The sequence below is a fragment of the Desulfovibrio oxyclinae DSM 11498 genome, from assembly GCF_000375485.1.
In the GTDB taxonomy this organism is placed as follows: Bacteria; Desulfobacterota; Desulfovibrionia; order Desulfovibrionales; family Desulfovibrionaceae; genus Pseudodesulfovibrio; species Pseudodesulfovibrio oxyclinae.
The window spans coordinates 1-57,671 of record NZ_AQXE01000011.1 but is presented as its reverse complement, the minus strand read 5'-3'; the positions used below and the strand labels follow the sequence as shown (position 1 = coordinate 57,671).

Here is a 57,671-nt window from a genome sequence, read left to right as displayed (position 1 = left end):
GAACGCGCTCGACATCGAAGTGCCGCCGCTGGCGGGGCTGATGCGCAACCTGATCCTGTCCGCTCTGGTGGTGCATGACCATCTGGTGCATTACTATCACCTGCACGGTCTGGACTGGATAGACATGGCCGCCGCCACAAAAGCCGATCCCGGCAAGGCTGCGGCGATAGTGGACAAGACCAGCAACCGCGGGGGCGACCCGGCGGACCTGTACATCGTGCGCAAACGGCTCAATGATTTCGTGGGCACCGGACAGCTCGGCTTTCTGGAAAACGCCTATTTCCTCGGCGGCAACGAGGCCTACCGCTTCTCGCCCGAGGAAAACCTCATCATGTCCGCACACTATCTGGAAGGATTGCGCGTTCAGCTCAAGCTCGCACGGGCCATGGCCCTGTTCGCGGGCAAGAATCCGCACGCGCAGTCCATGGTCGTGGGCGGCATGACCTGCTACGACAGCCTCAAGCCCGAGGTGGTCACGCATTTCCGCAGCCTGTGGGAGGAAACCAAGGAATTTGTGGAAAACGCCATGATGCCGGACATCGTTATGATGGCCAAGCGCTTCCCCGAATCGTGGAAGTACGGCAGGACCGAGAACTTCTTCGACTTCAGCGATTTCTACGATCCCAGCACCGGCAAGGACCCGTACTTCCGCTCCGGCGTGCTCTGGGGCAACGATCTCGACAGCGCCGAAAAGCTCGACATCGACAAGATCGACGAGCACGTGGCCCGCAGCTGGTACAAGGGCGACGACGTGCTCAAGCCGTACGACGGCGTCACTGATCCGAAGTACACCAACTACGAGGACAAGGAAAAATACTCGTGGTCCAAGGCCCCGCGCTACAAGACCGAGGCCATGGAGACTGGACCGCTCGCCCGCCGGGCCATTGCCTACGCGCGCGGCGAGTCCGAGACAAAGAAGATGCTTGACGAGGTGTTCGCTAAGACCGGCATGAAGTCGGAGCACCTGTTCTCCACCATGGGCCGCACCGTGTCCCGCGTGGTGGAGACAGCCATGCTCACCCGCCGAATGAAAGGGTGGATCGACGAAGTGGACGAGCGGGTGAAATCCGGCGACGACAAGATCTATCGCAAATGGACCATGCCGGACGAGGCCAAGGGCGTCGGCATGTGCTGCGTCACCCGTGGCGGCCTCTCGCACTGGATCCGCATCAAGGACAAGAAGATCGAGAACTTCCAGATGGTGGTGCCGTCCACGTGGAACCTCGGTCCGCGCTGCAAGGAAGGCAAGCTGAGTCCCGCGGAACAGTCGCTCATCGGCTGCCCGTGTCCGGATCCGGATCGTCCGGTGGAGATTCTCAGGACCATCCACTCCTTTGACCCATGCATCGCCTGCTCGGTGCATCTGGTGGACAACCGCAAGGGCACCCGCCAGAAGTTCCGCGTGCTGTAGCGGTCTCGTATAATGAAAGAATAAAGCCGGGCGTCCCATGGGGCGTCCGGCTTTTTGATGTGTGATTCGCTTTGGATCAGGCTTCGCGTCGTGTCCAGCGCCGCAGGAATTCCTTGGGAACCGTGATGAGGACGACGCCCGCAAGGGATACCAGACCGCCCGCAAGCGCCAGCGGGGCGGGGAATTCACCCAGCCAGATCAGGCCGATGACGATGGTCAGCAGCGGCAGGGAGTACTGTGTCACCACGATTTTGGACACGTTGCCCTTGGACAGCGCGTAGGACCAGAACGCATAGGCCACCGCGCCCGGGCATACGCCGAGGTAGGCTACGGCGAGGATGCTTTCCATGGATGCCCCGGCCACGGCCTCTGGCAGTCCGGGCAGGAAGCGGCCCATGAAGATTGTCCCGGCGATGAGCGTGTAGGTGACGTACTCGAATGGCGTGTAGCGTTCGAGATAGGGCTTCTGGAGAACGATGTAGAGGCTCTCGGACACGGCGGCCAGCAGGATGAGCAGGGCGCCGAAGTCGAAGCTCATGCCGCCGCCCTCGCCAAAGGCTATGAGCGCGATGCCTGCCATGCTGATGCCAATGCCCACGAGGGTTCGTTTGACGATGCGCTCGCCCAGCAGCACCACGGCGAACAGGGTGGAGAATACCGGGATGGAGCTGATGATGAAGCTCGCGGACCCGGCGCTGACCGTGGTTTCCCCGTAGTTCAGGGCCACGTGGTAGACGGTGTAGCCGAGGAAGCCGTGCAGCAGGATGATGGGCAGGTCGCGCAGTCTCGGCAGTCGGATTTTGGCGATGAAGGCGTAGACCAGCATGGCGGCCGAGGCGAAGAGGAAGCGCAGCAGGGCGAGGTGGCCGGGATCGAAGTCAGGCAGGGCCGCTCGAATGCCGACAAAGGCCGAGGCCCAGAAGGTGAGGGTGGCGCACAGTGCGAGGACGACGCGGAGTTGCATTACGCGTCCTTGTCGTTCTTGCGCTTCTCGTCCCTGCGCTGCTTGAAGTTGATGGCCGCCAGACATCCGGCCAGCCCGCCGAGCGCCACGCCGCGGGCCATGGGCAGGAGGTCGAACCATCCCGCGATGACGCCGAGGGAGCCTCCTGCGAGGATGCCCTTGGCGAGAACGTCGATCCATTCAAGGAACCGCTTGGTGCTTTCGTCAGCCATGACCGTTGCCCCTTTCAAGCTGTTTTCGATGCATTTTTCCGTTTCGGGAGATTTGACACAAAAGGGTCGTGGTTTCAAGAAAAACGCACCTATCGCCGGAACCTGTTGCGCAGCGCGAAACCGAACAGCGCCGCCTGGAGGGTGATGGCGACCTGAGAGCAGAGCATGAGCGCCCTCGGCAGCCAGTCGAATTCGGCCGCCTTTGGCAATTTCACCAGCGGAATAAAATGCAACCAGCTCGCGCCGAGGTCCAGATTCTCCAATGAATTTGGTATGTGGGGAAGAAACCACAAAGAGGCTGCCCCAAGCCAAAACGGGAGAAAAAAGCCCTTCGGAAAGGCCATCAAACCGATAATGGCAAGCCACAGCGGCAAATGAACAGGCAGGGGGTGCATGAGCGCGCCGGGGAGCAGGACTAGCAACATAAGTGCCCCAAAGGCGCGCAGAGGCGACTCGCCGTAACCGCTGATGAAGCGGTACAGGGATAGAACAAGCCAGAGTCCGAGCCCTCTCGCCCGGTCGCGAAGACAGAAGCCGTGGTTGTTTTCCCGGGTGCGTTCGCAGTTGGTCAGCATGTCCCAGCCTCGGTGGCGTTGCATCTCCTTTTCCGCATAATGGAAATCCGAGGCCAGCGTCTCGTCATACTCCCGGCGGGCGACTTTTTTCAGGCGGCGGTAGAGGTCTTCAAGGTGCCCCGGCGGCGGAGTTTCTTCTAGGGTGCTAACTGTGTTCACGTTGTCCAGCGGAAAATAGCCAATTCCGTTCACCTTGCGCGCATCATAGGTTATGCGCCTGCCGCGTCGCGTGGGCAGCTTGCAGGCCATGAGCCGAAAGTCTTCTACAGGTGCACCAAGCAGCTCGGCCATGCGAAGGTCAGCCCGGTCAAAGACGGGCTCCTCGTAAAACCGGGACAAAGGGAAGGACACTTCCTTGAATGTGGTCTGGGAAAAAGAGGCGTTTTTTTGAAACGTGGCTTTTTCAAACAAGGTTTTATCTTCAAAGGCCGTTTTGTCAGCGATCATGAAAGAAGAAAAGGTGGATAAAAGAAATTGAGCTTCGCTCTCGAACTTGGCGTACCTGAAGTTGGCTTCCCCCCCGAACGTGGCGTTCGTGAAGTAGGCTTCCCCCCTGAACTTGGCGTACCAGAAGTTGGCTTTCTCCCCGAACGTGGCGTTCCCGAAGTAGGTTTTCCCCCCGAACTCGGCGTTCCTGAAGGAGGTTTCCCCCCCGAACGTGGCGTTCCTGAAGTAGGCTTTCCTCCCGAACTCGGGGTACCAGAAGTTGGCTTCCCCCTCAAACGTGGCGTTCATGAAGTAGGCTTTCCCCCCGAACTTGGTGTTCCAGAAGTAGGCTTCCCCCCCGAACTTGGCGTTCCTGAAGTAGGCTTTCCCCCCGAACTTGGCGTTCCAGAAGTAGGCTTTCCCCCCGAACTTGGCGCACCTGAAGTTGGCCTCCCCCCCGAACTTGGCGTACCATAAGTCGGCTTTCCCCCCGAACGTGGCGTTCCTGAAGTTGGCTTTCCCCCCGAACGTGGCGTTCATGAAGTCGGCTTCCCCCCCGAACTTGGCATCCCTGAAGTCGCTTGTAGAAAAGACCATTCCGCCAAAATCCACGTCTTCACCAAAGGCCGTACCGCTTAAATCACATGAAATCTGATCATTTTCCCCCCGGCCGACGTTGGCTTCCAGCACACAGTTCACCCGCTCCCAGGCGGCATCCATAAGCGCTTCATGATCCTTCAAATCGCCCGGTGCATGGAAAAGACAGTATTCCTTGCGGTCCTCAAGCAGACACAGGATCGGCTCCTGCGGGTCATCCCATTTATATTCTTCACACATGCAGCAGCCCACGGAGCGCTCCTTGGTTCGGTTTCGGCGTGGACTATATAGAATCATCCTGTACCGCACAAGTTGACGGATTTTCAGGCAGGGGGATTTCCCCAGATCACAAGATACTTTCAGCAGGATGCCCGTACTCCACCCCTCGCAACAAGAATCCGAACTTTCTCCGCCAAAGTCATTGACAATGATTTTCAACGTCACTACAAGCTAGTTGACGGACGCGGCGGATGCGTCCAAAACCACTGGGGGAAATATGACAGATATTATCATCGTCGGCGTGATCGTTGCGGCAGCGGCGTTCTTCGTCATCAGGCGCTTCGTCAAGAGCGCTACCTCTTCCGGATCCTGCGGATGCTCCGGCTGCGGCTCAAGCTGCACGCCCCAGCAGAAGCAGGACTGCGGCGGGGATTAATTTTTTTTTGTCAAACCGTTGAAAACGATTTTCATTTGAATCGAGAGGAGTGATCCAGATGGGCAAGGCATTTTGTCTGCGAGAGGCAGGCGTCAACCAGAAGCTCAAGATCGTGACCGTTTCCGCACAAGGCGAGCTCGGGCGAAGAATCCGTGACATGGGCCTCATTCCCGGCACCGAGGTAAAGGTCATAGGAAAGGCGCCGCTCAAGGACCCCGTGGCACTGAGACTCAAGGACTTCACCCTCACTCTTCGAAACAGCGAAGCGGACCACATCACCGTCGAGCCGCTGGAGGACTAGCATGCAGAAGATAACTGCAGCCATCGCAGGCAACCCGAACTGCGGAAAAACGACCCTGTTCAACGCCATCACCGGAGCCCGGCATCACGTGGGCAACTGGCCGGGCGTCACCGTGGAAAAGAAAACCGGCATCGTGAAACATCAGGGGACCGATGTCGAACTCGTGGACCTGCCGGGAACCTACTCGCTTACCGCATACACGCAGGAAGAGCTCGTGGCCCGCAACTTTCTGGCCGAAGAGCGGCCGGAAGTGGTGGTGGACGTGCTCAACGCTGGGGCGCTGGAGCGCAACCTGTACCTCGCCGTTCAGATAAAGGAAATGGGCGTGCCGTTGGTGCTGGCCCTGAACATGATGGACGAGGTCAGAAGAAGCGGCAAGGAGATCGACACCGAGCGGCTCTCCGAACTGACCGGCTGCCCTGTGGTGGAAACCGTGGGCCGCACCGGTGAAGGCAAAGGCGACCTGCTTGCCGCAGCCGCGCGTCACGCCAACGAGAATCAGGGCGACTGGGAGTCGCTTCGCATCTCCTACGGCCCGGACCTTGATCCCGTGCTGGAGGAAATGGAATCCATGATCGCCGAGGCCGGTCTGCTCACCGATCTGGTTCCCGCGCGTTGGACCGGCATCAAATACCTTGAACACGACGAGGACGTGGTGCTCAAGGGTCGTATGGCCGACTCCGAACTTTCCCAGCGTCTGGAAAAGATGGCCGCCAAGGTCGCCGAACACACCAAGAAGACCCTCAATGCCGAGCCCGACGCCATCATCGCGGACTACCGCTACGGATTCATCGCCGGCATCGTCAAACACGTCGTACGCTACCCGGTTCTGGACGAGGACCGCATCAGCATGTCCGACAACATCGACCGTTTCCTGACTCACAAGTTCCTCGGCCCGATCATCATGCTGGGCGTCATCTACATGATCTACAAGGTGACCTTCACCGTGGGCGAAATACCCATGGGCTGGCTCGAAACATTCTTCGGATGGCTGGGTGATACGGTTTCCGGCATCATGCCCGAGGGGCTGCTGAAATCGCTGATCGTGTCCGGCATCATCGACGGCGTCGGCGGCGTGCTCGGCTTCGTCCCGCTGATCATGTTCATGTTCCTCATGATCTCCGCGCTGGAGGACTCCGGCTACGTGGCGCGCATGGCCTACATGCTCGACCGCGTGTTCCGCACCTTTGGCCTGCACGGCACCTCCGTGCTGCCGTTCATCGTCTCCGGCGGCATAGCAGGCGGTTGCGCGGTGCCGGGCGTCATGTCCGCCCGTGCGCTCAGAAGCCCGCGCGAGAAGCTGGCGACTCTGTTCGTGGCCCCGTACATGACCTGCGGCGCGAAAGTGCCCGTCTTCCTGATGCTTGCGGCCGCATTCTTCCCCAAAGAGGGCGCGGGCGTCATGCTGACTATCACCCTCACCGCGTGGGCCATGGCCCTGATCGTGGCGCGCATCCTGCGCTGGACGGTCATCAAGGGCGAGTCCACCCCGTTCGTCATGGAGCTGCCGCCGTACCGCATCCCCACACTGCGCGGCGTGCTGATCCACACCTGGGAGCGCACCTGGGAATACGCCCGCAAGGCCGGTACCGTCATCCTCGGCATCTCCATCCTGCTCTGGGCGCTTATGACCTTCCCCCAGATGCCGCAGGATCGCGTGGAAGCCTATGAAGCACAGCGCGCCGAAATCGCGCAGAAGATTGAAACCGTCGAGGCCTCCGGTGCGCAGAATCAGGTCGCCGAACTGGAAAGCCGTATCGAAACGCTCGAAAACGAGCAGGCCGAAGAAGCCCTTCGCGGCACCTTCGCCGGACAGATCGGCACCGCGCTCGAAGGCGTGACCAAGTGGGCTGGTTTCAACTGGCGCGTGAACATCGCTCTGGTGGGCGGATTCGCGGCTAAGGAAGTCATCGTGTCCACCATGGGCACCGCCTACTCCCTCGGCGAAGTGGACCCCGAAGAAGCGCGCCCGCTGGCCGAGCGTCTGTCCACGGACCCCGGCTTCAGCAAGGCCGCGGGGCTGGCCATGATCATCTTCGTGCTCCTCTACGCACCGTGCTTCGTTACCGTGGTGACCATGGCCCGGGAGTCGAGCTGGAGCTGGGCGATGTTCAGCGTGATCGGCTCCACAACACTGGCCTACGGGCTGGCGGTGATTGTCTATCAGGTAGCCAGAAACTTCGTCTGATAGAGCGGATGACACAGCAAACAAAAAAGGCAGGGCCGAACGGCCCTGCCTTTTTTTGTGTCGTTTGGAAGCGGCTATTTCTTTTTAGCCAGATCCCTTCCGAACTCTTCGACGCTGCTCCAGCGTCTGTCGAACTCTTCGGAAAGGGAAGTCATCAGCTCCTGGACGGTGACGATCTTGTCCACGAGGTAGGCGTTGGCGCCCGCAAAGGCGAAGCCGTGTTTCAGCTTGCCCTTGTATGCGTTCACCAGAGCCTGCGCGATGCAGTAGGGCGAGTTTTCCTCGGCGCAGGAGTGCAGGCACTTGTGCACGCACTTCTTGGGCTTTCTCAGGCCGTCGGAAACCGAGTTGAGGAAGTTGTTCATGATGGCGCGTCCGGGCAGGCCGACCGGGCTTTTGATGATGCCCACGTCCTCCTGCTTCGCGTTGACGTACGCCTGCTTGAACTCGATGTCCGCGTCGCATTCCTCGGTGGCCACGAAGCGGGTTCCCATCTGCACGCCGGAAGCGCCCAGAGCCAGATATTTTCCGATGTCTTCGCCGCTGTACACGCCGCCCGCCGCGATGACGGGGATGGCGCGACCGTGCTGGTCCTCGAAAGGCTTCACGGTCTCGACAACGTCGGAGACGATCTTTTCGAGCTGGTAGTCCGGATTGTCGATTTCCTCGGGCTTGAAGCCGAGGTGGCCGCCCGCCTTGGGGCCTTCCACCACGAAGCCGTCGGGAAGGTAGCCGTACTTGGACAGCCACTTCTTGGAGATAATCTTGGCGGCGCGTCCGGAGGACACGATGGGCACCAGCTTGGTGCGCACTTCCTGCTTCAGATTATCCGATGCCTCGCGGGCGTATTTCGGCAGGTCGAGCGGGAGCCCGGCGCCGGAAAAGACGATATCCACGTTCTCCTTGATGGAGGTGGAGACCATGTCCGCGAAGTTGGTCAGCGCGCACATGATGTTCACGCCGAGCAGTCCGTCGTTCATTTTTTCACGGGCCGTGCGGATTTCCTCGGTGAGTGCGCGAATATCCGCGGCGTGCGGATCCTTGGCTCGCTGCGGGTCACGCATGCCGATCATTGATGTTGCGATGACGCCCACACCGCCCTGATTGGCTACTGCGGACGCAAGACCTGAAAGGGAGATGCCGACACCCATGCCACCCTGAATGATGGGCATTTTGGCGGCGAGATCTCCAAACTTCAAAGTAGGGAGTTTCATTATGTCAACCTCGCTGTAAGAGAGTTGCGCGAAGCATACACCCGCCAAGCGGCAAGTCAAGGAGAGAGGAAAGGAAAAAACGGTTCAAACATTTGTTTTACTTGTCGATGTATTCCACTGTTACCATTCGGGAAAAGCTCATTGCACTGGTGAAGGCCGGAGAAATCGAATTGAGCACATGCACGGAATTGCCCACTTTTTCCACCATGAAATCCATAACGAGTTCATGCGTTCGCAGGTTCACGAGCTGGGGACGGATGCCCGCCTTGGGGCTGTCTTTCACGTCCTCAGGCCTAAGCTCCTTTACCAAGTCGCAGGCATCGCTGAAGAAGCAGGATGACAAATACTTACGGGGTTCTTCCAGTGCAACGCTGCGAAATTTGCGGTTGTTGAGGAACATGAGCGCGTCGCGCCACAGAATGGCCGGGGCTTCGGCGTCGATGCCGCGCAGCAGGCCGTAGTTCTCGCGGCCGAATGCGGGAATGGCGGTGGGGCCGAGGTAGACTTCGCCATGGACGTTGCGGGTGAAATGCACTCCCAGAAACGGATTATTGATGTTCGGCACGGGGTAGATACTGCCCCGTATCTGGTCGGCGGCAGGGCGACGAAGGGTCTTGTAGATGCCCTTGAACGGTATCAGCCGGTAGTCCATGCCCGCGCCGAAGGAGTGGGCCACCTTGTCTGAGTAGGCCCCGGCGGCGTTGATGAACAGGCCGTACGCCAGATCATCAGTGTCGGTGGTGATGAAATTGCGTCCGGCTTTCACGAAACGGCTTCCCCACTGGAACCGGACTTTGCCGGAACGTTCAAGGTCGCGCACGAGGCTCTTGAGGATGCTTTTCGGGTCCACCACGGCGGTGAGGGGGGAGTGCAGGGCTTTCCCCGCGGTGCGGGCGTTAGGCTCCAATTCTTCGAGTTGTCGTTCGTCGATGATCTCCACGTTGCCGCCGTTGGCCGTGGCGCGCCGTTCCAGTTCGAACAGCGTGTGGACTTCCGAGCTGTTGCGGGCCACGATGACCTTGCCGGACTCGAAAAGCGGCAGGGAGTTCTCGCGACAATATTCGCGCATCAGTCGGTTGCCTTCAAGGCACATGCGCGCCTTGAGCGTACCGGGATCATAGTAGATGCCCGCGTGCAACACTCCGGAGTTTCGCCCGGAGGCGTGCATTCCGGGATGGGATTCCTTGTCCATGACCAGAATGTCCCGGTATCCGCGAGCGACCAGTTCCCGCGCTATGCACAGGCCGATGATTCCGGCACCGCAGATGATGACGTCGTGTTTTTTCATGGTGGCGAATCCTATGGGGCTAGCTGCCGCAGGAACGGCGGAAGGCGCACCAGTCGCAGTGGCGTCCGGTGACCGCCTCGAAACTTTGCGCCGCGGTCATGTGCCTGAGGGCGAACCCGAGCAGGCGGGGAATCATGTCGTCGATGATTTCGGCGCGGTCGGCCTCTTCCCATTTTTTGGGAAACAACGGTTTTTCCTCGCCCTTGTCCTTGAGTTCCACCAGCGCGGCATCCCAAGGCGTCTCGCCCGTGTCATTCTTGTAGATGTGCAGATATGCCGGGAGCTGGACACTGCCGAGTGACTTGTACAGGTCGGGCAGCAGCAATGGGTCCGGGGCGTCGGGATCGTGGCTTGCCATGCGGTCCCAGAGCTCGCCCTCCCAGAATTTGGCGGCGGGCTTCTTGATGGTCCCGGTCTTGTAGTCGAGGATGACGATGCCGCCCTGCCTGCGGTCAACGCGGTCGAGCTTGCCGAAAAAGGGAATGCTCCTGCCGTCGAATTCGATGCTCCCCTCATAGCCCTTTTCAAGTGCCAGCGGTGTGGCGGTCCCTTGACTGTGCAGGAAGGAAAGCAGCCGTTCGCGCCCGGTGCGACGAATCGTTTCAAAGACATCGAAGGGGAGATGTCGGAAAACCGAGTTTTCGGCGAGTTGTTCCTCGAACGTGCTGGTCAGAATGTCCGCACCGAGCCCGCTTACATCCACGGAACGGCCGAGGTGTGGTGTCAGGAATGATTCCAGCGTGTCATGGATCGCGTTGCCCACGTGGCTGGAGAGTTCGTCCTCGGGACGGCTGTCCTCGCGGATGCCCGCCATGTATTCGAAGAAGAACAGCTTCGGGCAACGCAGGTAGGTGTCCAGCCGGGACGGTGAGAGGGGTTTCTTCTCCAATCGTTTCAGCAGTTCGGCGCGGATTTCCTCGGTGACGGGTATTCCGGGCACGTCCGTCGGTACGGCGCTGGAGCGCATGGTCACGGGCCTGAGCAGGTCGGACTTGCCGACCTCCACAACGTGTCCGAGTTTTTTCTCCTCCTCCCAGAGCAGTTGTTCCACGAAGCGGCTCCGGATGCTCTTGGAGTCGAGCAGCCCCGGATTCTCTCCGGATTGGTACAGGATGACCGCCTCGTCCGCGCCCTTGATGAGCCGATGAAAGTTGTAGGCGGCCACATAGTCCCGGCGGCGTACCCCGGGGAGTCCCAGTTCAAGCCGCAGGGTGTCGGGAAGCAGCGGGTCGTGCGGGTTGGTGCCGGGGATGCGTTCCTCCACCGCGTCCAACAGGATGAGCTTGCGAAAATGCAGCAGGCGCGTTTCCAGCACGCCGAGCACCTGCATTCCGGACAGCGGTTCCGGTTCGAAGGAGACACGCTCTGCCGAAAGCTCCTGCCGCAGCATGGCGAACAGCACGGGCTGCTTGAACGGCTCGTGCGAGGCCAGCGTGTCACGCAGCGCGGGGGCGGTTCCCTGCAACAGGCGGTACAGGCATTCCGCGTCGATGAGGTGGGCGTTCAGTACGTCCTTGCCTTGTTCGTGCAGCAGGCGGCCGAGGCCTTCCAGTGCGTCCGCGAGGGCGGCGAGTGTCTCCACGGTTGCGAAGCCGGAGAGGCAGGTGCCGAGCATTTCCCGGCGCACCGGCTCCACTGCGTGCGGAAGCACGTCGTCCAACGGTGCTTCCCCGAACGGCGGCTCCCAATGGCGGGGATCCACGCGGGCCGGGCCCAAGCGCAATTCTCCCTCGTGCAGGTGCAGGGTGCGGCGATATTCGTCGCCGCCGAGCATCCGGATGAAGGGGTGTCGCAACAGGGCCACGCAATCCTTCCAGAGGTACAGTCCGTTTTCGTCCCGGTTTTCCTGAAGGCGTATGAGGATGTCCAGCAGCCGGGCCAACGGCGTGCGGTCCAGCGGGTAGCCCATGGAGATGTTTACGTCCTCCTCGGGCAGATGATGCAGTACGGGCATGAGGGCGCCGGGATCGGGCAGCACCACGGCGGTGTCGTCGTGTTCCGGGTGTGCCCGCAATTCTTCGCCGAGCGCCTTGAGCTGCGAGTGGCGGTCGAATCCTTCCACGAAACGCAGGTCCGGGGTTCGTTCGGTTGCGTTGCCGTACACTTCCACCGGGGCGCGCCAGAGGCGTTGCCAGTCGCGATGCTCGAAGACCGCCCAGTGCCCCTTGCGATGTTCGGCCAGTTCGGGATCGGAATGCCACCAGACCTCAAGCAGTCCGCGCTGCCAGAGGGACTTCATCAGCATGTCCTCGGAACGCGACAGGGCGTAAAATCCGGCAGCCACGATGCGTCGGTCCCGGAACAGTTCGGCCGCGGCGTCGGTATTGGCGGCGGCGAAGCGAAGGTCCAATCCTGGTGTGGTCCAGCCAAGCCGGTCGAGTTTGTCAAGATAGCTTTCATGAACGGCGGACAGCTGTTCAAGCAGGGCGGATGCGTAGTCGGCCACTTCGCCACCAGCCAGACGGATGTCCACAGGGTCGGCGTCCTGACGGAACAGGTCTTCCATGAGGTCCGCAAGCCGCGCCCCCCAGGGCAAAAACTGTTCGCGCTCCAACTCGGGCAGCTGTCCGAGCAACCCGCGCCCTTCGCGTCGCAGGTCGTGTACGGTGCGGTAGAGCAACTCGATGCGGTCCAGCCGGTTTGCCTGCCGCATGGGGCCGGAAAGTTCGTCGCGAATCCCCTGTACGAAGCATCCCATGTGCGAGATTTCGGGCATTCGGCAGGGGCGCGGCAGGTCAGGGCACTGCTTGAAATATTCACGCAGATAACGACGTGGACGATCGTGGGTGAAGACCACGGTGTGCCTGTGCAGATCGGGCCGAGTCGCCAGTTCCGCGCCGAGGCCTTCGACGAAACGGTCTGTCCATGGGATGATGCGTATGGGTTCCATTTACCGCTCCCTCACTTCGCGCAGTTCCCGGCGGTCCAGATAGGCCAGCAGCCCCCGGCGATTCTGCGGGGCCTCCGGCATGGCGTCGAAGAGTCTGAGATAATCGCGCACCTGCTTTTCATGTTTGATGTCCGGCTCCGGGCCGGTCTTGAAGTCGAGTACGGTCAGCATGTTTTCTGTCTGGTGCAGCAGGTCGAGCCGTTTGAATTCGCCATCATCTCCGAGGATTTCCACCTCGCATTCACCCTCGCGAAGCAGCTGTGCCAGTTCCGGTGTCTCCATGGCCCACAGCAGCATGGCTTTGACTTCCGCATGAGCGCGGTCTCGCAGTTCGCCCCCGATGGCGGGGAATCCGCGCAGGGCCAGAAGCACTGCCCGCTCAGCGTCAGCATCCGAATTCCCGGTCATGCGCAAGTGCTCGAAGGCCAGATGCGCCAGATCGCCGCGGGTTCGCTCGTTGTAGAAGAACTCGTCGCGGGTATGGCGGTGGACACGCATCCTCGGCAGCCATGCACCGATCTCGGGTGGCTCGTTTCTCGGGCCGATGTCCTGTCCCGGTGTTTCCGGCTCTTTCTCGCCGACGGTTTCCGGTACGGGACGTTCGCCGCGTTCCACGACCGCCTCGCCGTCGCCGAAGGCATGACGCACCACCTCCAGAGCGGGATACGGACCGCCCTTGGGCGGGGTCTCCACCCAGAGGCCGTAGAGTTCCTCGGCGGCTCGGGTCCATGCCACATAGAGCAGATTGAGCTGCTCACGGCAGTTCTTGGCGGTCTGCCGCCAGTAGGGGCGGCCCAGGCCTTTGCGCAGCGGCGTCAGAAGGTGCATCCCGCCCTCGGAAACCACGGTGAACTCGCCGCGCGGGGCCGCGTCCCAGTCGTGGAAGGGGACGATGACCACAGGAAATTCCAGTCCTTTGGATTTGTGCATGGTCATGACGCGCACCGCCTCGATGTTGCCCGGAAGCGGAACCTTTTCCTCCTCCGAGTTTTCGCGCCAGTAGTCCAGAAATTCCGTGAGCGAACCGAAGCCGCGTTCCTCGGCCAGATGAATGACCTCAAGAAAACGACGAACGTAAAGCTCGGCATCGGGATGGCGTTCCAGCACCCGGAACGCGCTCACCGCCTCCTGTGTCAGGTCGTAGGGCGTCATGAGTCCGGCGCGATTGAGAAACGGGGCCACGCAGTTGGCCCATGCGTCCGGAAATTCCTTGCGGAATCGTGCTGCGAGCGGGCCTTTGCCGCGCTCCGCCATGAGGCGGAACACGTCCCCGGCGTCGAGCCCGGACTCTGGCAGGAAGAGCCATGTCCCGGTGACGAAGGAGGCGAACGCCGCATCGTTGCGCGGAGCGTCCAGATACTCCAGAAGCGCGGCCAGTTCCCGGATCACCGGGTGCCGGTCCAACCTCAGGCTGGATTCCGTGATGAACGGGATGTTCTTTTGCAAAAGCATGTCGCAGACCGGATCGGCGTGCTTGCGGCTGCGTACGAGTATGGCGATGTCGGAGAGGGCGCGGCGACCCGACAGTTCATCCATCAGTTCTGAAAGCCGTTCCACGGACTGCGATTCCACCTCGGACTTGTCGCCGCCCACCAGCCGTTCCATACGCACGTAGCCGCCGGTGTCTCGGTTTTTGGGCGCAATACCCTGTGCGCACTCGGAAAAATCGGAGCGGATGGTGTCCGCGAAGTCGGTCATGAAACCGATATCGGAGTCGGAGAAGAGGGTATTCGCCAAATCATTGGCGGCATCACCAAGCTCCAGTCGTTTGAAAAAGTCGTTGTTGAATTCCACCACTTCGCGGAAGCTGCGCCAGTTGTCCGGCAGGGTGGAGCGGTCGCTCCCGGCCATTTCAGCGAGCCCCTGCTGTTCGGCCACCTCGTCGAAAAGGTCTGCGTCGCCGCCGCGCCATCCGTAGATGGCCTGCTTCACGTCACCCACGTAATAGAGCGAGCCGCCCTTGGACAGGCATTCCTCGGCCAGCGGGGTGATGGCCGCCCACTGGTCGCGGCTGGTGTCCTGAAATTCGTCAACCAACAGGTGGTGCAGGCGGGAACCCAGACGGCAGAATGCCTCCGGCACCGCCGGGTGCTGAAGGAGATAAGCCACGTATCCGGCGATGGCGCTGCCGGTTATCGTGCCCTGCCTGCGTTCGACGTCGGCGAGGCCGGTCAGCAGCCCGACAGCCACTTCCACGGCGGGGGCGAGGCTGATGGCGCTGCGGTAGAGCGTCTGGAGTCGTTTCCATTCCGCCCACTGCGCCTTGAGATTCGCGTAGGTCCGTTCTCCCGCGTCGTCCACCATGAGGACGCCTTTCTTGTTGCAGCAGTCTGTGAGGAAATCCTTGGAAAGAAAGGTGGATTCGCTTTTCAGTTCTTCGTAGATGCCAAGAGGTTCGAGTTTTGCGAGCGCCTTGGGAAAGTTGGCGTTGACCGCAAGGCCGGTGTCGTCGATGTATTTTCGCATGGCCGCCACAGCGTTCTTCATGCGGACGTTGGCCTTCTTGAGCTCGGCTTCCATGGCCTCTGTGTCGGTATCCACCTGCTTGACGGTGCGCAGGAACTGCACGAGAGAGAGCACCCGGTCACGTATGCCTTCATGCAGCAGAAATCCCTTCTTCGACTCCACGCGCAGCATGGCACCGAGCATCTCGGCGAACTGGTCGCGTTCAACTTCGTCCCTACTGCATTTGGTGATGAAGTCGGCCCAGACTTCCTCGAACAGGTCCCCTTCATCGAATACCACGTCGAAAGCGGGATCAAGGCGAAGCTCCAGCGCGAAAAGGCGTAGCACGAGTGCCAACAGGGAGTCGATGGTCCGGATATTCAACCGGTGATAACGGCGCAGGATGTCGCGCAGGGCAGCTTCGTCGCGGGCTGGATCGTGCCCAGGCAGCAGGGCGCGGTCGCCCTTGCCGAGGGCCCCTTGCTTCAGGGCTTCGACTACGCGTTCCTTCATCTCCGCGGCGGCCTTGTTCGTGAACGTCACCGCGAGAATCTCGGGCCACGAATAGCCCTCGCGCGGTCCTCGGGTGCAGACCCGGACCTGTTCCTCTGCGTCCGCGCCGTCGATGAGGGAGAGAAAGCGGCGCGTGAGCTGGAAGGTCTTCCCGGAGCCAGCGGCCGCCTTTACCTGTCTGAGTTCGGACATTCTTTGTTCCGTCGTGTTTTTTGATCAATTACGACCATGAGCAGGGCGGCCATGATGAGGGCGCTGCCCGCGTAGCCGAAGATGCCAAACTGCTCGCCGAAGAGAACAAAGGCGAGCACGGCGGCCAGCACGGGTTCGAACGTGGCGATGACTGCCGCATTGGTCGCCTCCATGCGTCGCAGTCCGGCATAATAGGCGGAGAATGCGCCGTAGGAGCAAATCATGCCGATGCCGACGAGCAGGAGCCATGCTGTAGACGATTTCGGTGCGAAGTCAACGAAAGGCAACAGGATGAGCGAGCCGAAGGGCAGAGCGTAAGTGAATATTGTGGGGGTGGAGTAGCGGTGCAGCCACTTTTTCCCGAAGATGTAATAGAGCGCATAGGTCAGCCCGGCGGTGAGTCCGGCGGCCAGCCCGAAGAGATCCAGCGGAATGGTGGAGCCCCCGAGCAGTTTGGGGCCGAGGCTGATGCAGGCCACGCCCGCGATGGTCATCACGACGCAGGTCAGCTTGATGGCGCCGAGCGGTTCCTTGAGTATCACACGGGAAAGGAACGCCACCCACGCCGGGGCCGTGTAGAGCAGCACCGCGGCGAGCGCCATGCCCACGTCGCGTATTGCCAGCTGGTATGACACGTAGAACATGGTCACGCAGACAAAACCAAAGCTCAGCAACACGGGAAGGTCTCTGTAGCTGACCCGGACTATGCGTCTGTACTTGGCATGGGCCAGAAAACACAGCCAACCGAAGTTGGCGCGCCAGAACGCGATCTCCATGGCCGAGATGTCTTCTGCGAGCAGGAACTTGGTAAAGACACCGATGAGGCCCCACATGGAGGCCGCCGCAAGGATGTAGAAACAGCCGCGGATATCCACTAGAGTTTCACCGTTGTACCGAGTCCTTTGTCGGTAGCTCTGTCGTAAATCAGCGATGCGGTCATGACGTCGTGACTGGCGATGCCCATGAGTACCGCCCCCCGCAGGCCGTCGCGTACCGGAGCCATCAGTCCTGCGCAGATTTCGCCCATGTCGGAGTGGATTTCCTCGGCCACGGGGTAGCCGTTCTGAAAATAGACGCCCTGTTCCTGCGTCCAGAGATACTGCCCCCGGTTGTCCACGGTGAACACGCCGCGGCGCATGATCTCGTCGCTGAACGCGGCGTCGTAGTCCACGGAGATGCACAGTGCGTCAGGCTTGATCCAGTCCATGGCGATGGGGCGCTCGGGAGCCTCGACGATGGGTGTACAGGTGATGATGACGTCGGCATCGGCGCAGGCCTCCCTGAGTGTCCGACAGACGCGGAATCCGGCCTCGGGCAGCTCCGGTTGCATGTCGAACAGGAAGTTGCCGATCTGTTCTTCGGAGACATCATACAGGTTCACATGGTTCAGCCCCGGGAACACGTCGCGCATGGCCATGAGGTTCACCCGTCCCTGCACGCCGGTGCCGACGATGGCGGCGGTGCGCGTGTCCGGATTGCCGAAATGCTTGGCGTAGACCCCGGAAGCTGCGCCGGTGCGCCATGCCGTGATCCATCCCGCGTCCATGACCGCTCTGGGCAGTCCCGTCTCCGGGTCGTTCAGCACCATGACACCGCTGATGTAAGGCAGGCCCTTCGACGTATTCGGCGGGTAGCCGGAAACGCATTTCACCCCGCAGCGGTCCACGGCGCCGCCTACATGGCAAGGCATGGCGTGAATGAAGCAGTCCTCGCGTGGATGTACCCCGATCTTCGCCGGCATCTCCGCATCTCCGCCTCCGACGGCGGAAAACCCCCTTTCCACGGCGTCCATGACCATGGGCATGGTGATGTTCAGGGATTCTATCTCTTCGCGTGAAATCCAGAGAACGTCGAAACTCACAGGAGCCTCCTTTGCAGCGGATGGGAAACAGAGCGCCTTTGCCGACCTGATGCAAAGATGTAAGCCATGATGACCCTTTGCGTCAAAGGAGATTCCATCTTGCCCGGTTGCTTGCTCCGCTGTATTCTGCCCCGGCCATGAGTGAAAAACACATGATAGTCCCATCAGCCCTATCCGGAATCCGGCTGGACCGCGCTCTCGCGGAGTTGCTGCCGGAAACCGGCCTGCGCCATCGTCGCCGTCTGTGCGAAGAGGGCCGTGTCACGGTCAACGCCCGCAGGGCAAAGCCGTCACTCAAGCTCATGGAGGGGATGGAAGTCAGGGTTTCCGAAAATTCATGCGAACCGGCACGACCGGAAGATCTCGGGGTTTACGTTCTGGGTGCCGAAGACGGCTTCGCCGCCGTTTACAAGCCGGAAGGCGTTCACTCCGCAGTTATCGATGGGCGTACCAATTGTTCGGTTGAAGCCATGCTTCCCGCGCTGTTCCCGGAATATGCCCCCGTTCTCCTGAACCGTCTGGACAATCCGACCTCCGGCATTCTGCTCGTGGCGCTCAATGCCGGTGCCGCGCAACGTTATCAGCACATCGAGGATCGGGGCGGCATCCGCAAGGAGTATCTGGCGGAGGTCTCCGGAAGCGTTGTGGCCCCGGTTACAATCCGCAGGGCTCTCGATGTGGCCGATCGCCGCGTTGTGCGCGTTCTGGATGAGGATTCCTCCGACCCGCTCCGGCAAACCGCTGTCGAGCCCATTCGGCATGAGGCGAGCAGCGCATCAACCCTCGTTCGTTGTCGAATAGCAAAGGGCGCACGTCATCAGATTCGCGTGCACCTCGCGTCCATCGGGCATCCCATCCTTGGTGACACCCTGTACGCAGGCCCCGAAGCCGAACGGCTGCACCTGCACCACTATCGCCTCGAAATCGGGCAGGCCGTATTTCAAGCGCCCTGTCCGTTTGCCGAAGAAGATTCCGCCCAGCCCTAAAGCGATTCGCTCCGACTGCCGATAGCACGAGCAGAACGGAGAATCGTATCATGACGGCAATAGGCGGATATAACGGACCACAAGGCATCGGCGCCATGCAGCAGCGCGCGGTGAGCATTTCCCGCTACTCGGAGAACACCTCCAGCGGGATATCCTCCCTGTCGTCCGGTACCGCAGCCACCGCTGCCTATTCGCGCGACGTCGAGCTTCAGCAGGTCGCTTGGGACGACATTCGTCAAGGCATCGAAAAGGCCGAGCAGCGGGCTTCCGTTAACATGGTGGAGAGCCTTGATGCCTATCTCGGAGAAAACGCCGAGGCCCGTGCCGCCGGACGTACCACCGACGAATACAATGCCTTCCGCGAGACGCTCGACACCGCCGTGGACAATGGCAACTACCGTCACGCAAGAGAACTCGTCCAGCGTTTCTACGATGACGGCTCCGGTTCATTCGGCCGGCAGATGGACAAGATCATGGCCGAAGCCGACCGGACCTTCGCCGAAGAAGTCCGCCAGTCCTTTGCCGGATATCGCCTCGATGGAAACGGCAACGGCACCCAGGGCGGTCTGCACGGCCTGATCCAGTCTTCCCTCAACGCCGCATTCCGCAAGAATGACCGGCCTCACGGCATGGAGCAGTGGGCCGAGAAGCTTGAAGGAATGCGCGAAAAGGCTCTTGATCACGGCCTAGACAAGCTCGGTAACGCAGGGCGAAACCTCTACACCGAAAACGCGGAATCCGTCCTCGCTGCAACGTCCGACCATCTCCGCAGACAGCTCGCCGGTGACCAATCCGTCGTAGCCGAACTCGATCAACAACAGGACGAAGGCCAGACCGGCCTGAACTACGGCGACACCATCGGCGGCCTCGCAGCTCGCTATGACGATCTGCGAAACGACTTCCTCTCCGAGCTGCAACACCGCCTCGGCGGCAGAACCATCGTCGAGGTAGTCGAAGTCGAAAACCCCGAAGCCCCCAAGGCAGACGGCGGTGTCACCCTCGAAGTGATCAAGCCAAATGCCCTCCAGCGGCAGACCGAACTGCTCGAAAAGAAGCTGGAATCCAAGCGTGACAGCAAGCAGGTCGCCGACACTTACGCAGAGAACGCCGAAACGGATGAATCTCCAGCACCCGGCACCGCACTGGATATCGCAGTTTAACCGAATTTTTGGGAAGGGAAGTCCTTCGGCGGGTCTCCGACGGGCCCTTCAGGCGGACCAAAGGGGCGGGCCCCCTTTGGAAACCCTGTGTTGTTTTCCGGTGTGTTGCGGCTGAGACGATCCCTGCGGGTATCGCCCCACCCGCAACACACCGGGAAACGGGGGATTCCGGGGGGAGACTCGTGGCTTAGCCGAAGTAGCGAATTGCTCTGAATTCTTTGCGTCTACTAATAACATTGCCCAACCCGCCATATCCCAACGAGAACGGCCCGCTGTCACGAAGTGCAGCGGGCCGTTCTCGTTGGGATATGGCAAGCCGGGGATTCCAAAGGGCCCTCGGCCCTTTGGCGGGGTGCAGGGGCAGCGCCCCTGCCCGCCGGAGGCTTCATTATTTCTTGTTCTTCATCGCTTCCTGAAGTTTTTCGCCCAGCAGTCCGAGTCCGCCGCCGGAGTTTCCTGCGGAGGGTTTGGCTTTTTTCTTGGGGGCGTATTCCTTCCAGTCTTCGGCGTCTTTTTCGTCGCCGACGCGCAGGCTGATCTTACGTTCGCCGGATTTGACATCGCCGATGACCACGGTGGCTTCATCGCCGGCATGCAGTTTCTCGAACTCGGAAGCTTTTTCGGAGCGGGAGAGGACCGACTTGGGCAGCAGTCCGGTGATGCCGGGTTCGAGGTTGATGAAGATGCCGAACTGTTCGTGTTTTTCCACGGTGCCCTTGACGGTCTGGCCTTCCTGGTATTTTTCGGCCACGTCGAGCCACGGGTCGCCTTCTGCGTCCTTAATGGACAGGGACAGGCGGCGGTTGTCGGCGTCGATGCTTTTGATTTTGACGGAGACGGTCTGTCCTTCGGAGAGCACGTCGCCGGGCTTGTGGACGCGCTGGGTGTAGCTGATCTCGGAAACGTGCACGAGTCCGTCGAGGCCCGGAGCGATCTCGACGAATGCGCCGAAGTCCGCGAGCCGCACGACTTTGCCGGTGACCTTGTCCCCTTCGGCGAACTGGGTGACCACGGAGTCCCACGGGTCCTGCGCGAGTTCCTTCATGGAGAGGGAGATGCGCTGGCGGCCCTTGTCGTCGGTGTCGAGCTTGATGATCTTGGCTTTGACCTTCTGGCCGACGGCCACGGCTTCTTCGGGGTGCTGCACGCGTCCGTAGCCGAGTTCGGAGATGTGGACCATGCCTTCGAGGCCGGTGGCAATCTCGACGAATGCGCCGAAGGGGGCGAGGCGGGTGATGGTGCCTTCCACTTCGTCGCCTTCCTTGGTCTCGGCGAGGAACTGTTCGGTGGCGGCTTCGGCTTCGCGCATGAGCAGCGCGCGGCGGGAGACGACCACGTTGCGGCCCTTGTTGTCGAGTTTGGAGATGAGGAACTCGTAGGTGTTGCCGACGTACTCCTCGGGATTTTCCACGAAGCGGCTGTCGATCTGGGAGACGGGGCAGAAGGCGCGGCGTTTGAGAATCTCGACGTCGAAGCCGCCCTTGTTGGTGCCGGTGACCTTGCCTTCGACGGGCAGGTTTCCTTCCTTGGCCTCTTCCAGCATCTTCAGACCGCCGATACCGGCCAGCGCCTTGGACAGGCGGATGCCGCCGGAGTCCTTGCCGACCACGTAAAGCTCCACTTCGTCACCCTCGGCCACGGTTAGGTTGCCTTCCTCATCGAGCAGTTCCTCACGCTCGACGATGCCGTCCAGTTTGCTGCCGGTGTCGACGAACACCGCAGAGCCATCGATGGCGATGACTTTTCCGGCAACCTTGTCGCCGACGTTCAGGTCGTCCGTGCCGCTTTCGCTGTATTGCTCGAAAAGTTCGGCAAAAGATTCTTCGCCCTGGCCGTTGCTCTTGATTTCCTCGGACATCAAAGGGTTCCTGTAGAAAAGGGTTGGAAGTTAGGTGAGAAGCGCCTTGGCGAAGTCCTTGCCGTCGAACGGGCGCAGGTCTTCCATCTTCTCACCGAGGCCGACAAAGCTGATGGGCAGCCCGAACTGCTGGGCCACCGCCACGACGACGCCGCCTTTCGCGGTGCCGTCGAGTTTGGTCAGAATAAGTTCGTCCACGCCTACCGCCTCGTGGAACAGTTTGGTCTGGGACAGGGCGTTCTGTCCGGTGGTGGCATCGATGACGAGCAGGCTCTTGTGCGGTGCGCCTTCGTGCTTCTTGCCCACGACGCGTTTGATCTTCTTGAGCTCGTCCATGAGGTTGACCTTGGTGTGCAGCCGCCCGGCGGTATCGAGCAGCAGCAGATCATACCCTTCTTCGATGCATTTTTCCATGGCTTCATAAGCCACGGCGGCCGGGTCGGATCCGGCTTCCTTGGCGAAGAATCCGGCTCCCACGCGCTCGGCCCAGACTTCGAGCTGCTCGATGGCGGCGGCGCGGAAGGTGTCGCCTGCGGCGATGAGCACCTTGCGGCCCTGCATCTGGGCGCGGTGGGCGAGCTTGGCGATGGTGGTGGTCTTGCCCACGCCGTTGACGCCGACCATCATGACCACCTCGGGCGGGTTGACGGCGGTGATGCGCGGCGGGGTGCGGAAAATTTCTTCGAGTTCCTCGCGCAGGATGTCCTTGAAGTGCGCGGGGTCGGTAGTTCCGGCCTTTCTGGCGCGGGACTTGAGGCTTTCCATGAGCTGGTTGGCGGCCTCCATGCCCACGTCGGCCATGATCAGGATTTCCTCGAACTCCTCCCAGAAATCATCGTCCATGCTGTCGTGGCTGGCCAGCATGCTGTCGATGTGCTTGGTGAGGGTCTCCTTGGTCTTGGTGATGCCTTCGGAGAGCTTGAGGAACAACCTGTCGCGCTCGTCTTCCTCGTCTTCGAGGTCCAGAGCGAGGGCGAGGCGGTACTGAAGTTCGGAGCGGAATTCGTCAACGGACTCGTAGCCCATGTCGTCCAGCCACTGGCGGAAGCGGGCGATGAAGTCCTGCGCTTCGTCGGCCGGGGCCCCGAGGCTTTCGAAAAGAAAGGCGAGACGCTGCCAGAGGCGGTCACCGGCTTCGTCGATGTCTTCAAGGATGACGGAGAGCCATTCGGAAAGGCGCGGTTCGGCCTGACGCAGGGAAAGGGTCAGCTCTTTCTGCCAGTCCTGTGCTTCGACGGGTGCGGCTTCGTGAGCGGGGGCGGCGGCCTCGGGCTGCGGTTCGGGCTGTGCTTCGGCCTGTAGTTCGGCGCTGGGGGCTTCGGGTTCCGGAGCCTTCTCCGGCGCGGCTTCGGGCAGGTCTACTTCGATGCCCTTGTCCTGAACGTAGTCCTCGACGGCTTGCCGGGCGACTTCGTCCGGGCTTTGCCAGAGTTTCTTCAGTTTGGAAAAGAAAGCCATATCTGTACGAGTCCTTTTGATAGCATTGCGTGCATTCGGTGCAGGGGTTGTATATCACGCGCACGCGGGACGCAACAGTGGGCGTTGCCATTTGTTGGGTGAAGGGCTAGAAAGACCGAAAAAGTTTTTCCGGGGGATATGATGAAAAGAACGAAAATCAAGGCCCTTCTGAATGCTGAAAGCGCAATGCCCGAGATCGTGGTCAAGGGCTGGGTGCGTACCAAGCGCGACAGCAAGGGATTTTCCTTTCTCGAACTCAATGACGGTTCCTGTCTGAAAAACATTCAGACGGTCATCGACCACACGCCTGAAATCGAAGCCGAGCTTGCCAAGATCGGCACCGGCGCATCGGTGGCCATCGAAGGCGAGCTGGTGGAGTCGCCGGGCAAGGGACAGAAGTGGGAGGTCCGTGGCAAATCGCTCAAGCTGCTTGGCGAGGCCGATCCCGAGACCTTCCCGCTGCAGAAGAAACGCCACTCCGACGAGTTCCTGCGCGGCATCGCGCATCTGCGTCCGCGCACCAACAAGTTCGGGGCCATGTTCCGCATCCGCTCCGAGCTGGCGCAGGCCATTCACAAATTCTTTGCCGAGAAGGACTTCTTCTACGTGCACACGCCGGTGCTCACCGGCTCGGACTGCGAAGGCGCGGGCGAGATGTTCCGCGTCACCTGTCTTGAGCACGGCTGCAAGTCGTCCATTGAAGAGGACTTCTTCGGAAAACCCGCGCATCTTACGGTTTCCGGTCAGCTTGAAGCCGAAATGTTCAGCCTCGCGCTGGGCGACGTCTACACCTTCGGCCCCACGTTCCGCGCCGAGAATTCCAACACCCCGCGCCACGTGGCCGAGTTCTGGATGATCGAACCGGAAATGGCTTTTGCGGACCTCGCGGACGACATGGATCTCGGCGAAGTGATGATCAAGTATCTCGTGCGCCACATCCTCGACAACTGCGCGGATGACGTGGAGCTTTTCGCCAAGTGGGTGGACAAGAGCCTCATGCCCACGCTGGAAACCATTCTCGAAAACGAGTTCATCCGCCTTCCGTACACCGAGGCCATCAACGTCCTCAAGAAGACCAAGAAGAAGTTCGAGTACCCGGTGGAATGGGGCATGGATCTCCAGACCGAGCATGAGCGCTTTCTGTGCGAGGAAAAGTTCAAGCAGCCGCTGTACGTCTACGACTATCCCAAGACCATCAAGCCGTTCTACATGCGCATGAATGATGACAACGAGACCGTGGCGGCCATGGACTGCCTCGTGCCGCGCATCGGCGAGATCATCGGCGGTTCTCAGCGTGAGGAACGCCTCGACGTGCTCCATGCCCGCATGAAGGAAATGGATCTTTCCGAAGAAGAATACTGGTGGTATCTGGATTCCCGCCGGTTCGGCTCCGTGCCGCACGCGGGTTTCGGCCTTGGTTTCGAGCGCCTGCTGATGCTCGTGACCGGCGTGGGCAACATCCGCGACGCCATCCCGTTCCCGAGGACGCCCAATCATCTGGAATTCTAATCGGGTTCCTGCGAATGTAAAAAAGCGGGACGGCCATGGCCGTCCCGCTTTTCTTTTGTCCGGTATTCGCTGTCGTTAGCAGCCGCAGGTGAAGATGCGGTCGAAGGTGCGCAGCACTTCCAGTCCGTCTTCGCCGCTGATGGGCATGGGCTTGCCTTCCTTGATGGCACCGAGGAAGGCGTTCAGCTCGGCGCGCACGGGCTCCTTGTAGACGAGCGGCCATTCGCGCACGGAGTAGGATTTGTCGTAGGTGGAGAAGGCAGAGTATTCCTTCACTTCCTGCGTGACGAGGTTGCAGTCGATGTACTTGGACTCGAAGGCAACGTTGATCTTGCGGGATTTGTACGGCGTGACCCAGTTGGTGCTGATGTTGGCCAGCACGCCGTTTTCCATTTCACAGGTGATGAGTGCGGTGTCCTCGTGCTTGCCGAGGGAAGTGGAAGTCACGGCGTACACCGTCTTGAACTCCGAGCCGGTGAGGAAGCGCACCAGATCCAGATCATGGGAACCGAGGTCCTTGACCACTCCCACGTCCTGAATGCGCGGCGGGTAAGGGCCCACGCGCTCGATGGTGATGGAGATCATGTCGTCCCCCACCAGCTCCTTCACGCGCTGCACGGCCGGGTTGAAGCGTTCGATGTGGCCCACCATGAGCGGCACGCCGGCGGCCTTGGCGCGATCCACGAGTTCCTGACCCTGTTCGGCGGTGGCGGCCAGCGGCTTTTCCATCAGCAGGGCGATGCCCTTGTCGATGAGCTTGAGGCCGATTTCGTGGTGCAGGATCGTCGGGACGCAGACGCTGACGGCGTCGATGTCCTGTTCGAGCAGCTTGTCCACGTCGTCGAAGGTCGGCACACCGAACTGTTCGTTGACTTCGGCCAGAGCTTCGGCGTTGACGTCCATGACGCCCACCACGTTGGCTTCGGGCATCTCCGTATAATTTCTCAGGTGAACCCGGCCCATCCAGCCGAGTCCGATGACAGCTACGTTCATCATGGTCATTATTCCTATAGGTGTTTGTTTGCGGAAAACGTGGGCCCTTGGTACCCGCTTGTGAATCGGATGGCAAGCCCATCTCACACCGCTTGCGCGCACGGCGGGATCGGGCTACTGTCCGCTCATGAATTTGATGAATCCGGACGGGCCCGTATGGATAAGCGCGGGCGAGGCATCTGGCGATCTGCACGGCGCGGTTCTTTGCAGAGAGCTCAAACGGCGCGACTCATCGCTCTCCATCATGGGCATGGGCGGTCCCGCCATGGAGCGCGCGGGCTGTGATGTGCGCTATCCCATGAGTCTGATATCCCTCGTGGGGCTGACCGAAGTCTTTGCCGGACTGCCGCGCATCATCCGCCTGCTGGGGAAACTCAAACGTGATTTCCGCCGCGAGCGGCCTCGGGCCATCATCCTGCTCGACTGCCCGGATTTTCACTTCCGCGTCGCCAGGATGGCCCGCAAGATGGGGATTCCCGTCTATTACTATATAAGTCCACAGCTTTGGGCGTGGCGTTCGGGCAGGGCCAAATTCCTGCGCGAAAACGTGCGGGACGTGTTCTGCATTCTGCCTTTCGAAAAAGATTTCTACGCGCAGTACGGCATGGACGTTTCCTACATCGGCAACCCGCTGGTGGACGAGGTGCCGCTCGACCGGTTGCAGGGCATTGATCCCGAGCCGGAGCGCGTGGGCATCCTGCCCGGCAGCCGGAACAAGGAGATTTCCACGCTTCTGCCGGAGTTCACCGAGGTGGCGAAGCGGCTCCGGGAGCGCAATCCGGCGGTACGCTTCAGCCTGTTTCGAGCGCCCGGGATGCCGGTGGAGCGGCTCATGGAATTCTGGCCGGAAGAGCTGCCGGTGGACATCGTGGACCCGGATGACCGATATGAGGGCATGCGCCGCTGTTCGTTCGTCCTTGCGGCATCGGGCACCGTCTCGCTGGAGCTTGCGCTTGTGGGCACGCCCTCGATTATCGCGTATCGTCTCTCCAAGCTCACGTATCTGATCGGCAGCATGATCGTGAACGTGGACTTCATCAGCCTGCCCAACCTGATTTTTGGCCGGGAGGTGTTTCCGGAAATGGTGCAGGAGAACGCCACGGCGGACGCGCTTTTCGGGCAGGCCCTGTCGTGGATGGAGGATTCCGCCCGACTCGAAGCCGTCCGCGAGGACCTGCGGCAGCTCAGGAATATGCTGGGCGAGCCGGGAGCGGCGGGGCGCGCGGCAGATATCATTCTCAAGGATCTGAAGGAGTTGGCCCATGGCTGATCCCCTGCTGCCCGACGTCCCGGTGCCCGGCCCCGGTTTTTTCGAACTGATGCGGACGCGGTACCCCGGCTGGATTCTCGGGGTGGTGCAGAGCGATCATATTCGCGGCCTCATGCATGCGCTGGACCTGCTCGGCAACGAGTCTCCGGATGCCGCCGCCGCAGGGTGCGGAGTGGGCTGGTGGACCATCGCCCGGCAGCCGTTCGACCGGGATTTCCTGACCCGCTTTGCGTCCTTCAACGCCGCGAGGCCTTTTCTGCCGGAACAGGCTCGACGGTTTTTCGAGCATCTCTCCACGCACCTGACCGAGCTTCCGGAAGACGACGCCGAACTGTGGGAGCAGGTGATGCTCAACGGCGACCCGTCCTACGCCATTAAATTTCTCATGCCGCGGCTGGCGCGACCGGAAGGTGTCGCATGGCTCGGCCTGTGCTGGGACGGTTTGTTGCGTTTCGGCAGCGAATCGCTGCTTGAGGCCGCTTTGTCCTCCCTGTCTTTCGACGGTGAACTGGCGCCGCTGCTGCCGCGTCTGCGTGCCGAGGCCGCCTTTCACATGTCACCACCGGACGAGGCTATCAAGGCCGTGGACCGCGTGGACGCCTCGGTATGGGGCTTCTGGCCCGCCTATCATCGCGCCGAGCTGTTGATACGCTCTGGCCGTACGGAAGAGGGGACCGACCTGCTTGAACGGCTGGTGCTCAAAATGCCGTGGCACACCAATCTGCTGCTCAAGCTGGACTCGCTTCGCAACCCGTTGCCGCTTCCTGCGCCGCCCACCGCCGATGAGGTGGCTATTCTGGCCTATTCCTGGAACAAGGCCGACCTCATGCTGCGCACGCTGGAGTCGCTTCGCAAAAGCGAAATCGGACAGGCGCGGATTTTCCTTCTGGACAATGGTTCCACGGATCACATGCAGGACGTCTTTCGGACCGCCAAGGAGTGGTTTGGCGACCGGCTGCAAACCGTGACCCTGCCCATTAATATCGGTGCGCCTCCGGCGCGGAACTGGCTTTTGTCGTTGCCCGAGGTGCGAGCCTGCCGCTGGGCGGCCTTTCTGGACGATGACGTGGTGCTGCCGCCGGACTGGCTTCTGAAGTTGCTAGGCGCGTCGCGGCTTGATCCTGACGCCGGAGTGGTTGGGTGCCGCATAACTTCCGCAGACTCTCCCTATGGTCTTCAGTCCGCAGACTACAACCTGCTTCCCGTGCCGCCTTCGGCCGGAGAGCCGGGCGAGATGCCGCGAAGGATCAATCTTTTCGACTCCTGCTCCGGTGCGCTGGATGACGGACTGTTCAGCTATGATCGCCCCTGTCTTTCTGTTTCCGGCTGCTGCCATCTGGTAAGCATGAAGGCGGTGGAAAAGGCAGGAGCCTTTGACGTCCGTTTCAATCCGTCGCAGTTCGACGACCTCGAACGGGATCTGCGCAGCGCGCTGGCCGGAATGTCCGCCGTCTACTGCGGAACGCTGGCCGTGCGTCATGTCCAGCACTCCAGCCTCGCCAAGGCCACCACACCGCAGCAGATGGGGCACGTCATGGGCAACAAGTTCAAGCTGGAGACCAAGTATGACGATGCACAGGCAGTCCGACTGGCCGAGATTGACAGCCGTCTGCTTTGGACAAGTCTGGCCGAAACGTTGCAAAGACTGGACAGACACTCCGCCTGATTGTATCCCGTTTCCCTCTGGAATATAAAAAGCATGGCACCGCGTCCGGTGCCGGGAGGCGAAAGCTATGGAAGACGTACGAGTCTACGGTGACTTTCACGGCCTGACCCCGGACAAGTTTGAACGCATCCGGGATGAGATTCCATTCGAGCAGGTGGAGTACAAGGACAACGTCCTCAGGGTGGACCATGAGGGAAAGTACCTCATGGTGGAAGACTTTCTGGAACTCATGGCCGAAGTGATGGCCGATGAAGGCCGCGGCGCCGTTGAATACATTGATCAGCTGGAATGGGAAGTGACCCGTTACACTATTGAAAATGGACGCATTTGCAGCAAACTGGTCAAGGTGGACAACGTGCTCGACGCGCATATGCGCGACCACGGTCTATAGGCTGGCTTTTTTTTTGAAAACCATGTTACGGTCCGTTCTTGCGTATGGCATGAACGGACCGTTTCTTATTTACAAGGGTCCATAAAACAACGGAGTACATGTGAGCCGTGCAGAACAGATAGCGCTTTACTGGGATTTCGAGAACATTCACGCGTCACTTTGCACCCTGCGGTATGGACCGCACTGGTACAGAGACAAAATGAACCGGCACTCGCGCCAGCCTGCATTGGTGGATATCAATTCCATCATGGAGTTCATCAACTCCGTCGGCGAAGTCAATATCAACAAGGCCTATGGAAACTGGAGCTTCTTCTTCGGGTACAGTTTCGACCTGCAAAATCATGCGGTGGATCTGGTGCAGATGTTTCCCAGAGGATCCCACGGCAAGAACGGTGCGGATATCCGCATGGCCATCGACGCCATTGAGGATATCACTCTGAATCCGCACATCAGCACCGTGGTGGTCATCGGCGGAGATTCGGACTACGTCGCTCTGGCCCAGAAGGTCAGGCAGCGAGGCAAACGGATAATCGGCATCGGCGTTCGCGAGACCACCAACCAGTACTGGATGAAGTCCTGCAACCAGTTCAAGTACTATTCTTCGCTGCTGGTGAAGTCTTCGTCCATCTCCAGTCTGGAGAAGGAGGGCTACGAGGCCGGAGATCTGGAAGATGCCAAGAAGTTGCTGATCAAGGCACTGGGACGCATTGCGGCGGAGACAGGAGAGACGAAGATAGTCAAGGCGGCCATCAAGCCCATGCTCATTAGGCTCGATCCGGCCTTTGACGAGAGTAACTACGGTTTCTCGACCTTCAAGTCGTTCCTCGAATCCTGTCAGGACGTCATCAGCATCCATAACGGCGAGCACGACCACCACATCTCCCTCAAGTCGCCCGAGGACCTCGCGCGACTGGAAACCAACGCGCGCAAACTGCATCCCTACGAACTGATCCTTCAGAAACAGCATGTTCACCTGCCGGATCCGACGCTGCTGACCACCGGCATCCGCGAGACTTTCGCGCTTTTTGTGGAACACGGCGAAATTTCGGGCTATCCGCTCTTTCGCGAGAAACTCGACGAACGATTGAAGGCCAAGGGAATCGAGGCGACGGCCAAAGATCTGAACAATATCCAACAGGTGCTTTTCCGCACGTTCTGTTTCAAGCTGAATTACGAACGTCAGACCCTCAGCATCCAGCCCGACGTGGCCAGTGCGGACATGCTCTGGGTTCGGGCGGTGAGTTATCTTGTCAAGCGCATCACCGACAACCTTGAGGAGCCGCCGGATTACGAAGCCATGTCCGAGCTGCTCTTTGGCGATACGGAGAATGCCGGGCACCTGCGCGATATCCATGACAATGAGCTTTGGAAGCGCAATAGCCGCGAATAACGAAAGGATCTGCTTCACAAATACGAAGGCCGGAACCCGAGGGTTCCGGCCTTTTTTTACGACATCCCGCAAGCAGGATGGCAGATGATGACTATGCGTTTTTCAGCGCCGCTTCCGGGGTGATGGAATCGATGCCGAATGCTTCGCCGACCGCGGGGCAGGTCAGGGTGCCGTGCATGGTGTTCAGGCCCAGGGCCAGCGACGGGTCGTCCTTGAGCGCGGCCACACCCTTCTGCGCAAGGCGCATGGCGTAGGGCAGGGTCTGGTTCACCAGCGCGAAGGTGGAAGTGCGGGGCACTGCGCCGGGCATGTTTGCAACGCCGTAGTGAACGACGCCTTCCACCTCGTAGGTCGGGTTGTCGTGGGTGGTGGGCTTGATGGTTTCCACGCAGCCGCCCTGGTCCACGGCAACGTCAACGATGACGGAGCCCTGTTTCATGGTCTTGAGCAGTTCGCGGGTCACAAGCTTGGGAGCCTTGGCGCCCGGAATGAGCACTGCGCCGATGACAAGGTCGGCTTCCTTGAGAGCTTCACGGATGTTGGGCTCGGTGGAGCTGACGGTCATCAGGCGGCCGTCAAAGGCTTCGTCGAGGTACTGGAGACGGCGGTGGGAGAGGTCGAGCACTTTCACGGAAGCGCCCATGCCCATTGCCATGCGTGCGGCGTTGGTGCCCACGATGCCGCCGCCGATGACGGCGACCTTTGCCGGCGGAACACCCGGAACGCCGCCGAGCAGCATGCCGCGACCACCCTGATTCTTTTCAAGATGATGCGCGCCCACCTGAGTAGCCATGCGGCCCGCCACTTCGGACATGGGGGTCAGCAGGGGCAGGGAGCCGTCAGGCATCTGCACGGTTTCATAGGCAACGCCCACGGTTCCGGCCTCAAGCAGCGCGTTGGTCAGGGGCTCGGCGGCTGCAAGGTGCAGGTAGGTGAACAGGAGCTGGTCCTTGCGCAGGAACTTGTATTCGCTTTCCAGCGGTTCCTTGACCTTGATGACCATTTCGGCACCCCAGGCTTCCTCTGCGGAAACCATCTTGGCGCCTGCGGCGGAGAATTCCTCGTCGCTTAGCCCGCTGCCCACTCCGGCTCCGGCTTCCACCAGCACTTCATTGCCCTGACGGACAAGGCTTTCCACGCCACCGGGGGTCATGGCAACGCGATTTTCGAGGGTTTTGATTTCCTTGGGGATACCAATGATCATTGTCCTGTCTCCTTACGCTTGAGGGATACTAGTTCATGGCAACTACACGATTATTCTGCGCTGAAAAGCCGGGTTACGGCCTCAGGGAGAAGCAGCCATTTGCGGCGCGACTTCATGACCATGAAGGATTCGCTCGATCCCACGCCGCCGATCTGTGAAAGATCTTTGTCAAGGAAGTCATAGAGATCGCTGGTATTTTCCGTACAAACGATTTCCACGATCAGGTCGTATCTGCCAGTGACCACGGCACACCAGTTGACGCGGTCGAGGTTGGCGATCTGCTCAAGTTTTTCATCAAGCAGCTTATGGCTCTGGAGGGTGATCCCCACGAGAGCGACGGTAAGGCCTTTGGTGCGCATGGGGTCCACGAGGCCCGCCACCTTGAGCGCGCCTGCGGAAATAAGGTTCTTCATGCGCGAGCGGACGGTAGGAGGAGTAACTCCCAAACGCTCGGTCAGCTTTCCCACCTGAGACTGTCCATCTTCGGTAAGAGCTGCCACGAGTCTTTTATCAAGGTTGTCGAGAACTTTTTTCATCAAAGTGTCCCTGTTGTGTTTAAGACTTGCCTAAAGCAAATTTAGAGTGGGTCATTTCTATCAAAAGGAAAATGCAAGTGTCAATTGTCGTGCTTTGAAAATGGACCTCCTGTGCGATTTGGTACATTGCGTCAAGCGTAAAAAAAGACCGGGACGATTACCGTCCCGGTCGATTTGTTGTCTTATTTCGAGGGGTCGGAGCTAGGCTTTCGAGCAGAAAGGCTGTCCATCCTTGCCAGGGAAGCGATTCAGTCCTCGCTGAATAAATTTCACTTCACCTTCGGGAACCGTGAAACTCGTACGGTTGCCCTGCACCTTCACGTTCTGGATCTTGAACGGTCTGGTTTTGGTGCGGTTTACAAGGAAGTCCACGAATTTCTTGGGGTTCATGCCCTGATTCTTGCCGATGTTGGCGATCATGCGAACCCGGCCGCCCTTGTCGTTGCGCTGGGCTTCGCGGATTTCGCGGTAGGCGTCGTGCTCCAGTTCTTCACCGAAGGCATAGCGAAGCAGCGCTGCCATGGCTTCTTCGGGATCCCGCTCCTGCATGAACTCTCGTGCCAGCGGCAGGTAGGTCTCGAAGTTTTCGGTGGCCAGTATTTCGTCCAGCTCGGAGGCGATGCGCTTCTTCTTGGAGTAAATGACATCCTCGACCTTGGGCAGCGGCTGCTTGGTAATCTCAATGCCCGAGGTGCGGCAGATGAACATGAGCTTGCGGAACTCACGCGGTGTGATGAGCGTGATGGCCGCGCCCTTTTTGCCGGCACGTCCGGTGCGTCCCACGCGGTGCACGAAGGTCTTGGGATCCTGCGGCAGGGCGAAGTTCACCACGTGGCTCAGGTCCGGAACGTCGATGCCGCGGGCAGCCACGTCGGTGGCAACGAGAATGTCGCTGGCCCCGCTGCGGAACTTGCCGAGAATCTGTTCGCGGCGAGACTGGTTCAGGTCGCCGTGGATGGGTTCGGCCGGGTAACCGCGTTCGGCGAGCTTGCGGGCCACTTCGTCCGTATCGGCACGAGTGCGGCAGAAAATGAGGCCGCGGAAGTCGGGTTCCACATCGATGACGCGGCAAAGCGCTTCGAAACGGTCGGACTCCGAAACTTCATGGAAAATCTGTTTGGTCAGGGGGACTTCGTTCTTCTTGGCCTTAACCGCAACGGTCTTGTAGTCGCCCATGAATTCGGAGGCGATGCGCATGACCTGATCCGGCATGGTGGCGGAGAAGAGCAGCGTGCGACGTTCCGCGTTGCTGCGGGAGAGAATTTCCCGGATGTCTTCGATGAAGCCCATATCACACATCTCGTCGGCCTCATCGAGCACGGCCATGCCGATGCGGGAAAGGTCGAGTGAGCCGCGGTTCAGGTGGTCGAGTATACGACCGGGAGTGCCCACGACAACGTCGGCTCCCTGCTTGAGGCTTTTGAGCTGAAGGCCGATGTACTGGCCGCCGTAGACGGGGAGCACGCGGAGTTTCTTGTTTCCCTTGAGGGAGTTGATCTCGTCGGCAACCTGAATGGCGAGTTCACGCGTGGGGGCCAGAACGAGGGACTGGACATGCCGTTCGCCTTCCACGACATGTTCGATGATGGGCAGTCCGAAAGCGGCAGTCTTGCCGGTTCCGGTGGACGCCTGACCCACGATGTCCGCCTCTTCGGCGAGGAGCATGGGAATGGTGCGTTCCTGAATGGGGGTCGGGGCGGTGAAGCCCTTTTTTTCGAGAGCGTCGACTACGTTGTCGGAAAGGCCAAGTTTCTTGAATGGATTCATTTTTTCCTGATTGTTTTTCGTGCGAATAATCGCCGCCGCAGAGCGCACGATGCCGCGGCGGTCGGGCCGCCTTTCCATCCGATGCAGAGGTGAAGCTGTGTCAGCGGGGGACGTGAAAGGTGTGGCGAAACCCGTTTATGAGAACGGGACGTGCCCCGGCGTATGCCATGGCGCGCCTGCCGTCAAGACAAAAAGGCAAAGCGTTGCGGGTCATTTGCGTTTAAGTTTGATCAAAACGATCTCCGGAGGTGCGCCGAGGCGCATGGGAGGTCCCCAGTATCCGGCGCCGCGTGAAACGAAAAGCGCGGTGTCGCCATGGTGGTGCAGCCCGTACACGTACGGGTTGAAGCAGCCCACGATGAAGGTCCACGGGAAGAACTGTCCACCGTGCGTGTGACCGGAAAGCTGCAAATCGTAGTCCGCCTCGTCGGCCGCGTCTATCATGTCCGGCCGGTGGGCCAGCAGAAGGGAAAAATCGTGCTCCCCGGCCTGGTCCATCACTTTTCCGGGCTTTGGAGTGTGTTCGTCGTAGAAGCGTCCGGCCTTGCTGTCCGGAACGCCGGCCACGAGAATCCGTGCTCCATTCACTTCAACCACCTCGCTCTCATTGACGAGCGTCGTGAATCCCAGCGATCGGGCTTCTTCGATCCATTCGAGCGCATGGGAATAGTATTCATGGTTGCCGGTGATGAAGAACTTGTGCGGGGCTTCAAGCTCCTCGAAGTGCTTCACGTCCGGGCGCAGCCACCAAGCGCGGCCATCCACCATGTCGCCGGTATGGACGATCATGTCCGGGTTCTGAGCGTTTATCAGATCCACAAGCTGATCCACCCACGGCCCCTTGAGTGTGGGGCCCACATGGGTATCGGTGACCTGCGCGATGGTGTAGCCGTCGAGCTGTTTCGGCAGGTCCGACACGGCGATATCCACTTCGGTGACCCCGGGCAGGCCGCGGGCTATGTGAGTCGAATACGCCGTGAGAGGAATGGCCACGGCCAGAATCAGGGCGTTGGTCGCATTGAGCCATGCGCGACGGGTGTTGCGCTGTTTCTCCTTGAAGAAGATGCGCCGGGTGTCCTTGGGGCGAAGGTAGTTGATGATGCGCAGCACGATGAACAACAGGTCGCGCGCTAGAAGCATCATCATGAACGACGAGACAAAGCCGAGGAAAGTGTACCCGGCGAGGTCAAGGCCGTCGATAAGCTCATGGTGGTAGCCGTTGAAGCGGAAAACCCATGTAAAGCGCTGGCCTATGACCAGAAGGGCCACCAGCAGGAACAGCAGGCGCTTGGTCCACGCCGAAAAGGGCAGCGGTCGAATGACGCGCAACCCGAGGTAGGCGGTTATGAATACCGCCACACTGACTACTGTGACCAACCAGCCCATGAACATGCTCCAAAGTTTAGCGCACCATAGCGCAAGTGTTGGTTTCTGCCAACCGTTGCGCGATGGTTGAGGAAAACAGCTGTTTTACCAATGTGGGTCGCGGGGTGTTGAAAACACTGCCCTGCCGCCTGGTAGAGGCTTCGATTATGACTGCGGAGAGCGGGGGGTGCCGAGTTTTCTGAACCAGAAGAAGACGAGCAGCGACGCGACAAGCCAGCAGATGATTCCCGTCAGGCCGGTGTCGCCGCCCAGCACCGGGTTGTTGTCCGGAAAAATGTATTTCCAGACGCCGTAGGCCTGAGCGTTGATGGCGGCATGAATGAATGCGGCAAGAAGGGTGCTGCGGTAGGCCAGCGCAAATTCGTTGATGAACGTGCCGATGGCGATGGTGCCAAAACACATCAGCAGGGCCCCGACAAAGGGGTGGCCGGGGTAGTTGAAGCCGACGAGAATCAGCGGCAAATGCCAGATGCCCCAGATGAGCCCGAGCAGCAGGTAGGCTCGCAGCTTGCCCAGCTGCATGAACGAGGGCAGCAGCAGGCCGCGCCAGCCAAGCTCTTCCCCGAGCGCTGCCAGAAAGTTGAAGATGGGGCCGAGCAACGCGCTCGCAGGGAGCATGATGAGCAGCGCATGGTAGGCGGGCGCTTCCGCGCCGGGCGACATGCGCATGGATTGCAGCAGGGTTTTCATGGTCCAGTCCGGCTCGGAAATGCCCAGAAGCCAGGTCAGCCCGTAGGATGCCATGAATATCAGAGGCACAAGGAAAACGGTGGCGGCATACGGTTTCCATGAGCCGAAACGCAGGCCGAGCGCGGAGAGCGGTCTGCCCGCCAGCATATTGACCATCAGGGCGCATACGCCCGGCACCCACATGACGGCCACGAGCAACAGCATGGCGCCGGGTTCGAGAAGTCGTTCGGCGCTGAAGCCGTTGACGATCATCACCGCTTCCACGATCCAGGTGATGCCGAGGGTCAGGCCGGTGAAGAGTGAAGCGTGTTTGAGACTGACAGGTTTCATTATTTCGTCGGGCATGTCCGGGCCTTATCAGTATTCTTCAGTGTGCACAATGTGCGGCTGGCTTGCGGTTATTCTGCGGAAATATTCATCGTGGCAGCGTTTTTCGGTTGCCAGCAGCAACCGAAAGGCTTTGTTGAAATCTGCGTCCGATGCCGCGAAGACGCCGTGGCCGTGTACGATGGCGGCGGGAGAATGTGCCATGGCAGGTGGCAGGGTGTTGCAGAGTCCGGTGGGGCCGGTGCCCACCTCCCCCGGAACCACGGGCGCGCCTCCGACCGTGCGCGGCTCCCGGCAACGGATGTGGCAGTGCGAAGCGTTCTCGCATTCCTCCGCTTCGTCGCAGACCATGGACATGATCACACTGAATTTCGGGTGACCGTGCAGGATGCAGCGGGCGTTCGTTCTGTCATAGATTCCCTCATGGGCGGACAGCTCGCTGGATGCCGTGAGTCCGGCGCAGGATGAGCCGTCGCGCGGGCACGGGTCGATGCAGCCTTCCAGTTCGTCAAGGGAGCTTCCGGTCTGGCTGATGAGCACCGTATTGTCGATCAGGCAGGAGAGATTGCCGAAAAACGAATCTACCAAGCCGTAATCCACCACGGCCCGCCCGGCCTCCGCCATGGCGGCAAGCGCTGTCTCGCGATCCGCGAACGGTCCGTTCGCCAGTTTTGGGTCGGCGCTCGGTGGGACAGGAAGTCGGGATGTGACCTTCTCGAATACGGCTTGAAATTCCGGGTCGGGCCCGCCGGATTCACAGGCCGCCAGGTAGTCGGAAAAGAAAAGGACAAAACAGGCGAAGCAGACCGAGGAATAGAAGACGAATCCCTGTTCAGGGCTGACAGTGCCGAAGCTGACCACCCCTTTGCCCGGAATTACTGCGGCCTTGCGCCGGAAAAGAGCGTCTGCCACGGCCTGCGGCTCGAAAGACTCAGTCACCGGGATGTCGTGCAGGAAGGTGCGCGTCTCGCAGTCCCTCGGGCGGATGGATGAGCCGTGCCGGGAGGCGAGGAAATCTATAATGTCGGTATACGGCTCGGCGGGCCGGGCGAAAACCAGTGAGCCGACATCCATGAGTTCGAAGACCTGTTCGAACACCTTGCGGTTCGCATCCTCTCGGTTCCATTGTGTAAGGGCGTCCCGGCCGCCCAGCAGCGGGGTGTTTGCCTCGGCCAGTCCGTGCCGCACCATCTTGTCGGCATATTTGTTCAGCAGTTCCTTCATGCTGAGTCACCGTCCTGCATTGGTTCCATGCCGAGTTCATGGGCCTTTTCCTTCAGCGGCAACCCTTTCTCGTCGAGCCCACGGATATGGTAATATGCGGCGCGGGCTTGCAGGAACTGCTCCCGGTTCAAAGGGCTGATGCGGATTCCATCACCGGAGGAACCTTCCTCAGTAAAGAAACGCGGCGGCAGGTCATCATGGGTTGCGTCGAAACCGTTGAGCGCGTTCATGGTGCGCTCGTTGAAGCAGGCGCGTTCCCCGATTATCTGTAGTGTCTTCAGATCCATGTCCATTCCGGTGACTGCGCTTACGGCCTTAGCGTACTCTTCAAGCCCGGCAGCGAGAAAGATGAATCGGCAGGCCGTGAGGGAATCTGCCGCAGCGAGGACATCCTCGGAGGTCTTGATGATGCGTGCCTTTCCGGAGAAGGTGAAGCGATCCGTGGCGACAGGTTTTCGCAGGATTTCATGGCTTGCCGGGTAGGCATGCTGATCGCAGCCGCCAACGGTGCTGACCGCCACCGCCAACGCCGTGCCGTAAGCGCCGCGCGGGTCGAATGCAGGCAACTCCAGGCCTTTCGAGGTCATGGAACGTTCCGGTTCACCGTGCTCCGCGGCATAGCGCCTTGATCCTGCTCCCGGTCCCTTTCCGGAAGCCATCTCATGGAGCGCAGGCAAAAGCGTGTTTTCATCAAAGTCCCTGCCTGTGATCTCGCGCACGCAAGCAAGCGTCCCAGCCGCTGAAACCGCGTCCAGTCCGAGGCGGTTCAGCAGGTCGAAGGCTTTCATGGTAAGTTCCATGTCCGTGTTGCCGATCAGTGCCGTCAGGTGGGACAGGCTGACGAAGTCGGGAATGCTGCGAGCATCATCGGCCATCCGGTGACAGTGGATCGGGCAGCCTTCGCAGCCGTGGGGCCGGGCATGGTACCGTGCGTTGAATGCTGGGGCGTTCAACGCGTGTGCTGCAGGAAAGTGTGTCTTGCTAAAATTGTCCGTGGGCATCATGCGCCGGGAGTCCGTAAGGTCCAGCAGGACGGCCGTGCCGTTTCGGGCAAAGCCGTTGGGTCCCATGAGCGCGGGCGATGCGGCGGCCAGCCGCATGATCTCGCATCCGGCTTCGGCGAGCTTTTCGGGGTCGTACACGGTAACGTCCCCGGAACCGGTGACCATCAGGTACTTGAGATTCCGTGCCCCCAGAGAGGCCCCGAGGCCGCCGCGTCCGGCGGGATGATAGCGATCAACCATGATAGACGCCATGGGTGAACGATGCTCCCCGGCCGGACCGATGCAGGCAACCGAAGCGTCGGGTGGCATTAGTTCGTGGAGCGAGTCGAATACCTCGGAGGTCTGCGCTCCCTGATGGGGTTCAGCGTTCACAATGGAAACGCGCTGGTCGCGGATCTCTATGCCGACAAGCGTTTCTGCCGTTCCGGTTATGACGATACCGTCCCATCCGGCCTGCTTGAGTTGCGTGGCCAGACGTCCGCCGAGGGGCGAGTCGATGACGGTTCCTGTGAGTGGGGATCGGGTCATCAGGCTGGCACGACCCGATGCCGGTGCGGCGGTGCCAGTCAGCGGCCCGGTAAATATGCAGACGGGCATTTGCGGGTGGTCCCACTGCCGGGTGCAGTGCGGGCGCAGATACGCTCCCGCCATGGCCCGGCCACCGCAGTACGTAGCATAAAAATCTGGGCCGGGATGCTCGGTCCGGCTTTCGCCACGTTGCAGGTCTATGTGAAGGACGCTGCCGGTCCAGCCGCAGAGGTCGCTTTTCATTCGATTTTTCCGGGGAATGCGTTGTGGGCGGTTGACCCGCTCCGGGAATCGGATATTATCTCGCCGCAGGGGGAGTTATGTCCAAGAAAAACGACAAGGTCAACGCATCGCGGCGGAACTTCCTCATGGGAGCCGTCCGCCGTATTCGCAAGGATGACCCACAGTCCTGCGGTCCCATTGCGGCCAGCAGCGGCACCATATCCCTGATCCGCGAGGCCAACGATGCCTATGCCGCGGAGGACTGGGACGAGGCCATTCGACTCTATCGCGAATATCTCAAGAAGGAAAAGGACTTGGACGTCAGGCTGCGGCTTGGCGAGACCATGTACAAGGCTGGACGTTACATCCCGGCCCGCACGGAGTTTCGCACGGTTCTTCGCGGCCGACCCAAGGAGCTGCGCGCCATGATCCTGCTCGGCCTGACTTACGCCCGCGCGGAAGACCTGGAAAAGGCCGCCGAGGCGTGGCGCGAATATTTCGACCCGCACAATATTCCCATGCAGCGTGAGCTTAATCTGCAGATCGGGCTCATCGATGACGGCATGGCTGAATCGCCGGAGTCGGTGGCGCGCGCCGTCGAGGCGCAGCTCGACTGTCTGTAGTCGAAACCTTTACTGTCTGCACTCGCAGGTGCTACTTGGATACCATGAACAAAAGCATGAGCGATTCCCTCTTTTCCCGTCGTCAACGGGCGTTCGTCCTGTCCTCGGACCCGGAGCTGGCCAAATTGTTTCGCTCCCTGTGGCCCGAAGAGCTCATGGAAATCACGGTGTTCGAATACGGTCGCGGTGCCGTGGAGCATCTCTTCAACGAGCCGCCGGACCTGCTTATCGTGGATAACCGGCTGAGCGACATCAGCGGACAGGAGGTGGCTTCGCTGGTCAAGAGCGAGAACGTCTACCGCCAGCTCCCGGTCGTGCTGGTGCTGGATGCCGAGGACATGACCGAGCCGTGGGACTGGAACCGTATCGAGGTGGACGACTTTCTTGTGCGCCCCTTCACAGAGGGGGAGGCCCGCGACAGGGTGAACCTGACCCTGTGCCGCGCCCTGCGTGCGCTCGACGCCAACCCGCTCTCCAAGCTGCCGGGCAATACTTCCATAATCCAGCGTATCCAGTCGCTCATCGACGCGGGCGAGGAATTCGCGCTCGCCTATTGCGATCTGGACCATTTCAAGTCTTTCAACGACAAGTACGGTTTTTCGCGCGGGGATGAGGTGCTCATGATGTCGGCGCGGGTCATCGTCAATACCATTCGCGGACTTGGCGGCGTAGGCAGCTTTGTGGGACACGTGGGTGGTGACGACTTCGTCTACATCGTGCCGGCGGACCGGGCCGAGGAATCCTGCAAGCGTGTTATTGATGCGTTCGACTCCATCGTTCCGCATTTCTACGACGAAGAAGATCGCAAGCAGGGATTCATCCGCTCCACGGACAGGCAGGGCAATGAACGCACGTTCCCGCTCATGGCCGTATCCATTGCCGTGGTCATCAACACCGAGGGCCGTCTCAAGCACTACGGCGAAGCTTCGGCCATCGCTATGGCGCTCAAGAAGAAAGCCAAGGAAAACCCGAAGAGTTCCTATGTCATCGACAAGCGAAACGAATGAACGCGACGTCGGTGAATACGGGAAGCGCTTTCTTGCCTACCTGAGTACCGAAAAAGGCTATTCTCCCGCCACGCTTCGCTCCTATGGGACCGATCTGGAGCAGTTTCAGGACTTTCTGAAAGGCCGCAAACTCGATCTCGACCAGCCGGAACACATCGCCAGAGATGACGTGCGCGGCTTCATGGCCGACCTGCATCGCCGAAGGGTCACCAAAACCACCGTGGCTCGGAAGCTTTCGAGCGTTCGTGCTTTCTTCCGGTTCCTCGCGCGTAAGCGGATCAGCGGGCACGACCCGACTGCCGGGGTTCGCAACCCCAAACAGGACAAGGTTCACCCAAGGGGGCTCAACGTGGATCAGGCCATCGGCATGATGGAAGCTGCCATGCCCCCCGATCCCGAGGGGCTTCGCAATCTTGCCCTTGCAGAACTGCTTTACGGCTCAGGGCTTCGCATATCCGAGGCGGTCGGGCTGGATGTATTCGATGTGGACAGCGGGGTGGTGCGTGTCATGGGTAAGGGCGGCAAGGAGCGCATGGTGCCGCTTACAAGCAAGGCCGGTGAGCGAGTGCGTCGCTGGCTGGAGCAACGGCAGTCCTTCAAGCCTGTTTCCGGTGAGCGCGCCCTGTTCATCGGCAAGCGCGGAAGCCGACTCAACAGGCGCGAGGCCAACCGAATTCTCAACCGGCTGGCAGAGATAGCAGGCATCCCCCGTGAAGTGCACGCGCACATGCTGCGGCACAGCTTCGCCACTCATATGCTGGAGGCCGGAGCCGACCTGCGCAGTGTGCAGGAATTGCTGGGCCACGCGAGACTTTCCACTACCCAGCGGTATACGCATCTTGATCTGCAACAGCTCATGAAGGTCTATGACAAGGCGCACCCGCGTAGCAAAGAGGGCAAGAAGAAGCCCTGATTTGTGATTTTTCGAGAGGATTAGGGTTTGAAGGCAATAAAAAAGGGAGGCGAAAGCCTCCCTTTTCTGTTTCGTGAATGGATGTGCGGGTTACATTTCGAGCCGCACCTTTTCCGGACTGAGCTTGTTTTCGAGGTGTTTTGCATAGCGGCTCATGGCGAAGCAGCAAAGGAAGTACAGCACCGCGATGGTGGTGTAGATCTCGAAGGGGTAGAGCATCAGGCGGTTGTTGATGGAGTACGCGGCAGTGGTCAGTTCGGTCACGCCGATGATGTAGGCCAACGAGGTGTCCTTGAAGGCCGCGATGAACATGCCGACGATTGCCGGGAGCATCTGCTTCAGGGCCTGCGGCAGAACCACCTTGCGCATGGTCTGGAAGTAGCTGAGTCCGGTGGACTGGGCGGCTTCGACTTGCCCGGGCGGGATGTTTTCGATACCGCCGCGGACGATTTCCGCGATGTAGGCGCCGAAGAACACGGTCATGGCCCAGGTCGCGCTCCAGAAGACGCCGATCTGCGATTTGATGATGATCGGCAGGAAGAAGTAGACCCAGAAAATGACGATGATCAGCGGGTTGCCGCGAATCAGCTCAATGTAGGCGGTGCAGGGAATGCGAATCGCATTGTTCTTGGAGGTGCGTCCCATACCCACGAACAGGCCTATGACGAAGCTGACCGATATGGAGAACACCGCCATGAAGATGGACATGGACAGGCCGCCGAGGCCCCAGAGAGGCTCGGTGCTGCCGCCGTTGGGAAAGCGCCAGATGAGCAGCGCCCGCAGGTTGTCCCATATCACCTGGAAGTTGAAGGAGGCGATGCCCTTGATGGTCTGGTAGATAAGCAGCAAAAGCGCGACAACGAAGATGGTTTTGGCGCCGTTGATCAGGGTCATGCGTGCCAGACCGCGCAAGCGGAAGAAGAATTCCTGTCGCGGAGTCAGGTGCTTAGAGCCCTGTTTCTTTCTGGTAAGCCGTCTGATGGGCCGTGCGAATAGCTCCCAAACGAATTCTAAGGGCAGGAAAAACGCATCCGCCACCTTTCTTGTGAAGGTTTTCTTCCCGGCGGGCATCAGCTTGAGCTTGGTGTTCACGAGGTTCAACAGACCCGCAATGACCAGTGAAAGCGAAAGGTAGATCGCCGTGGCTGCGGCAGTGGCCTCAAAGCCGGCATAGGTCAGGGACTCGACTTCCTGCATGGACCAACAGACCTCTGCGACACCGAGAGTCATGGCCAGCGAGGAGTTCTTCATGTTGTTGAGGAACTCGGAGCCGAGCGGCGGGATGATTTCACGAAATGCCAGCGGGAGAATGATCTTGCGAAGGGTCTGGGCGTAGCTCATGCCCGAGGAGTAGGATGCTTCAAGGAGTCCCTTGGGAATGGACTGCATGCCTGCGCGGATGATCTCGGCCATGAACGCGGAGGTGAAGATACCAAGACCGATGGTCGCGGCCCAGAATTCGAAGTTGTACTCGAAAAGCTTGTAGCGGATTTCCTGCGGAAACGCGTTTGGCAGAGCGAAGTTCCAGAAAAACAACTGAACCAGCAGCGGCGTGTTGCGGAAAAATTCGACGTAGGCCGAGGCAAATGCATACACCGGTTTGAACTTGGAAAGCCGTGCCAATCCGAAGAGGGTGCCCAGCCCGAGAGCTATCGCCGCCGAATAGATGGAGATGGAAATCGTCAGCTGGAGGCCGTTGAGCATGAGCAGGCCCATATGGCCGTACTGCGTCTCGTTGACGAAGACTCCCCAGTTGAAGTCATAGTCGAAGTGAAAGACGAAGCCGAAATAATAGACGGCCAGTCCCAGGATGAACAGCAGGGTCGTGTTCTGGACCCATGTCTTCTCGAATAGTCTATTAAGCATGTGCTCTTCTTGGAAAACGGGTCCCGGGGCGTCCGCCCCGGGACCCGATCGTTACAATGCGGGTTGCCTGCGGCTTACGGCCACATTTCGATCTTGGAAGTCATGGGGAACGGAGTGTCGGAATCCGGACCGAACCACTTGTTGTAGATCTTCATGTAGGTGCCGTCGGCCCAGATGTCCTGAATGGTGAAGTTCACCAGGTCGCGCCATGCGGAATCGTCTTCCGGCAGGCCGACACCGTAGGGCTCGTCGGAGATGAATTCACCGACCAGCTCGAACTTGCCGGGCATCTTGGAAGCCAGCGCGATGAGCAGGGTGGAGTCGGTGGAGATGGCCTGCACGCGACCGGAGCGCAGTGCTTCGAACATCTCGACTTCGTTCTGGTAGCCGATGACCTTGGGGTTGTTGTCGCCCATGGAGCGCAAGTACTTCTTCACGTTGACGATGGAAGTGGTGCCCTGCATGGAGCCGATCTTCTTGCCCACGAGATCCTCGGGCTTGTTGATCATGCCCTTGGGTGCGAGGAACTTCTGACCGTCGAAGAAGTAGGTGATGGAGAAGTCGATCTTCTCGTCACGCACGCGCTTGTGGGTCATGTTGGAAAGGACCATGTCCACCTTGGGCGGGTTGGTCTGCACAAAGGAGATGCGGGTCTTGTTGTTAACGACGACCGGCTCAAGCTTGGCACCAATGCGCTTGGCGATTTCCTTGGCCATGTCCATGTCGAAACCGACCCACTCGTTCTGGGCGTTGATGAAGCCGAACGGTTTGCCTTTGTTGGAAATACCGGCGCGAACGACCTTTTCGCCCATCACGCGATCGTAGGTGGGACCGGCGAAGACCATGCTGGCCGCGACCAGCAGCATGGCGGCGGACAGCGCCATGATTTTGAAAACTCGCATAACCTCTCCTTCGGTTGTGGTTGAGTTGTCATCAAAGACTCCCCGGGCCCGGCCCGAAGAGCCCTGTTGCTAATGGCTGAGAATCTTGCTGAGAAAGTCCTTGGTCCGCTCGCTTTGCGGATTGTGGAAGAATTCCTCCGGCGTATTCTGTTCCACCATCGCCCCTTCATCCATGAAGATGACCCTGTCGGCCACTTCGCGGGCAAAGCCCATCTCATGCGTGACGCAGACCATGGTCATACCTTCGCGAGCCAGCGACTTCATGACGTCGAGCACTTCGTTGATCATCTCGGGGTCGAGAGCGGAAGTGGGTTCGTCGAAGAGCATGATCTTGGGCTGCATGGCGAGACCGCGAGCGATGGCGACACGCTGTTGCTGGCCGCCGGACAACTGGGTCGGGTAGGCACCCGCTTTGTCCGGGATGTTGACCTTCTTGAGCAGCTGCATGCCGATTTCGGTGGCTTCGCCGCGCGTCATGCCACGAACGAGCGTGGGGGCGAGGATGATGTTTTCCAGCACGGTCATGTGCGGGTAGAGGTTGAAGGACTGAAAGACGAAGCCCACTTCGGCCCGCAGGGTGGTCATGTTGGTGCGCGCATCGCCCACGTTCATGCCGTCCACGACGATGTCGCCCTGCTGGATGGGTTCAAGCCGGTTGATGCAGCGGATGAGCGTACTCTTTCCCGAGCCGCTGGGACCGCAGATGACAACCACTTCGCCTTTCTCGATTTCGAGATTGATGTTTTGGAGAACGTGCAGGTCTCCAAACCATTTGTTGACGTTTTTGAAAGAAATCACGTTTTTTCCTCGTTTCAATCCATTCACGAAAGACAAGGTGGGACTAGCAGAAAAGAACGAGTCGGGCAAACTTTTTTTAAATGTTGTCAGGGGGGTAGGAGGTGTGAAGGGTGGTTGAAACGGATAAAATTATAACGCCATCATTACGTGTTTCGTTGTTCGAAATGTATAATTTTTCGAAAAACGAAAATTAACATTCCGTCATGGAGAGTGCGAGTCCGCCTTCGGAGGTTTCTTTGTATTTGTGCGACATGTCGCGTCCGGTTTCCTTCATGGCCCGCACCACCTTGTCGAGATCGACCATGTGGTAGGCGGCTTCCACCGTGGTGGCGATGAGGTAGGCGTTGTAGGCTTTCACGGCGCCCATGGCGTTGCGTTCAATGCAGGGAATCTGCACGAACCCGCCGACAGGGTCGCAGGTAAGACCCAGATGGTGTTCCAGTGCGATTTCTGCTGAATTCTCGGTGATTTGAAAGCGATAACCGCGAGCGTATGCCAACATGGCCGCAGCCATGGCGGATGCCGTGCCGACCTCTCCCTGACAGCCGACCTCCGCGCCGGAGATGCTGGCGTTGTGTTTGACCAGAAAGCCAATGGCGCTTGCGGCGAGCAGCCCCTGTCGTATCTCGTCCGTGAGCGCCCCGAGGTGTCGCTTGAGAACGAAAAGGATGGCCGGGATCACCCCCGCGGCCCCGGCGGTGGGGGCGGTCACTACGCAGTGCCCTGCGGCGTTTTCTTCCGAAGCTGCGAGCGCATAGGCGTTGAGTGCTTTGACGAATCCGGAGCCCTGAAAATGGTCGTTGCGGGCGTGCTGATACATGGTGGGCGCCTTGCGGTGGAGGCCGATGGGCCCCGGCAGCTTGCCGCAGGTGGTGATGCCTTTTTCAACAGCGTGCTCCATAACCTCAATGAGAGTATCAAGTCTCGAAAATATTTCGTCTTCCGTCAGGCCCGTGATGGCCTTTTCGTTTTCCAGTATCAACTCGTGCAGGCGGATGTCGTTTCGCGTCAAATGTTCTTTGAGCGTGCCCATGCTGGAGTACGGATATTTCGGCTCTCCCCGCTGCGGTTCTTCATACCCAAGCCAGCGAAGAAAGCCGCCGCCGATGGAATAGTATTCTCTCTCGAGGAGGGATTTTCCTTTTTTGTTCAGAAGGCGGAAAATCATGGTGTTGCTATGCGGATAATCATGCTCAACGGCATCCATGATGATGTCAGACGCCGTGAACGTTATAAAATTCCCAGTGAAATCAAGTTCATGCTGTTCGGATGGTGAGCGGTCAAGATTGTCGAGCACTTCAGGCGGGCAGTGCTCCGGGCTGTGTCCGAGAAGGCCGGATATTATCGCTTTGCGTGTTCCGTGTCCTGCTCCGGTGGCGCTGAGGGACCCAAACAGGCGGATTTCCAGTCTGTCGGCTTCTGATTTGACCTCGACGGGCAGCGCGCGGGTCAATGTCATGAGGTCCGCGCCCGCTTTCATGGGGCCGATGGTATGGGAGCTGGAGGGGCCCGGGCCTATCTTGAACAGTTCGAAAATGGATGTGGTGATGGGCTGCATACGGGTCTCCATGGCATAAAAGCCCGAATATTGAAATCAGGGGTGGGACTTGTAGAAGTGAGGTAGCGTGTGGCCCCATTTATGAAAAATAGGGGCGAGTTGACCGTCTTGGCGAAGGTTGTCCATTCCCTCTTCGTAGAGTTTTCTGATCTTTCTGCTGCGTTTGGAGGTGGAAAAAAGAGGATAGTAGGCCCGGTGTCCCACAGGGCGAACCTCGAAATTGTCCATGTTGAATGGGGTTTTTGTGCTTTTGATGGATTCCTGAATGAGCAGGATATCGTCAATATAGAAGTCGGCGCGTCCAAGGATGACCATGCCGAGGCAGGCTTCGCCTGTCATGAGTTCGCTGTATCGTATGCCGGGAGGAAAGTTCTCGGGCTTGTAGTAACCGTATCGCCAGACAAGTTGGCGGCCAACGAGGCTCTGGGCTCCTTTCCAGTTTTTAACCGTGTTTTTGCGGAAAAACGCGTGAAACTTATTTTCGTAAAGTGGATGGGAGGACGCAACGAGACCATGAACGGGAACATCGTTGGCTGTCATGAAGTCCGCCTCACCTTGCCGGACAAGCTCGTAAGCCCGTTCGCTGGGGGCGTATATCCGTTTAACCGAGATGCCGTGCTGGGCGAAGGATTCTGCGAGCAGATCGTGGTACAGACCCGTGCCGTCCTTGCATGTGAATCCTTCCCACGACGGACCTGCTGCAACAACAGACCGTATCGGTTCGGCGACCGAAACCGCTGAGCACAGCAGGAACTGACAGAGAACGATCAGTGCGGTTGCGCATGAACGTTTGCGTTTGCGAAAAGGGTGACGCATCGGTGCGTTTCCTCCGGCTGAAACCAACAAAGATAAACAGTGGGCCGAACCGGACCTGAAACTGTTTATCGTGTAATAGTGTTTGGTTCGGTAAATGCGTAAATATAGTTGGAAACACCGGCTTGTGCAAGAATATGTGCACAATTGTTCTGCCAGTCCTGCGCAATCGGACTGAGCGTGGGGATATGGGGAAATTCGGGGCTATCCAAGCCTTGTGGCGAATCGTGGGAGTTTTGGGGGAGTGTGGGGAAAGGAGGCTGCCGCAGTGCAATCAGCAGTTGTGGGGGCAGGGCGACTTACAGTCGAAACGGTATCCGTTTTTTCCGGAGTCTTTGACTTTGTACATCGCCTTGTCGGCTTTTTCGAGCAGGTCTTGAGCACTGTCGGAATTGTTCGGGTAGCAACTGATCCCTACGCTGGCGCCGATGCAAACCTCTCGGCCTTCCACCACGTAGGGGATGCCAACGCTTTTGACCAGATCCTGTGCCAAGTCTTCCGCCCAGTTTCGCCCCTTGCAATTGGCGGTCAGCACAATGAACTCATCGCCGCCCATGCGGTAGGCAGTGCCGTTGTCGCCGACGCATGAGAGCAGACGCTCGGCCACGCGGGCCAGCAGTGTGTCTCCGGCCTTGTGTCCGAGGGTGTCGTTCACATCTTTGAAGCCGTCCAGATCAATGAAGTAGACGAGGACGCAATCGTTCTTGTCCCGAGCGCGATCAACCACCATGGGCAGGTCTCGTTCCAGAGCCAGACGGTTTCGCACCCCGGTAAGCCCGTCGCGGAAAGCGAGAACTTCCATATTGGCCGCATCCCCCACCTCGTTGGCGACGCAGAAGTAGGCATTGTGGTCCGGCGAATAGATGGCCTGCCAGTTCAGCAGGCGGTGGTCGCCGGTGCGATCGAGAAAACGGAATGAGAAGGATGTGGAACCGATGTCGGAGGTGATGAGCCGCTGCATTGCGCCAAGGGCTTTTTCGCGGTCTTCAAAATGGATGTATTCGATGAGGTAGGAGTCTCGTAGGGATTCTGTTTCGTGACCGGTGACGCGCTCCCATGAGGGGTTGACGTCTTCGAACTGTCCGTCGAGGTTGATTACGGCGGCCATGCCCTGAGACAAGGCTAGCCAGGCATATCGCTCAACCTGGAACAGTCGCTCCAGCATGAACGGGTCGCCGCATTCGTGTAGGTACCTCTCGAAATCCATGATGACAGGGCTATACAACAGCCATGGGCTTTTTCCAAGGTCGAAAGCGTAACTTGATGCATTACTGCCGAAAAAAACGCTGCCATGGGCGGTGAGCTCTGAATAGCATCATTCGACAGGCGAAACTTTTTTGTTACTCACAGCATGTTTAAAAATGGTCTGGTCCTGCCGTGCCGGAAGGAAGGATTCCGCCACGAATCAGGGATGACAAGGGAGTGAGTCCTTGATGGAGCGTAAGTGGTGACTGTTGAAATGTGTGTTTGGCAACGCGGTAGAGGTGCTCGTTTTTAATGGATAATGCGACGGGCCCCAACGTAGTGCTCACTCCAGAACGGATTGTCCAATCGCGATTCCATGACGCGTTTTCCGGACTTCGGAGCATGAATGAACGTCCCTCGTTCCGTGACCAGCCCCACATGCATGCTTTTGCCGGTCATGACCTTGAAAAACACCATGTCTGCGGGGCGGATGTCGTTACGCTCCACAAAGGTGCCGGCCGAGTATTGCTTCCACGATACCCTTGGAATGCGGATGCCGCTTCGCCGGAAGGTCCACCACATGAGGCCGGAGCAGTCGTAGCCGGCCGAAGGGGATTCGCCGCCCCATCGATATGGCTTGCCGAGCTGGGTTTGGGCCGCACTGATGACGGCCCTCGTTTGTGGCGTGGTGAAGGTCGATGCTCTCAGGGCAGGTGCCGGGGGGCCAAAGTCGGGCACGTAAGGGTCTACGTAGGAGCAGCCCGCAGCAAAAAGCATAAAAGCCGTACTAAGGCAAACGGGAAGGAAGACGGCTTTCATCAGGGCTCCTTGCGGTGAATCAGCGTTTGACTCTCAGGTAGGACTTGACACCCTTGAGTCCCTTGACGCTGCGGATATGGGCCAGCGCATCGCTACGTTCCTTTTCGGAACCGACGATACCCAGAACCACCGCGCGGCACTGCACCATGTAGATATCCACGTTGGTGGACCAGATGTCTTCGTCCTGAATGAGCTTCTGCTTGATGGTCGCCATCAGCTCCAGCTCCTCGGCGGTGCCGCAATCGGCAAGTTCCTTTTTCGGGAGCAGGTAGGACGTTACGGAACGGACGCCCTCGACGCTTCGTGCCACGTTGACGGCCTTGTCGGCTTGAGCCTGCGAGGTGTATTCGCCGATGAGGAAGACGTCGCCTTCGTAGCTGGCCACATCGTAATCCATGTATTTGATTTGATCGTCGTCGAGAAACGCCTGCTTCACCTGAAAGGTGATCTTCTCGTCGGCGTAGATCGTCTTCATGTTCCGCTCGTCCACGGCTGCCTTGTAAGGTGTCGCGCACCCGGAAACGACGGTAACGAGGCAGATCAGCATCAGGACACGGACGGCATTGAAGGAAGTTTTAATCATGGTTCAGTCCTTATGGTTTGAAAGCCACCTTAGCCCGCAAAAGCCCGTTTGCGCAAGGTGTTGAGAAGTAGATGTGCGCCTTGGAGCGATTCGTGCGATGGCTGATAGTTTTCCTGCCAGTCCGGCGGGCATGAAATCTGGATGGAACCGTTTCCCAAGTCCGGAAGCACAAGACCGAAGCAGTGCAGCAAAAGGGGAGGGCGAGAGCCCGGAAGCCCGTATTTCGGGTCGCCATGAATCGGAAATCCACGAGAGGCAAGCTGAACACGGATCTGATGCGTTCGCCCGGTGAGCAGGCGTATTGCGAGCAGGCTTTCCTTCTCATCGGAATCGATAAGCGTTACTTCCGAGCGCGCCTGTTTTCCCGAACCTGCATGAACCTTTTCATTTCCCGGCCTGCCGGATTTCTCCAGGTGGTCTTCGAGCATCACGGTCGTGGCATCGGGCCAGCGTCCGGTGACTCTGGCTAGGTAGAGCTTGATCAAGCCTGACCGGGCGAATGCGTCGTTGAGTTGCCGTAATGTACTGTAGGTGCGGGCGGCAACGAGCAGTCCAGAAGTGTCGCGGTCGAGTCGGTGGGCCAGTGTGGGGCTGAAAGCCTCGTCGGGATAGGCCGCCTTGAGGCGTGCGGCGGCGGAGTCGGTTATGCCGTCACCGCCATGAGAGGCGAGGCCGGATGGCTTTTTGATGACAATGAGCTCGGAGTCCTCGTGCACCACCTCGATCTGGGGGCTGGCATCAGTTGGCGGTGTGGAGCTTTCATTTCTGAACGGAGGAATACGTATGAGTTGTCCGGCCTTGAGGCGGTCGAAAGGCTTTTTGCGGCCCTTGTCCACACGCACCTCGCCCTTTCGTATCCATTTCATGATGGCGGCCTTGGGCACGTCGCGACCGACTCGTCGCTGCAGGAATTGCAGAAGCTTCTGACCTGCTTCCGCTTCGCTGACCGTGACGTTCTGAACTCCGGGCATGTCGAGCTCCTACATCAGGCCCGGCAGCCAGGTGACCAGCCACGGACAGAGCATCAGCAGGGCGACGCAGAGCAGGAATGCGGGCAGAAAGCAGGTGACACCCTTGAATACGTGGCCCATGGGGATATCCGGCGCCATGGATGCGACGATGAACGTGTTGACCCCCACGGGAGGGGTGACCGCGCCAAGCGTGGTTACGATGGTGATGAGCACTCCGAACCAGAGCGGGTCATAGCCCATTGCCGTTACCACCGGAAAGAAGATGGGGATGGTCACCAGAAGCATGGCCAGTGCGTCCATGACCATGCCGCCGATGACGTAGATGACGCAGATGAGCAGGATGATGACTGTGGCGGGGATATCCAGGCTCGTGACCCAGCCTGCCGCTTCAAACGGCAGACGCGTGACGGCCAGAAAACGTCCGAAGATGACGGCCCCGGCCACAATGACCATGATCATGCTCGACACGCGAAGCGTATCCATCACCGAGCGGATGAAGTCTCCGAAGGAAAGGGTGCGGGTGGCAAGGCTGATGATCAAGGCCAGCATGGCGCCGGCGGCCCCCGCTTCCGTGGGGGTGAATAGCCCCATGAACAGGCCGCCCATGACAAGGCAGAACAGCACGATCATCTCAGCCGAGCCGGGCAGAGAGCGGAACCGGTCGCCCCAGGAGGTTTTCTCACCCGCCGGGCCCCAGTGGGGATTGCGGCGGCAAAGGACGGTGACGGTAACCATGAAGAGCGTGGTAAGCAGCAGCCCGGGCAGGATGCTGCCGACAAACAGCGCGGCAATGGACTGGCTGGTCTGCAGGCCGATGATGATCAGCACCACCGAAGGCGGAATGACCACCCCGAGGGTCGCACCTGCGGCGACGGATCCGGTGGAAAGCTCGGGGCTGTAATTGAACCGTTTCATCTGAGGCAGGGCAACGGTGCTCATGGTGGCCGCCGTGGCGGAGTTGGAACCGCAGATCGCGGCGAAGCCGCCGCAGGCCAGCACCGTGGCCATGGCGATGCCGCCCCGAATGTGGCCCATCCACGCGTAGGCTGCCTTGTAAAGCCGTTCGTTCACCCCGGAATAAAAACAGATCTGCCCCATGAGAATGAACAGCGGGATCACGGTCAGCCCGTATGAGGAAAAGACATTCCAGACTTCCGTACCAAGCATACCGGAGGCGGCCTGAGGACCGAGGATTGCCATGAAGCCGAGGTATCCCGTGATGCCCATGGCGAAGCCCACGGGGATGCGCAGTGCGAAGATTGAGGCCAGCAGAATGCCGATGCCCAGAAGCCCAATAGTTGCCGGTTCCATGCTAGTGTTCCACCCTGCCGGTGACGGTGTTCAGAAAGTCGGTCATAAGGACGAAGGCCATTGCGATGCAACCGGCCGCTGCTGCGAACACGAAGGGATGATAGGCGATCCTCAGGGTCTCGGAAAGCTCGCCGGTGGTGACAAGAAATCCTGCCCAGTCGGCGGTTTCCAGTCCTGCAAGCAGGAAGAAACCGCAGGACGCGGCCTCGGTGAGAGCGGCGAGAACCCGACGGACGCTTTTGGGGTAGTGCTTCATGAGCAGGCCCACGGATATGTGCGCTTTGCTCCGCTGGGCATAGGCAAGCGACAGGCCGGTGCCCACCGCGCCCAAAAAGCCCATCAGTTCAAAGGTACCCTTGAGCGGCATATCAAAGGCGCGAAGGGTCATGTTGGCGCAGGCGAGTCCCATCATGCCGACGAGAAACAGGCCCGCAAGCCGCGCCAGCCAGATGCTCAGCTTTTCGCTCAGGCGATCGAGAGTGTCCATAATTCGTAGGGGGATGAAACGGCGCGCCACCATACGGAAGCGCGCCGTTCATTGTGAGCTGGTTATTCGGGGAACCGTTCTTCGTACTTGCCCTTGAACGCCATGAGATCCCTCAGAATCGCATCGGCATCAAGGCCGGACTTTTCGGCTTCGGCCTTCCAGTCGTCCACGATACCCTCACCGATTTCCGCAATGCGATCGCGGTCCTCTTTGCTGAGCGTATATATTTCGATCTGATGGTTTTTCTTGGACCACTCAAGGGCTTCGTCGATGTGGGCGTCCATGTAGTTGCCGGTCCATTCAGCCTGCTCGCGACCGAGGTCGTCGATGACCTTTTTCACATCATCGGGAAGCGAATTCCAACGGTCTTCGTTCATGACCACGGCAAAGGGGTAGACGGGCAGATTGGTGATGGTCTCATAGCGGCAAAGTTCCGCAAAGTTGAAGTCCTTGAGAACTTCAAGCGAGGAGACCAGACCCTTGACCACGCCCTTCTGCAGGGCTTCCGGAGTCTGGGACATGGGCATGCCCACGGGCTTGGCGCCCATGAGTTCCAGCATCTTCAGCAGGGCGCCGCTGGCGCGCAGTTCCATACCTTGAAGGTCTTCAAGGCTGCGGACGGGCTCCTTGCTCATGATGTTGGAAGGAGCGGACGTGAAGGTGGTGACCACTTTGACGTTCTTCATCTCGTCCGGCTGGAGCTTGCTGTAGAGATCCCAGAGGGTCAGGCTCGCGGTGGTGGCATTGGTGAAGCCCACCGGCAGGTTGACCGAAAGCAGGGCGGGAAACACACCCGGATAGTAGGGCAGGCTCAGGCAACCGATATCGGCCTGTCCTTCGAGCACGCCCCGGTACATGTTCTTGGCGGAGAGCAGGGTGCCGCCGGGGTAGGTTTCCACCTTGACCCGGCCGTCCGTGCGTTTTTCCACTTCGTCGGCCCAGCGTTCCATCTGGATGCAGGGGAACGTGGATGCGGGCGGAAAGTTGGCATAACTGATGGTTATGACTTCCTCGGCCTGTTTTTCAGCCGTCTCGGCCCCCGGTTCCCCGGCTTTCTGGTCCGAGCAGGCGGCCAGTGCCAGCGCCGCGAACGCCAGCAATACCGCAAGATAACGTTTGAACATGATCCTCTCCTTCCGGAATGCGTTTACCCTGAGTTATTTGTTCAGTTCGTATGCGAGAACCATCGACTTGCGCTGGCTGAAGTCCAGTGCGCCGGTCTGCTTGTTCAGCAGCACGCACAGTTCCTTCTCGCCGTCGTTGTCGATGTCCTGATGCCCGAGGTCGGTGACCGTGCCCTTGATGCGGCGGGTCTTCCAGGCAAGGTTCAGTCCCACGCCGTCCCAGAACAGGGCATGAACTTCACCCTGCGAGTACGTGTTGAACCGGTCGAACACCTGACCGGCCATGGTGATGTCCTTGTTGACCAGCATTTCGTACTTCTTGGGATTGGAGATGGCCGCGGGCACCATGCGGAAGGGGATCACGAGAAGATCCTTGATCTCGTTGTCGTCGCCAACGTCACCCATTCCATAGAGCGTGTCAGACACTTCGATGCCGACCACGGAGGAGTTGTAGGTTTCCTCACTCTGGTACTGCTGTTCCATGTCCGGGGAAAAAACACGCATGCGCTGCATGTTGTCGATGACCATCACCTTGTAGGTCCCCTCGTCGGGCAGGTAGTTCATGTTGAATACGTTGCCGTACTTGGGACGGGGAATGGTGCTGGTCAGCACGACGTCATCGCCGTTGAAATAGGCTTCGTAGATTTTTCTGGGGAACGGTCCGCGCTTGCCGTTTTTCTGTGCCACCAGCGCCGGCTGGAAGGTCGGAGGCAGGTTCATGGTGGACAGATAGTAGCGGATGCCGTCCTTGAGCACCGTGAACTTGGACCCCTTGAAGGAGTAGATGGTGGAGCGCGGACGCTCATGGCTTCTGGCGGAAACGATGATCTCGGAGGCTCCGTCGCGGTCCAGATCGATAATGGAGAGGCGCAGCGGGTTGTTTTTGTTGGAGTGAATCTCGGTCTTGTCGAGCGGCTCCAGTTTGCCCTGACGGTAGCGGTAGGCGAACAGGTTGTGCTCGCTGAGGATGAACACCTCGTTGTTTCCGTCGCCGTCAGCGTCTCCGACAACCATTCCGTATGAGGGGAAGCGCAGTGTCTGACTGCGCCAGCGTCCGGGCGTCTGTGCGCCGCCTTCGTAACGGAAGTTGGGGTTCAGGGACATGACCTGCGGCTGAGAAACACCCTCGCTGGATGCGGCGATGATGCTCTGGTTCTTCGGGGCTGCACGTTCGGTGTTGTCACGGGAAAGCTGGGCGATAGCCTCTTTCTGCTGCCCCATGCCGGGGCGCTGATACACCTCGCCCTGAATGCTTTCGGCGGAGCGTTCCAGCCAGACCGGAATCTCGTTGATGTCCATTTTGGTCTGGTTCTTCCACTGGTGGCCGTTTTTGGCCACGGCTTGAATGAACACGTCGGACTTGGTGCCTTCCTGATCGATGGAGCACCAGATGACCGCGTCTGTGCCGAGTCTATCCGCGATGCGCAGGGCCTGCGCTTCGCCGCTGGGCAGCTCGACGCCCGCAGCATTGACGTCCGCCGGGACGTACTGGCCGGGCCAGGTGGCTTTTTTCTTGAGCTGAAGCTCAATGCCTTTGATCAGGTATTCATAGCTTTTGGGGCCATCGTATTTGACCGGCAGCACGACGAAAGTCTTGGGAGACTGCGCCATTGCCGTAGAGACGCCCAGAACGAAGACCACCATGAGCGCGGCCGTAACGATCTTTTTGAACATGAGTATCCTCCGGGGCCCGGACGGACCCGATTCATTCAGATTTCCTCCGCATCTGCGGGAGAGGTTATATAACAGGTAATGGAACGCTATGCAAAGGAGCTCTTGGTTGCCAACGTGATCGGATACGGGTATCCGAACCCGCGAGTCAAGCTGTTTTGAAGGAGGTTTCATGGCAGAAGACACAAGGTCTTTTCGACTGACGGGCACGACCGAAGAGTGGCCTCGTATCGAGGCTCTGCTGCGCGCTGAGGGGTTCGAATTCGAACCGGAGCCGTTCTTTCCCGGAGCGAAAAGGCTTCTGGAAGAACCGTTCCCGCTCGGACGCTCACTGGCCGCGCGATTCGGGCGCATCTATATTCAGGACCGTTCGTCCATGCTGCCCCCCCTTGCCCTGTCGCCCGGGCGCGGAGGCCGAGTGCTGGACATGTGTGCTGCTCCGGGGAGTAAAACAGGGCTTCTTTCTTCGCTTGTCGGCCCCGAAGGTGCGGTGCTCGCCTGCGAGCCGGGAGAGCGCATGGGAACGCTGCGGGCCAACCTTCGAAAAACCGGCTGCATCAACGCCGGGACCGTCCGCTCCCTTGCGCAGGACCTGCCGCTTGAGCCGCAGCGTTGGAATCATATTCAGCTTGATCCGCCCTGCAGCGGTTGGGGGACGGAGAACCGCAACCCCGGCGTGCGTGAACAGTGGACTCCGGAACGGCTGGCTCCTCTGAAGGATCTCCAGCGCAAGCTCTTGGCGAAGGCTGCCGATCTTCTCGCGCCGGGTGGACATTTGGTCTACTCAACCTGCACCACCAACCCCGAGGAAAACGAGGCGCAAGTTGTCTATGCCATGCAGGAACTCGGGCTTGAGCAGGAACAGTTTGCCCGTCCGGAGGGTTTCGTGTTCGCCGAGCCTCGAAAAGGGTTGAAAGGAGTGCTGTGCGTTGCCGACGAATCCGAGGGGCAGGGCTTCTTTGTCGCGGCGCTTCGCAAGCCGGGTAAAAGAGTCGAAATCGCCGACCCCCCGGAAACGAAGACCAAGGGCGGGCTGCGCCTTGAGAGCATCTCTGGCGGCGATGCGTTGGAGTATTCGCAGCTTCCCCCCGGAAAAGCCGTGGAGCATGATGGGCGGGTGTTCTGGGTCCCCTCAAAATTAAATGGATTGTTGCCGGACGGGGTCAAATGGCAGGGTTGCCGCTTGGGGCGCATCGGCGGCAAGGGAGACCGGAAAAAATTTCGGCCGGATGCCACGCTCTGGGGCGCGTTGCCGGTGTCGCTTCCTGTTGACGGCATTGAGGCCGAAACGGATGATCTGGTTCGTCTGCTAAGCGGTCAGGGGCTGCCCTCGGGCAAGGGGAATGGCCCGTGCGGCCTTTACTGGCAAGGGTTGCGACTCGGCTGGCTGGCTCGAAAAGGCAACCGTTTGCTTTGGCAGGAGAAGTGAGTCGCCCCTGCTTTGCGGAAAAAAGTGCTTTCGGAGAAAATTTTTTGCAAATATTGGTTGACAAGAAAGGGGTAGTTGAGACATACCTCTTTCCGCGCTGAGGCAAACGCCTCGACGCCGGAACGGACGGTGCTTAACCTGTCCGATCTCTNAAAAAGCGGAGCCGTAGTTAAGCTGGTTATAACGCCGGCCTGTCACGCCGGAGGCCGAGGGTTCGAGTCCCTTCGGCTCCGCCATAGAAATCAAAGGCTTAGGAGATTCTCCTAAGCCTTTTTTCTTTGCTGGTGGGCCCTTCGGTGGGCCCGGATAT

At 59.5% G+C, this 57,671-nt stretch carries 47 protein-coding genes and 1 tRNA gene (1 of these 48 running past the window's edge); 16 read left to right on the top strand and 32 right to left on the bottom strand.

Annotated elements, in window-relative coordinates; all coding sequences use genetic code 11:
• A protein-coding gene (locus B149_RS0112530) for a nickel-dependent hydrogenase large subunit (RefSeq protein WP_018125512.1) crosses the window boundary here: on the top strand, positions 1–1,411 show its 3' portion. The gene continues 257 nt to the left of window position 1, outside the view; 1,411 of the gene's 1,668 nt are visible here — the last part of the coding sequence; its start codon lies off the left edge, out of view; the stop codon is at positions 1,409–1,411.
• Positions 1,412–1,487: 76 nt separating this feature from the next.
• Here B149_RS0112530 and B149_RS0112525 read toward each other — a convergent pair whose 3' ends face one another.
• From B149_RS0112525 to B149_RS0112515, 3 genes are all read right to left on the bottom strand, one after another.
• On the bottom strand, positions 1,488–2,375 hold the full coding sequence (locus tag B149_RS0112525; RefSeq protein ID WP_018125511.1) for a DMT family transporter: 888 nt from the start codon (positions 2,373–2,375) through the stop codon (positions 1,488–1,490).
• On the bottom strand, positions 2,375–2,587 hold the full coding sequence (locus B149_RS0112520) for a hypothetical protein (protein WP_018125510.1): 213 nt from the start codon (positions 2,585–2,587) through the stop codon (positions 2,375–2,377). Before B149_RS0112520 ends, B149_RS0112525 begins: the two co-directional genes overlap by 1 nt.
• Positions 2,588–2,676: 89 nt before the next feature.
• Positions 2,677–4,425, bottom strand: a complete 1,749-nt coding sequence (locus B149_RS0112515; RefSeq protein ID WP_018125509.1) for a pentapeptide repeat-containing protein — start codon at positions 4,423–4,425, stop codon at positions 2,677–2,679.
• A gap of 256 nt (positions 4,426–4,681) precedes the next feature.
• Here B149_RS0112515 and B149_RS18355 point away from each other — a divergent pair, with 256 nt between their 5' ends.
• From B149_RS18355 to feoB, 3 genes are read left to right on the top strand one after another with little or no spacing between them, the layout of a single operon-like run.
• Positions 4,682–4,840 (top strand): FeoB-associated Cys-rich membrane protein, encoded by a 159-nt coding sequence (locus B149_RS18355; RefSeq protein ID WP_018125508.1) that lies wholly within the window; start codon positions 4,682–4,684, stop codon positions 4,838–4,840.
• A 58-nt stretch (positions 4,841–4,898) separates the two neighbouring features.
• A complete protein-coding gene (locus B149_RS0112505) occupies positions 4,899–5,141 on the top strand; it encodes a FeoA family protein (protein WP_018125507.1) in 243 nt (80 codons plus the stop codon).
• A 1-nt stretch (position 5,142) separates the two neighbouring features.
• The gene (feoB, locus tag B149_RS0112500; protein ID WP_018125506.1) at positions 5,143–7,329 is read left to right on the top strand and encodes a ferrous iron transport protein B; all 2,187 of its coding nucleotides are present in this window, start codon (positions 5,143–5,145) and stop codon (positions 7,327–7,329) included.
• Positions 7,330–7,403: 74 nt separating this feature from the next.
• Here feoB and B149_RS0112495 read toward each other — a convergent pair whose 3' ends face one another.
• The 6 genes from B149_RS0112495 to B149_RS0112470 form a co-directional block, all read right to left on the bottom strand.
• The gene (locus B149_RS0112495; RefSeq protein ID WP_026167600.1) at positions 7,404–8,543 is read right to left on the bottom strand and encodes an NAD(P)H-dependent flavin oxidoreductase; all 1,140 of its coding nucleotides are present in this window, start codon (positions 8,541–8,543) and stop codon (positions 7,404–7,406) included.
• Between the two features lie 97 nt (positions 8,544–8,640).
• Complete coding sequence (lhgO, locus tag B149_RS0112490; protein WP_018125504.1) at positions 8,641–9,831, bottom strand: L-2-hydroxyglutarate oxidase; 1,191 nt, start codon at positions 9,829–9,831, stop codon at positions 8,641–8,643.
• A gap of 19 nt (positions 9,832–9,850) precedes the next feature.
• Positions 9,851–12,721 (bottom strand): PD-(D/E)XK nuclease family protein, encoded by a 2,871-nt coding sequence (locus B149_RS0112485; RefSeq protein WP_018125503.1) that lies wholly within the window; start codon positions 12,719–12,721, stop codon positions 9,851–9,853.
• Complete coding sequence (locus B149_RS0112480) at positions 12,722–15,871, bottom strand: UvrD-helicase domain-containing protein (RefSeq protein WP_018125502.1); 3,150 nt, start codon at positions 15,869–15,871, stop codon at positions 12,722–12,724.
• A complete protein-coding gene (locus B149_RS0112475; RefSeq protein WP_018125501.1) occupies positions 15,850–16,746 on the bottom strand; it encodes a DMT family transporter in 897 nt (298 codons plus the stop codon). Before B149_RS0112475 ends, B149_RS0112480 begins: the two co-directional genes overlap by 22 nt.
• A complete protein-coding gene (locus tag B149_RS0112470) occupies positions 16,746–17,732 on the bottom strand; it encodes an ornithine cyclodeaminase family protein (protein WP_018125500.1) in 987 nt (328 codons plus the stop codon). The genes B149_RS0112475 and B149_RS0112470 overlap by 1 nt, the downstream gene beginning before the upstream one ends.
• Positions 17,733–17,884: 152 nt before the next feature.
• On the opposite strand from B149_RS0112470, the gene B149_RS17190 reads away from it, so the two are divergent.
• Together B149_RS17190 and B149_RS0112460 are read left to right on the top strand one after the other, a co-directional pair.
• Positions 17,885–18,718, top strand: coding sequence for an RluA family pseudouridine synthase (locus B149_RS17190; protein WP_245533215.1), 834 nt, complete (start codon positions 17,885–17,887; stop codon positions 18,716–18,718).
• Positions 18,719–18,768: 50 nt separating this feature from the next.
• Positions 18,769–19,878 (top strand): hypothetical protein, encoded by a 1,110-nt coding sequence (locus tag B149_RS0112460; protein ID WP_018125498.1) that lies wholly within the window; start codon positions 18,769–18,771, stop codon positions 19,876–19,878.
• Between the two features lie 388 nt (positions 19,879–20,266).
• Here B149_RS0112460 and B149_RS0112455 read toward each other — a convergent pair whose 3' ends face one another.
• Both B149_RS0112455 and ftsY read right to left on the bottom strand, forming a co-directional pair.
• A complete protein-coding gene (locus B149_RS0112455) occupies positions 20,267–21,736 on the bottom strand; it encodes a 30S ribosomal protein S1 (RefSeq protein ID WP_018125497.1) in 1,470 nt (489 codons plus the stop codon).
• 30 nt (positions 21,737–21,766) lie between these two features.
• On the bottom strand, positions 21,767–23,194 hold the full coding sequence (ftsY, locus tag B149_RS0112450) for a signal recognition particle-docking protein FtsY (RefSeq protein WP_018125496.1): 1,428 nt from the start codon (positions 23,192–23,194) through the stop codon (positions 21,767–21,769).
• 141 nt (positions 23,195–23,335) lie between these two features.
• On the opposite strand from ftsY, the gene asnS reads away from it, so the two are divergent.
• Entirely contained in the window at positions 23,336–24,703 is a 1,368-nt protein-coding gene (gene asnS / locus B149_RS0112445; RefSeq protein ID WP_018125495.1) for an asparagine--tRNA ligase, read from the top strand.
• Positions 24,704–24,778: 75 nt separating this feature from the next.
• Here asnS and B149_RS0112440 read toward each other — a convergent pair whose 3' ends face one another.
• Complete coding sequence (locus B149_RS0112440; protein WP_018125494.1) at positions 24,779–25,699, bottom strand: Gfo/Idh/MocA family oxidoreductase; 921 nt, start codon at positions 25,697–25,699, stop codon at positions 24,779–24,781.
• A 133-nt stretch (positions 25,700–25,832) separates the two neighbouring features.
• On the opposite strand from B149_RS0112440, the gene lpxB reads away from it, so the two are divergent.
• The 4 genes from lpxB (at position 25,833) to B149_RS18025 (ending at position 30,413) form a co-directional block, all read left to right on the top strand.
• Positions 25,833–26,966: a lipid-A-disaccharide synthase gene (lpxB, locus tag B149_RS0112435; protein ID WP_018125493.1), complete on the top strand. Its 1,134-nt coding sequence runs from the start codon at positions 25,833–25,835 to the stop codon at positions 26,964–26,966.
• Complete coding sequence (locus B149_RS17185; protein WP_018125492.1) at positions 26,959–28,632, top strand: glycosyltransferase family 2 protein; 1,674 nt, start codon at positions 26,959–26,961, stop codon at positions 28,630–28,632. The genes lpxB and B149_RS17185 overlap by 8 nt, the downstream gene beginning before the upstream one ends.
• Before the next feature lie 67 nt (positions 28,633–28,699).
• On the top strand, positions 28,700–29,023 hold the full coding sequence (locus B149_RS0112425; protein WP_018125491.1) for a hypothetical protein: 324 nt from the start codon (positions 28,700–28,702) through the stop codon (positions 29,021–29,023).
• 100 nt (positions 29,024–29,123) lie between these two features.
• Positions 29,124–30,413 carry an NYN domain-containing protein gene (locus B149_RS18025; RefSeq protein ID WP_018125490.1) on the top strand — a complete coding sequence of 430 codons (1,290 nt, stop codon included), beginning with the start codon at positions 29,124–29,126 and terminating at the stop codon, positions 30,411–30,413.
• A gap of 91 nt (positions 30,414–30,504) precedes the next feature.
• On the opposite strand, the gene ald is transcribed toward B149_RS18025, so the two are convergent.
• The 7 genes from ald to B149_RS0112385 all read right to left on the bottom strand — a co-directional run bounded on the left by ald (position 30,505) and on the right by B149_RS0112385 (position 39,322).
• Positions 30,505–31,617, bottom strand: coding sequence for an alanine dehydrogenase (gene ald / locus B149_RS0112415; protein WP_018125489.1), 1,113 nt, complete (start codon positions 31,615–31,617; stop codon positions 30,505–30,507).
• A gap of 50 nt (positions 31,618–31,667) precedes the next feature.
• Positions 31,668–32,153: an Lrp/AsnC family transcriptional regulator gene (locus B149_RS0112410; protein WP_018125488.1), complete on the bottom strand. Its 486-nt coding sequence runs from the start codon at positions 32,151–32,153 to the stop codon at positions 31,668–31,670.
• Between the two features lie 201 nt (positions 32,154–32,354).
• Positions 32,355–33,920: a DEAD/DEAH box helicase gene (locus B149_RS0112405; protein ID WP_040372783.1), complete on the bottom strand. Its 1,566-nt coding sequence runs from the start codon at positions 33,918–33,920 to the stop codon at positions 32,355–32,357.
• Positions 33,921–34,130: 210 nt separating this feature from the next.
• Positions 34,131–35,306: a metallophosphoesterase gene (locus B149_RS0112400; protein ID WP_018125486.1), complete on the bottom strand. Its 1,176-nt coding sequence runs from the start codon at positions 35,304–35,306 to the stop codon at positions 34,131–34,133.
• Positions 35,307–35,450: 144 nt separating this feature from the next.
• A complete protein-coding gene (locus B149_RS17175; RefSeq protein ID WP_169332923.1) occupies positions 35,451–36,326 on the bottom strand; it encodes a CPBP family intramembrane glutamic endopeptidase in 876 nt (291 codons plus the stop codon).
• A 27-nt stretch (positions 36,327–36,353) separates the two neighbouring features.
• Positions 36,354–37,547 (bottom strand): class II aldolase/adducin family protein, encoded by a 1,194-nt coding sequence (locus B149_RS0112390; RefSeq protein WP_018125484.1) that lies wholly within the window; start codon positions 37,545–37,547, stop codon positions 36,354–36,356.
• On the bottom strand, positions 37,544–39,322 hold the full coding sequence (locus tag B149_RS0112385; protein ID WP_018125483.1) for an aldehyde ferredoxin oxidoreductase family protein: 1,779 nt from the start codon (positions 39,320–39,322) through the stop codon (positions 37,544–37,546). The genes B149_RS0112390 and B149_RS0112385 overlap by 4 nt, the downstream gene beginning before the upstream one ends.
• 77 nt (positions 39,323–39,399) lie before the next feature.
• Between B149_RS0112385 and B149_RS0112380 the strand changes: the two genes are divergently transcribed.
• The 3 genes from B149_RS0112380 to B149_RS0112370 are packed head-to-tail and all read left to right on the top strand — an operon-like array spanning position 39,400 to position 41,844.
• Positions 39,400–39,924 carry a tetratricopeptide repeat protein gene (locus B149_RS0112380; RefSeq protein WP_018125482.1) on the top strand — a complete coding sequence of 175 codons (525 nt, stop codon included), beginning with the start codon at positions 39,400–39,402 and terminating at the stop codon, positions 39,922–39,924.
• Between the two features lie 44 nt (positions 39,925–39,968).
• Positions 39,969–40,931: a diguanylate cyclase domain-containing protein gene (locus B149_RS0112375; protein ID WP_018125481.1), complete on the top strand. Its 963-nt coding sequence runs from the start codon at positions 39,969–39,971 to the stop codon at positions 40,929–40,931.
• Entirely contained in the window at positions 40,906–41,844 is a 939-nt protein-coding gene (locus B149_RS0112370; RefSeq protein ID WP_018125480.1) for a tyrosine recombinase XerC, read from the top strand. Before B149_RS0112375 ends, B149_RS0112370 begins: the two co-directional genes overlap by 26 nt.
• Positions 41,845–41,934: 90 nt before the next feature.
• On the opposite strand, the gene B149_RS0112365 is transcribed toward B149_RS0112370, so the two are convergent.
• The 13 genes from B149_RS0112365 to B149_RS0112305 form a co-directional block, all read right to left on the bottom strand.
• Positions 41,935–43,710 (bottom strand): amino acid ABC transporter permease, encoded by a 1,776-nt coding sequence (locus B149_RS0112365; RefSeq protein WP_018125479.1) that lies wholly within the window; start codon positions 43,708–43,710, stop codon positions 41,935–41,937.
• A gap of 74 nt (positions 43,711–43,784) precedes the next feature.
• The gene (locus tag B149_RS0112360) at positions 43,785–44,612 is read right to left on the bottom strand and encodes a transporter substrate-binding domain-containing protein (protein ID WP_018125478.1); all 828 of its coding nucleotides are present in this window, start codon (positions 44,610–44,612) and stop codon (positions 43,785–43,787) included.
• 69 nt (positions 44,613–44,681) lie between these two features.
• The gene (locus B149_RS0112355; protein ID WP_018125477.1) at positions 44,682–45,410 is read right to left on the bottom strand and encodes an amino acid ABC transporter ATP-binding protein; all 729 of its coding nucleotides are present in this window, start codon (positions 45,408–45,410) and stop codon (positions 44,682–44,684) included.
• A 190-nt stretch (positions 45,411–45,600) separates the two neighbouring features.
• Positions 45,601–46,968 (bottom strand): L-serine ammonia-lyase, encoded by a 1,368-nt coding sequence (locus B149_RS0112350; protein WP_018125476.1) that lies wholly within the window; start codon positions 46,966–46,968, stop codon positions 45,601–45,603.
• Positions 46,969–47,004: 36 nt separating this feature from the next.
• The gene (locus B149_RS0112345) at positions 47,005–47,784 is read right to left on the bottom strand and encodes a substrate-binding periplasmic protein (RefSeq protein ID WP_018125475.1); all 780 of its coding nucleotides are present in this window, start codon (positions 47,782–47,784) and stop codon (positions 47,005–47,007) included.
• Between the two features lie 271 nt (positions 47,785–48,055).
• On the bottom strand, positions 48,056–48,988 hold the full coding sequence (locus tag B149_RS0112340) for a sensor domain-containing diguanylate cyclase (RefSeq protein ID WP_018125474.1): 933 nt from the start codon (positions 48,986–48,988) through the stop codon (positions 48,056–48,058).
• 287 nt (positions 48,989–49,275) lie between these two features.
• Positions 49,276–49,704 (bottom strand): C40 family peptidase, encoded by a 429-nt coding sequence (locus B149_RS17170; protein ID WP_169332922.1) that lies wholly within the window; start codon positions 49,702–49,704, stop codon positions 49,276–49,278.
• A gap of 100 nt (positions 49,705–49,804) precedes the next feature.
• On the bottom strand, positions 49,805–50,368 hold the full coding sequence (locus B149_RS0112330) for a BON domain-containing protein (RefSeq protein ID WP_018125472.1): 564 nt from the start codon (positions 50,366–50,368) through the stop codon (positions 49,805–49,807).
• A gap of 29 nt (positions 50,369–50,397) precedes the next feature.
• On the bottom strand, positions 50,398–51,339 hold the full coding sequence (locus B149_RS17165; RefSeq protein ID WP_018125471.1) for an RluA family pseudouridine synthase: 942 nt from the start codon (positions 51,337–51,339) through the stop codon (positions 50,398–50,400).
• Positions 51,340–51,348: 9 nt separating this feature from the next.
• Complete coding sequence (locus B149_RS0112320; RefSeq protein WP_018125470.1) at positions 51,349–52,650, bottom strand: TRAP transporter large permease; 1,302 nt, start codon at positions 52,648–52,650, stop codon at positions 51,349–51,351.
• 1 nt (position 52,651) lies between these two features.
• Positions 52,652–53,137, bottom strand: a complete 486-nt coding sequence (locus B149_RS0112315; protein WP_018125469.1) for a TRAP transporter small permease — start codon at positions 53,135–53,137, stop codon at positions 52,652–52,654.
• A 62-nt stretch (positions 53,138–53,199) separates the two neighbouring features.
• Entirely contained in the window at positions 53,200–54,261 is a 1,062-nt protein-coding gene (locus tag B149_RS0112310; RefSeq protein WP_018125468.1) for a TRAP transporter substrate-binding protein, read from the bottom strand.
• A 33-nt stretch (positions 54,262–54,294) separates the two neighbouring features.
• Complete coding sequence (locus B149_RS0112305; protein WP_018125467.1) at positions 54,295–55,935, bottom strand: FG-GAP-like repeat-containing protein; 1,641 nt, start codon at positions 55,933–55,935, stop codon at positions 54,295–54,297.
• A gap of 169 nt (positions 55,936–56,104) precedes the next feature.
• Between B149_RS0112305 and B149_RS0112300 the strand changes: the two genes are divergently transcribed.
• Both B149_RS0112300 and B149_RS0112295 read left to right on the top strand, forming a co-directional pair.
• Positions 56,105–57,361: an NOL1/NOP2/SUN domain family protein gene (locus tag B149_RS0112300; protein ID WP_018125466.1), complete on the top strand. Its 1,257-nt coding sequence runs from the start codon at positions 56,105–56,107 to the stop codon at positions 57,359–57,361.
• A gap of 159 nt (positions 57,362–57,520) precedes the next feature.
• Positions 57,521–57,597, top strand: a tRNA-Asp gene (locus B149_RS0112295).
• The last annotated feature ends 74 nt before the right edge of the window (positions 57,598–57,671 follow it).

Excerpts from the sequence above, each read along its gene's own strand:
- B149_RS0112525 (WP_018125511.1), bottom strand. The coding sequence starts at position 2,375 with ATGCAACTCCGCGTCGTCCTCGCACTGTGCGCCACCCTCACCTTCTGG.
- B149_RS0112520 (WP_018125510.1), bottom strand. The coding sequence starts at position 2,587 with ATGGCTGACGAAAGCACCAAGCGGTTCCTTGAATGGATCGACGTTCTC.
- B149_RS0112515 (WP_018125509.1), bottom strand. The coding sequence starts at position 4,425 with ATGTGTGAAGAATATAAATGGGATGACCCGCAGGAGCCGATCCTGTGT.
- B149_RS18355 (WP_018125508.1), top strand. The coding sequence starts at position 4,682 with ATGACAGATATTATCATCGTCGGCGTGATCGTTGCGGCAGCGGCGTTC.
- B149_RS0112505 (WP_018125507.1), top strand. The coding sequence starts at position 4,899 with ATGGGCAAGGCATTTTGTCTGCGAGAGGCAGGCGTCAACCAGAAGCTC.
- feoB (WP_018125506.1), top strand. The coding sequence starts at position 5,143 with ATGCAGAAGATAACTGCAGCCATCGCAGGCAACCCGAACTGCGGAAAA.
- B149_RS0112495 (WP_026167600.1), bottom strand. The coding sequence starts at position 8,543 with ATGAAACTCCCTACTTTGAAGTTTGGAGATCTCGCCGCCAAAATGCCC.
- lhgO (WP_018125504.1), bottom strand. The coding sequence starts at position 9,831 with ATGAAAAAACACGACGTCATCATCTGCGGTGCCGGAATCATCGGCCTG.
- B149_RS0112485 (WP_018125503.1), bottom strand. The coding sequence starts at position 12,721 with ATGGAACCCATACGCATCATCCCATGGACAGACCGTTTCGTCGAAGGC.
- B149_RS0112480 (WP_018125502.1), bottom strand. The coding sequence starts at position 15,871 with ATGTCCGAACTCAGACAGGTAAAGGCGGCCGCTGGCTCCGGGAAGACC.
- B149_RS17190 (WP_245533215.1), top strand. The coding sequence starts at position 17,885 with ATGATAGTCCCATCAGCCCTATCCGGAATCCGGCTGGACCGCGCTCTC.
- B149_RS0112460 (WP_018125498.1), top strand. The coding sequence starts at position 18,769 with ATGACGGCAATAGGCGGATATAACGGACCACAAGGCATCGGCGCCATG.
- B149_RS0112455 (WP_018125497.1), bottom strand. The coding sequence starts at position 21,736 with ATGTCCGAGGAAATCAAGAGCAACGGCCAGGGCGAAGAATCTTTTGCC.
- ftsY (WP_018125496.1), bottom strand. The coding sequence starts at position 23,194 with ATGGCTTTCTTTTCCAAACTGAAGAAACTCTGGCAAAGCCCGGACGAA.
- asnS (WP_018125495.1), top strand. The coding sequence starts at position 23,336 with ATGAAAAGAACGAAAATCAAGGCCCTTCTGAATGCTGAAAGCGCAATG.
- B149_RS0112440 (WP_018125494.1), bottom strand. The coding sequence starts at position 25,699 with ATGATGAACGTAGCTGTCATCGGACTCGGCTGGATGGGCCGGGTTCAC.
- lpxB (WP_018125493.1), top strand. The coding sequence starts at position 25,833 with ATGAATCCGGACGGGCCCGTATGGATAAGCGCGGGCGAGGCATCTGGC.
- B149_RS17185 (WP_018125492.1), top strand. The coding sequence starts at position 26,959 with ATGGCTGATCCCCTGCTGCCCGACGTCCCGGTGCCCGGCCCCGGTTTT.
- B149_RS0112425 (WP_018125491.1), top strand. The coding sequence starts at position 28,700 with ATGGAAGACGTACGAGTCTACGGTGACTTTCACGGCCTGACCCCGGAC.
- ald (WP_018125489.1), bottom strand. The coding sequence starts at position 31,617 with ATGATCATTGGTATCCCCAAGGAAATCAAAACCCTCGAAAATCGCGTT.
- B149_RS0112410 (WP_018125488.1), bottom strand. The coding sequence starts at position 32,153 with ATGAAAAAAGTTCTCGACAACCTTGATAAAAGACTCGTGGCAGCTCTT.
- B149_RS0112405 (WP_040372783.1), bottom strand. The coding sequence starts at position 33,920 with ATGAATCCATTCAAGAAACTTGGCCTTTCCGACAACGTAGTCGACGCT.
- B149_RS0112400 (WP_018125486.1), bottom strand. The coding sequence starts at position 35,306 with ATGGGCTGGTTGGTCACAGTAGTCAGTGTGGCGGTATTCATAACCGCC.
- B149_RS17175 (WP_169332923.1), bottom strand. The coding sequence starts at position 36,326 with ATGAAACCTGTCAGTCTCAAACACGCTTCACTCTTCACCGGCCTGACC.
- B149_RS0112390 (WP_018125484.1), bottom strand. The coding sequence starts at position 37,547 with ATGAAGGAACTGCTGAACAAATATGCCGACAAGATGGTGCGGCACGGA.
- B149_RS0112385 (WP_018125483.1), bottom strand. The coding sequence starts at position 39,322 with ATGAAAAGCGACCTCTGCGGCTGGACCGGCAGCGTCCTTCACATAGAC.
- B149_RS0112380 (WP_018125482.1), top strand. The coding sequence starts at position 39,400 with ATGTCCAAGAAAAACGACAAGGTCAACGCATCGCGGCGGAACTTCCTC.
- B149_RS0112375 (WP_018125481.1), top strand. The coding sequence starts at position 39,969 with ATGAACAAAAGCATGAGCGATTCCCTCTTTTCCCGTCGTCAACGGGCG.
- B149_RS0112370 (WP_018125480.1), top strand. The coding sequence starts at position 40,906 with ATGTCATCGACAAGCGAAACGAATGAACGCGACGTCGGTGAATACGGG.
- B149_RS0112365 (WP_018125479.1), bottom strand. The coding sequence starts at position 43,710 with ATGCTTAATAGACTATTCGAGAAGACATGGGTCCAGAACACGACCCTG.
- B149_RS0112360 (WP_018125478.1), bottom strand. The coding sequence starts at position 44,612 with ATGCGAGTTTTCAAAATCATGGCGCTGTCCGCCGCCATGCTGCTGGTC.
- B149_RS0112350 (WP_018125476.1), bottom strand. The coding sequence starts at position 46,968 with ATGCAGCCCATCACCACATCCATTTTCGAACTGTTCAAGATAGGCCCG.
- B149_RS0112345 (WP_018125475.1), bottom strand. The coding sequence starts at position 47,784 with ATGCGTCACCCTTTTCGCAAACGCAAACGTTCATGCGCAACCGCACTG.
- B149_RS0112340 (WP_018125474.1), bottom strand. The coding sequence starts at position 48,988 with ATGGATTTCGAGAGGTACCTACACGAATGCGGCGACCCGTTCATGCTG.
- B149_RS0112330 (WP_018125472.1), bottom strand. The coding sequence starts at position 50,368 with ATGATTAAAACTTCCTTCAATGCCGTCCGTGTCCTGATGCTGATCTGC.
- B149_RS17165 (WP_018125471.1), bottom strand. The coding sequence starts at position 51,339 with ATGCCCGGAGTTCAGAACGTCACGGTCAGCGAAGCGGAAGCAGGTCAG.
- B149_RS0112320 (WP_018125470.1), bottom strand. The coding sequence starts at position 52,650 with ATGGAACCGGCAACTATTGGGCTTCTGGGCATCGGCATTCTGCTGGCC.
- B149_RS0112315 (WP_018125469.1), bottom strand. The coding sequence starts at position 53,137 with ATGGACACTCTCGATCGCCTGAGCGAAAAGCTGAGCATCTGGCTGGCG.
- B149_RS0112310 (WP_018125468.1), bottom strand. The coding sequence starts at position 54,261 with ATGTTCAAACGTTATCTTGCGGTATTGCTGGCGTTCGCGGCGCTGGCA.
- B149_RS0112305 (WP_018125467.1), bottom strand. The coding sequence starts at position 55,935 with ATGTTCAAAAAGATCGTTACGGCCGCGCTCATGGTGGTCTTCGTTCTG.
- B149_RS0112300 (WP_018125466.1), top strand. The coding sequence starts at position 56,105 with ATGGCAGAAGACACAAGGTCTTTTCGACTGACGGGCACGACCGAAGAG.